The organism is Pseudomonas sp. FP2309 (assembly GCF_030687575.1).
GTDB lineage: Bacteria > Pseudomonadota > Gammaproteobacteria > Pseudomonadales > Pseudomonadaceae > Aquipseudomonas.
This window is the reverse complement of sequence record NZ_CP117439.1, coordinates 2,382,413-2,440,083: the sequence shown is the minus strand read 5'-3', so window position 1 is coordinate 2,440,083 and position 57,671 is coordinate 2,382,413. Positions and strand designations below refer to the sequence as shown.

Here is a 57,671-nt window from a genome sequence, read left to right as displayed (position 1 = left end):
CCCCTGGGCGGGGCCAAGACCCGCACGGTGGATATTCAGGTGATCTGCGCCAGCCACCGCGACCTGGCAGTGCTGGTCAGCGATGGGCGTTTTCGTGAAGACCTGTACTTTCGCCTCGGCTGCGCGCGCTTCTGCCTGCCGCCGTTGCGCGAGCGCACCGACAAGCTGGCGCTGATCAACCGCCTGTTGGCGCAGGAGGCGCGCACCAGCGGGGTGTCGTTGGGTATCGGCCACGCGGCCCTGGAATTGCTGCTCGGTTATGCCTGGCCGGGCAACGTGCGGCAACTGCGCCACGTGCTGGCGTACGCCTGCGCGGTGTGCGAATGCGGCACGCTGCAGGTGGCGGATCTGCCGGTTGAGATTCGCGGTGAGCAGGTGCCGGTGCTGGCCGAACAGAGCGTCAGCCCCGAGCGCCAGCTGGTGCTGGATGCGTTGATTCGGCATCGCTGGAAGCCGTTGCCGACGGCGCAGGCGCTGGGGATTTCCAGGGCGACCCTGTACCGGCGGGTTAACCAGTTGGGCATCGATATGCCCGGCAAAACCAGCTGATACCGTCAGGTCAATCGTGTGGGAGGGGGCTCCTCCCACACGTTTCAGCGGTAGACCAGGCCACCATCGATCAACGGCGACTGCCCGGTCATATAGTCCGCATCGGGTCCCGCCAGGAACGCCACCAACCCCGCCACGTCCTCCGGCGTTTCGGCGCGGCCCAACGCGATGCCATCCACGTACTTCTTGTACGTTGCCCCCACTTCAGCACCGGTGATTTCGGCCATGCGCTTGTCGATTTCAACCCACATATCGGTGCCCACCACGCCAGGGCAATAGGCATTTACCGTGATCCCGGCGCTTGCCAGCTCCTTGGCCGCCGCCTGGGTCAAGGCGCGCACGGCAAACTTGGTGGCCGAATACACCCCTAGCAGCGCAAACCCTTCATGGCCGGCGATGGAGCAGGCGTTGATGATCTTGCCCTTTTGTCCCAGCGCCTTGAATTTCTTGCCGGCGGCCTGGATGCCCCACAACACGCCCTGCACGTTGATCCCCAGGGTGCGTTCGACCTGCTCCGGGCTCACCTCCAGCAGCGCGTCGATCTGCGCCACCCCGGCGTTATTGACGATGATGTCAAAGCCGCCCAAGGTTTGGTGCGCATGCTCCACGGCCGCCACCACCTGTTCACGCCTGGACACGTCGGCGATAAACACCGACGCCTTGCGACCCAGCGCGACCACTTCGGCGGCCACGGCCTGGAGCTTGGCGCCATTGATGTCCACCAGGGCGATATCGGCACCGTCCTGTGCCAGGCGCAGGGCGATCGCCCGGCCGATGCCCTGCCCAGCGCCGGTTACCAGCGCAACTTTTCCCGCGATACTCATGGCTATCTCCTGCAACGTTGAGCAAAGCGTGTCTATCGCAGAGGTACGCAGGGCGCGTCCAGGCGCAACGGGAATCACGTCAAGGCTGAGACGGTACGTCTCAACGCGAACCCTTCTCGAAAACTTGTAAAACCGCGCCAATCTGCCTAGCTTATGCGCCCCCCGCCCTGCGCTTTAAGGCCCTGCCCCCATGGTTTTGCGTTTTCGTCCCGTCGTTACGTCACGTTTCGCCCTCGGCCTGCTGCTCAGCGGCGGTATCGGCAACAGCCTCGCGGCAGACATCGAACTGCCGGCGGTGACGGTCCAGGGCCAGGACGCGTCCGGTTATCGCGCGGACACGGCCTCGGTCGGCGGTTTCGACGAGGCGCCGCTGCTGGACACCCCGGCCTCGATCACCGTGATCAACGCCGCACTGATCAAAGACCAGCAAGCGCGCCTGCTCAGTGAAGTGCTGCGCAACGACGCCTCGGTGGGCGACAGCTATGCGCCAATCGGCTACTACGAAAACTTTGTGGTGCGCGGTTTTTCCCTGAATGCCGCCAGCAGCTACAAGATCAACGGGCGCACCATCACCGGCGAGCAGAATGTCGCCTTGGAAAACAAGCAGCAGGTCGAGGTGCTCAAGGGCCTGGCGGGCCTGCAGAGCGGAATCTCCGAGCCCGGCGGTGTGATCAATTACGTGACCAAGCGCCCGGAGGATGTGCGCGCGGTGACGGTCTCCACCGATGATCGCGGCAGCGGTTACCTCGCCACCGACGTCGGCGGCTGGTTCGGCAGCGAGCAGCAATTTGGCCTGCGTGCCAACGTGGCCCACGAAGACCTCAACGCCTATGTGGAACACGCCAACGGCAGGCGCGACTTTGTGTCCCTGGCCTTTGACTGGAACATCAGCCCCGACGCCGTGCTGCAACTTGACGCCGAGTACCAGAACAAGCAGCAACGCTCGGTGCCGGGTTACCAATTGCTTGGCGGTACCGAGGTCCCCCACCATGCCTCGCCGAAAAAACTGCTGGGCCATCAGAGCGGCTCCAAACAGGTGGGCATTGATGCGCTGAACCTCAACGGCCGGTTCGAATACCGCTTCAGCGACCAGTGGCAAGGCAGCGTCAGCGCCGCGCGCAGCAAGGTGGTGATTGATGACTACAGTTCGTTTGCGTGGGGCGGTGATACCGGCGGCGTCGGCAATACCTTCACCCCCCAGGGCAATTACGATATTTACGATTTCCGCAGCCCCGACGACACCCGCCGCAACGACGAAGTGCAGGCGGCCATGACCGGCCTGTTCGACACCGCAGGCCTGGGCCATGAACTGACCTTCGGCACCAGCGCGTTTCGCCGGGTGATCGACAAGCGCACTGCAGTCAACGAGTGGCTCGGCAGCGGCAACATAGACGCCGATGCACCAACATACGCCCCCACCGATGTGCCGCTCAACGACAGCCATCGCACCCTGGACAGCCGTCAGTACGGCGTGTTCGTCACCGACCGCATGCGCTTCAACGAGCAATGGCAGACCATCCTTGGCGGCCGCGAAGTGCGCCTGGATGAACACGCCTTTGATGGCAGCACTGGCGATCAGACGCGCCATACCCAGCAATACGTGTTCCTGCCCGAGGCCGCGTTGATCTACAAGCCGATCGAGAACATCTCGCTCTACACCCGTTACAACAAGGGCCTGTCCCTGGGCGGCACCGCGCCGTGGTTTGCGACCAACAAGGATCAAACCCTGGCCCCGACCACCTCCCGGCAGATCGAAGCCGGGGTCAAATACGACTGGCGTCGCATCAGCTTCGCCGCCGCCGTGTTCCAGACGCGCCAAGCCTACCAGTACACCAAGCCGGACGGCGTCGGCAACTTCACCTATGTGCAACAGGGCGAACAGAAGAACACCGGCCTGGAACTGTCGGCCAATGGCTGGGCCACCGAGCGCTTGCAGATCGCCACCAGCGTCGCGGCGATCCGCGCGCGGGTCAGCGGCAGCGGCACACCGGCCTACGAAGACCACCAGGCGATCAACGTACCCAAGCTGCGCGCCAGTGTGTACGCCGACTACGCGTTACCCTGGGTCAACGGGCTGGCCGTGCTGGGTGGCGTGCAATACAGCGCCAGGAAGTACGCCAACCGCAGCGGCAACGTCGCAGTGGGGGACTATGCGGTGGTCAACGTCGGCAGTCGTTACACCACCCGCGTCGACGGCTATGAGACGGTGTTTCGCCTGAGCGTCGACAACCTCTTCGACAAACGCTACTGGCGCGACGTGGGCGAATACATGGGCGATGACTACCTGTTCCAGGGCGCACCGTTGACGGCGCGCCTGAGTGCCTCGGTCAACTTCTGAACACCCGCGGCCTCGCCAGGCACAGCGCCGCCAGCCCACACACCAACAGGCTCCAGCCCAGGTCCTGCACCCAGGCCACCAGGGTCAGGCCGGCACCGATGGCCAGGTAATAAAGCAAACCGAACACCGCCGCCGCCGTGCCTAAACGGTCACGGTAGGCCATCAGCGCGGCGCCGAGCACGTTGGGGATCGCCATGCCGAACGCCAGCACCACCAGCAGCATCGGCACCACGCCGCGCGGCTATTTCAAAGCCCGTTAACGGTTTACGTGGGCATCTTGCGAAACCCCACCGCCAGACGGTTCCAGCTGTTGATGGTGGCGATGGCCACGCTCAGGTCGATCTGCCCCTGGGCGCTGAACTCGGCGGCCAGCGCATTGAAGTCTTCGTCCGGGGCGTGGGTGCGGCTGATCAGGGTCAGGCTCTCGGCCCAGGCCAGTGCGGCGCGCTCACGCGGGGTGAAGAACGGCGTTTCACGCCAGGCTGACAGGGTGTACAGGCGACGCTCGGTCTCGCCGCCTTTGCGCGCGTCGGCGGTGTGCATGTCGAGGCAGAACGCACAGCCGTTGATCTGCGACACGCGCAGACGGATCAGTTCCAGCAGAGGCAGTTCGATGGACAGCTTGCCGACGGCGGCTTCCAGCGCAAGCATGGCTTTCATGGCGTCTGGGGAGGCGGTGTAGAAGTCGGTACGCGGTTGCATGGTAATACTCCGGAACGGTGGGAATGGGGGGCCAGACTAGCCACCCGCCCGTGTCGCAGGAATATCCAATTTCGGCGAAGAACAGGTGACCAATGCGGGCCGCTTGATGTGGACGGTGTCGCCCCCCTAAACCTCCCGCGCCATATGCTCCGCGATGCGTGCGCGCAGCCAGCGCTCCGCCGGATCATTGTCGTGCACCCCGCTCCACACCATCGACAACTCCGCCGCATCAATCGCAAACGGTGGGTCCTGCGCGCGCAGCGAGGTGCCCTCGGTCAACGCACACGCCGCGTAATCGGGCACCGTTGCAATGATCTGCGTGCCCGCCAACAGCGCGCGCAACCCGCTAAATTGCGGCACCGCCAGCACCACCCGGCGGGCGCGGCCGATGCGTGCCAGGTCGAGGTCGATATTGCCGCTCAAGTCACCGGAGAACGACACCATTGCATGGGGCCGCGCGCAATAGTCGTCCAGGGTCAGCGGCTCGGCGCCCTCATCACCGCGCAGCACCTTGCACGGGATATCCCGCAGCTTCTTGCGCTTGGCGTTCGCCGGCAATTCGGTGGTGTAACTCACGCCCACCGAAATCTCGCCGCTGGCCAGCAAAGCGGACATCAACAGGTAATTGGCGCGGCGTACCACCACGACGATTCCCGGCGCCTCCTCACGCAGCCGGCTGAGCAACGGCGGGAACAGGCCGAACTCGGCATCGTCCGACAGGCCGATACGGAACACCGCGCAGCTGGTGGAAGGATCGAAATCCTTGGCGCGACTGACCGCTCCGGAGATGGTATCCATGGCCGGCTGCAGTTCCTTGAGTATCGCCAGCGCACGGGGCGTGGGCTCCATGCCCCGGCCGTTGCGCAGCAGTAACGGGTCGTCGAACAAGTCTCGCAAGCGGCCTAACGCCGCACTCACCGCCGGTTGCCCCATAAAGAGCTTTTCGGCGACCCGGGTCAGGTTTTTCTCGAACATCAACGCCTCGAAAATCACCAGCAGGTTCATGTCGACGCGGCGCAGGTCGTTGCGGTTCATGGCGAAATCCATACGGTTGAGCAGCGTTCAGGGAAGCACGCAAACAGCGCTTTGGATTGCACGCCTGTGCTGTCTTTTTTGACAGATTTGAGCCCGTACAGCTGACAAAATTAACAACGATTAACTCGTCAGCCAGACGGTCCGGCAACAAGATAACCGCCATCTACACTGCATCCATTCACCGGGAACGCTCCCATCGACTGCGGATATCTGTCATGGCCCGACTTGAGTACTGCGCCCCCCGTTTACCCGCCACCGGCGGCCTGTGCCCCAGGCGCGAACGCATTGCCAAGCAACTGATCCTCGCCAACCTGGGCGAAAGCCTGGCGATTGCCGACCTGGCCCAGGCCTGTGCGCTGTCGCGAAGCCATTTTTCCCGCGCGTTCAAGTGCAGCACCGGGCTGTCACCCCAGGAATGGATTCGCCAACAGCGTATCCAGCGCGCCAAGGAACTGATCACCCAATCTTCCTTGAGCCTGACGCAAATCAGCCTGGAATGCGGGTTCTGCGACCAGGCGCACTTTTGCCATATGTTCACCCGCAGCGAGGGCGTCAACCCGATGACCTGGCGAAATCACCAACTGCGTCACAAGCTCCAGGAGATCGCTGCCTAGTGGTCTGCATGCGCCTGGCCTATGCTGGCGGCTCCCCTTTCCCAGAGCATGACCCCCGATGAGCGAGCTGAGCGATAAGGCGGTGCATTTTGGCCCTTACCGCATCCATCCGCGCCAGCGCCTGGTGCTGGAAGCGGGCCGCCCGTTGCGTCTGGGCAGGCGTGCAGTGGACATCCTGCTGATCCTGCTCGAGCAAGCCGGCAACGTGGTGAGCAAGCAGGAGCTGATCGCGCGGGTGTGGCCCAAAAGCGTCGTCGAAGACGGCAATCTGCGCGTGCACATGGCGGCGTTGCGCAAGGCGTTGGGCGACGGCCAGGCCGGGCAGCGCTATATCGTCACGGTGGCGCAGCGTGGCTACAGTTTTGTTGCGCCACTGAGCATTGAACCGATGAGCCTGCCCAGCGAAGGAACACCGCAACGTCCCTGCCATAACCTGCCGCTGCGCCACACCCGCATGATCGGCCGCCAGGCCCTGATCGACAGCCTGGTGCAGCAACTGCCGGAGCAGCGTTTCATCACCCTGACCGGCGCCGGTGGCATCGGCAAAACCACCGTTGCACTGCGCGTGGCGGAGCTGTTGATCGGGCACTACCGCGACGGTATCCGCTTGCTCGACCTGGCGCCTCTCAGCGCGCCGTCGATGATCCTGCCCAACCTGGCCGCCCTGCTCGACCTGACCTGCGCCGAGGACGAAGCGCCGGCCGCATTTGCGCGCCGCTTGCAGGAGCACCACCTGCTGCTGGTAATCGACAATTGCGAGCACCTGCTGGACGCTATCGCGCTGATCAGCGAAAGCCTGCTGCACCACGCCCCCAGATTGCACATTCTGACCACCAGCCGCGAGGCCCTGCGCGCCGAGGGCGAATACGTGCAGCGCCTGGACCCCCTGGCCTGCCCGCCCGCCACCGGCAACCGTGCCCAGGCCCTGGGCTACCCGGCCCTGCAACTGCTGGTGGAGCGGGCCATGTCCCATCAGGACAGGTTTGAACTGAGCGACGCCGAACTGCCCCTGGCGATTGATATCTGCCAGCGCCTGGACGGCATTCCCCTGGCAATCGAGCTGGTGGCCGCGCAGATCGAGCGTTTCGGTCTGCCGGGGCTGCTGGTGCAAATGGAAGACAATTTCCGCCTGCTCACCCGTGGCCGCCGCAATGCCCTGCCGCGTCACCAGACCCTGCGCGCCACGCTGGATTGGAGCTTTGAGCTGCTCACCGAGTGTGAGCAGATTTGCCTGCGCCGCCTCGCGGTCTATCGCGGCGGTTTCAGCCTGGCCAGCGCGGCGGCGGTGATTGCCGGGGAGCACATCGCAGCGGCCCAGGTACCGGGTTCGATCAGCCAATTGGTGGCCAAATCCCTGCTCAACGTGGAGGCCGGGGATGACGAGATGGTCTATCGCCTGCTGGACGTCACCCGCACCTACGCCCTGGAAAAGCTCAGCGTCGCCGAGGAGCTTGACGCCACCCGCGAACGCCATGCCACGCGCTGCCTGACGTTAATGAAGCAAGCGCAGCAGGATTGGCAAAACACCGCGACCCAGACCTGGATCGACCGCTACGCACCGCTGCGTGATGACATTCGCGCCGCCCTCGATTGGGGGCTGGGCGACCAGGGCGTGCACCTGCTGGGCATCCAACTCACGGTCAGCGCCATGCCGCTGTGGCAGGAACTGTCGCTGTTGCGCGAACACGGTTTATACGTGGGCAAGGCCCTGGCCCGGCTGGGGCAATCGAGTGCGCCGAGCCAGCCACTGAACATGGCCCTGCAACTGGCGCTGGGCAGTTTTTCCTATCACACCCAGGGGGGCACGCCCGAGACCCTGGAGGCGTTTGCCCGGGCGCGACGCCTGGCCGAAGCCGGCAAAGACCTGGCCGGGCAATTGCGCGCCGTGTCGGGGCAGATGGCGGTCAACCTGTGTGGCGGCAACTACCGCGAGGCGTTGGCGCAAAGCCTGCATTTCGACAGACTGGGCCCCCAGGCCGAGCCGCAACTGGACCTCAGCGCCCAACGCCTGCGGGTGCTGGCGCAGCACTTCGCCGGCAACCAGGCGCTGGCGCTGCACAATGCCGAACAGGTGATCCAGCGCATGGCCCACAGCGGCCACCTCAACCGCTTCACCCATGGGTTTGGCGTGCAATACGACCAGGGCGTGGCGGCACTGACCATCCTGGCGCGCATTCTCTGGCTGCGCGGCTTCCCCGAGCGCGCGTGGCGCACCGCCAGCCAGGCGTTGACGCTGGCGTTGCAGATCAACCACGGCACGTCCATCTGCTACACCCTGGCCCTGGCCGGCGTGGTGATCGCCCACTACAACGGCGACACCGCCACGGCTCGCGATCGGTTGGACCTGTTGTTGCAGCAGGCACAAAAACACTCGGTGCCGCTGTTTCATACATGGGCGCGATGCTACGAGGGCACGGCGCCGATAGCCGATGTGCAGGGCCTGGGCCTGGTGAAAGACACCCTGGTGACATTCAATGCCGGCACGGTGGACGACGCCGCCTTAGAGCGCGCCATGAACGGTGGCGCCGGCTGGTGCACGCCGGAGATCCTGCGGGTCCACGCCGACGCCATGGGCGACAGCCACGCGGCCGAGACGCTGTTGCTCGAAGCCTTGGGCCAGGCGCGGCAGCAAGGCGCGCTGGCCTGGGAATTGCGTTGCGCACTGTCATTGGCGCAGCGCTGGCGGCAGCAAGGCCGCGTGGACGCGGCACGCGACCTGTTGAGTTCGATCCATGGGCGCTTTACCGAAGGGTTTGCCACCCGCGACCTACTCCGCGTGCGCAGCCTGCTCGACGAGTTGCAGCACAAACGGCCGGCCTGAGAGCGGCCCCAGGTAGTGCCCGTAATCCTGCTGCAAACGCGCCACCTGGCCGGGGTCGCGCAGTTGCGCCAAGGCATAGCTGCGCAGGCAGTGCAGCAAACGGTACCGTTCGGGACCGGGACCAGGTTCCAGGGTCAGCAGTGACAGGTTCACCAGTCGGGCCAGCAAATAAGACAGGTCGGCGTGTTCCAGCTCCGTGCCGGCCACCAGCTCACTCAAGGTGGGCAACGTCACCGCCATCCGGAACAACCCCAATTGTAAGAACAGCCAACGCTCGGGCAGGCTGAGGCGCTCATACGTCCAATCCAGCGCGGCGCTCAGGGATTGGTGACGCGCCACCGCCGTACGGCGACCACGGGTCAACACCTGCAGGCCGTTGCGCAATTGCGCCTGCAAACCGTGCACGCCCAGGGCATCGACCTGCGCGGCGGCGAGCTCCAACGCCAGGGGCAGGCCGTCGAGGCGCCGACAAATATCCCGCAACGGCGCCAGGTCCTGGGGCCGCAACACAAAGCCCTGCTGTGCGGCGCACGCCCGCGCCACAAACAGTTGCACCGCCGGGTAAGCCATCGCCTGTTCAACGCTGGTCAGTGATGAGGGCCCAGGCATCGCCAGGCGGGGCACGCGCACACACCATTCGCCGGGGACCAGCAGCGCTTCACGGCTGCTCACCAGCACGCTGACGTGGGGTGCCTGCTCACGCACTACCCGCAGCAGATGCCGACAGGCGCCCAACAGCAGGTCGGCGCCGTCGAGTACCAGCAACAATTGGCGGTTGACCAATTGGCGGCACAGCTCGACAGCCGTGGCGCAAGGTTGCAACTGCAGCACCGTGGCCAGGTGGCGCAGCATCTGCGTCGGCGCGTCCACGGTGGCCAGGTCGACCCACCACACCCCGTCGCGGTAGCGCGGCAGCACCTTCGCCGCCAGGGCCAGGGCCAAGGTGCTCTTGCCCACCCCGGCACAACCTGTGAGGGTCATCAGCGGCTGCCTTGACAAGCGCCGCGCCAGCACGCGCAACAGCTCGTCACGGCCGATCACCGGGCTGAGCCGTGCTGCGAGGTTGTGGCGAGGCGTCGTCACATGAACACTGCCGAGCACGGGGGCGGCGAAGCAGTAGCCACGCTGGGGGTCGTTGAGGATCAGGTGCTGGCCGTCGAGGGCACGGCGCAGTGCGGCGATGTGCACCCGCAGGTTGGTTTCCTCCACCACGCTGTCGGGCCAGACCCGATCGATCAGGCTGGCCTTGCTGACAAACTGCCCCGGCACCTCCAGCAGCGCGGCAAGAATATCCAGTGCACGCCCGCCCAAGGGCACCGGCCAGCCCGCCTTGCTCACCAGCCGCTGCTGGCGGTGAAAGGCATAGGCACCGAAGCGCAGCGTGCCATCGGCGTCAGTCGCCAGAGGGTTGTTCATAGTTGCAATCGCGCTGGAACACCCGGCCTTGGGCGTCTGCGCATCCTTTTCCATGGGCTCGACGTCATCTTGCCAGCTACCAATGACACGGCAATGCTGGCACGGGGAGCGATACGGACAATCAGGTGCGCGAGACGGACATCCTGTCGTTAACTGAACTGTTGTCGGTATTGGGTCGGGTTGAGGCCGAGTTTTTCACTGAACAGAAAGCGCATATGCCGAACGCTGCCAAAGCCTGCGTGAAAGGCCACGGTCTTGAGCGGCAGGTCGGTGGTTTCCAGCAACTGACGGGCGCGGTCGATGCGCGCGCCTTGCAGGAAGGCCATGGGCGTCATCTGCACTTCTTTGGCGAAGAGCCGCGAAAAGTGGCGCGCACTCATGCCCGCCAACTGCGCCATGGACTCGATGGTGAACGGCTGCGCCAAGTGTTCCAGCACGCGGTTCTGTACACGGGTGATGGCGGTTTCCTGGGGCGAAACGGCGGCCGTCATCGGGCTGAACTGGGCCTGGCCGCCCTGGCGCTTCATCACCACCAACAGCACTTTGGCCACGTCCACCGCCACCTGTTTGCCATGGTCCTGGGCGACGATGGACAACGCCAGATCGATACCGGCCGTGACGCCGCCAGAGGTGATGAGCCGTCCGTCCTGCAGGTAGATGCGGTCGGTCTCGACGATCGCTTTGGGAAACGCCTTGATCAACCGGTCGGTGTAGTGCCAGTGAGTCGTGACGCGCCGATCATCAAGCAGCCCGGCATGCCCCAATACAAAAGCGCCGGTACAGATCGAACCGAAGCGCCGCGCACGTGGCGCCGCCTCCCTGAGCCAGGGCAGCAGTGCGGGATGGCATTCGTTATAGGCACCCGGACCACCGGGTACCAGCAGCACGTCATAGACGCCATCGGCGTGCTCCAGCAACAGGTCGGTGTGCACCAGCACGCCGTTGGAGGCACGCAGCGGGCCGGGCTCGGTGCCGATGGTGAGGATCTGGTAATGCGCCGCCGCCGGCAGATAGCGGTTGGCGATGGAAAACACTTCGAGCGGTCCGGCCATGTCGAGCAGGAGGAAGTCCGGAAACAGCGCCATGGCCACGGTTTTCATATGAAACGTCCATCAGGAGGAAGAAAGGCGGCAGGCATTATGGCATGCCTTTTATTGTCAACCTGATAGAGACAGTTATTCAGATTTCAGCCTCTTAATGAATATCCCAGTAACCAGTAACCTTCTTCTCAACGCCAGCGCCCTGCATCTCGCAGCCTGCGCTCACTTGAGGACACCGCCATGCTGACCCTTCGTAAAGCTTCTGACCGCGGCGCCGCCAACCACGGTTGGCTGCAGTCGTCTCACACCTTCTCGTTCGCCAACTACTGGAACCCCGCCGAACAGGGTTTTTCCGACCTGCTGGTGATCAACGATGACCGCGTCGCCGCCGGCAAAGGCTTCGGCCAGCACCCGCACCGTGACATGGAGATCTTCTCTTATGTGCTCGAAGGCGCCCTGGAACACAAAGACACTCTGGGCACCGGCTCGGTGATCCGCCCCGGCGACGTGCAACTGATGAGCGCCGGCAGCGGCGTGGCGCACAGCGAGTTCAACCACAGCCAACGCCTGGGCGTGCACTTCCTGCAAATCTGGATCGTGCCCAACGTGGCCGGTGCCGAGCCGCGCTATCAGCAGGAGCACTTCAGCGAGGCGCAGAAACGCGGGCGCCTGCAACTGATCATCTCGCCGGACGGCGCCGACGGTTCATTGAGCGTGCGCCAGGACGCACGGGTGTACGCCGGGCTGTTCAACGCTGATGAAGCCGCGACCCTCGACCTGGCGCCGGATCGCCACGTGTATATCCATGTGGCCCGAGGCAGCGTGCAGATCAACGGCCAACGCTTGCAGGAAGGCGACGGCGCCCGCGTGCGGGATGAACGGCAGATCCACGTCAGCCATGGCGAAGACGCCGAGGTGCTGGTGTTCGACCTGCGCCCTCGGGAACTGCCGCAAATGCCTTGACCGGCCCGGCGATGGCCCTTTGAAACGGGCTATCGCTGACGTTGATAGTCACCATCAGCGCAATGAAGTTCTCTTAAAAAATGCACCGCGTAACATCAAACCCATACCCGGCAACACCTACTTAAAACACTTGGAGCACACCCTCATGAAACGCCAAATCTTGCTTAGCCTCGCTTTCTCGGTACTCGCTGCAAACGCATTTGCCCACCCTGTTGTTGCCGAAGGCGGTGCTGATCGCCTGATCGAAAGCCGTGTGGCCGAAGGCGGTGCGGACCGTCTGATCGAAAGCCGTGTGGCCGAAGGCGGTGCGGACCGTCTGATCGAAAGCCGTGTGGCCGAAGGCGGTGCGGACCGTCTGATCGAAAGCCGTGTGGCCGAAGGCGGTGCGGACCGTCTGATCGAAAGCCGTGTGGCCGAAGGCGGTGCGGACCGTCTGATCGAAAGCCGTGTGGCCGAAGATGGCGCCGACCGTCTGCAAGGCAACCGCGTCGCCGAAGACGGTGCTGATCGTCTGCAAGACAGCCGCGTGGCTGAAGGCGGTGCTGATCGTCTGCTGGATAACCATGCCTGAGACCGCAGCGTTTGCGGGAACCCCAAACCGGCCTGATCAGCCGGTTTTTTTTCGTCTGCCTTAAAGGGAAGTATCCGAATCGTACCGTCCTCGACAAATCAGTCACTTGCGGACCTACCTCACCTGGCCTCGGGCCCCTAAAGTGCTGCCATCGATCAACTGTCTGGCACTGCTATGAATCTCTGGTTTCGTTTGCTCTACATGCTCTGCCGTCGCCCATGGCGTAAACCCGCCGACGGACTGGCCACCACCGTGGTGCGTATGCGCGTCTGGCCACTGGACCTGGACATCAACCGGCATGTCACCAATGGCCGCTACTTTTCCCTGGCGGACGTCGCACGGATGGATTTCGTGTTGCGCACCGGTGCGTTTCGCGTGGCGCTGCGCCACAAGGCGCTGCCCATCGTCGGCGACACCTGGGGCAAGTTTCGGCGGGAGTTGAAACTGTTCGAGGCATTCGACGTGCACACCCGCCTGCTGGGCTGGGACCACAAGTGGACCCTGATGGAGCACCGGTTTGTCAGTCGCGGTCGCGTCGTCGGCGTGGTTGTGATGCGCGGGCTGTTCCGCTCGGCCAAGGGCACCCTGCCCCCTGCCGAGTTTGTACGGGAATTGGGACTGGCCGAGGCATCACCGTCGATGCCGCAATGGCTGACCGACTGGGCGCTGAGCTGCGATGACATGGGTGCGCAGTTGCGGGCAGAGGAGCTGACCTGACAAGCCGATCTCGAATGCCCCGCATGGCCTCACATCCCGCTCATAAACGGGCAAGGCTTTAACCTTGCCCGGCTCAAAAAAATCGTTGGGGCTAAAATACTTAACCAGCACTTAGAATTTGCACTAGCCTATGTGTAAGTTCAGGTAAAGCCCCGTACAACAACCGCTTACTTCCTCGCACGGCCCGCAAAAATAATGTGGTGAATGTTAAAATTTGTCACGTTTGACCGTATTCAATTCGATTAGTATCTAAATGCTAGCAGCGATTGAACCGACGGCTTTGCATGCCAGAAAAGGGAGTAGGTGATGCATTTTTCCAATGTCCTCGCTATTGCACGGACTCAATCGAAATCGGACGACTTCCGGGCGCTGATAGTTCGCACTGTGCCGAATCATTTAAAAGTCGATACACGCTGCTACGGACAACTAATTGACGCCAAAGAAAAGCACGGAAACTACCGTGCGATTATTATAGAAATCGACACACCTTCTGCCAGCCATCAAACCCTGGACATCATAAGAAAAGCCCGCCAGGAAAATCCGCACTGCACGATAATTGTGGTCGTGACATTTGCGTCCACACTGAGCAAAACAAAATACTACTTGGCCGGTGCGGACTATTGCATCAAGGTGGTAGAAACCTCCCCTGAAAACACACTCAGCCTGTTCGATACCTTCCTGTCTGAAAGTACGCAGCCCCCTCACTACGCACTGGTGTTAGACCAGGACCGCATGTGCATTTATGGCGACAGCAAAAAGCTGGAAATATCATTCGTCGAAATGAAAGTACTGGAAGCGCTTATCCAGAACAGACTGCTTAGTCACAATGAAATTGCCGCAGTCATGGGGCTTAATACTAAATACTACGACTCCAGAGCCCTGGAAAAGTCCATCAGTCGCTTGCGCGGTAAAATCAAGGCGCACTACGGCGAGAACATCATCCAGAACATCCGCGGCTATGGGTACAAGCTCAGCCGCGCCCTTATTTGCGCCAGTCATTTCCACCCCATCAAGGAGAGGTCGAGCCGTGAATAACGAGCAACTTTCACCTGGGCCCGTTGCGGGCCTGGCGCTGGCCCGCCAGGCGATCGTCGAGCGCAGCCATGCTTTATGGGGCCGCGAAATACGCGTGTTGGGCACCGGCACCCGTGAGCAACTGAACGCGGCCTACAGCGCTGCGCTGCAACGCATGCTGCCGTCGCTCCCGCATCTTGGAACGGCCAGCCACAGTGTTCTGAACATAGACCAGTGCGTGTTGATGAACGACATCCTCATCAAGGACATCCTTGACCTGGCCCACACCATGGACGCCCATGGGCGGTCTCTCATGTTGAGCCTCTACAACCCACTGGATGCCCTGCCGGGGCCCGCAGAGCGCAGGGCCATGGTACGTCAGCTGTACAAACTCAAAGACCATAACGGTATCAGGCTGGCCTACAACAACTACACGCTCGATACAAAACCAGGCGATCTGCTGATCGACCTGAAACTCTACGACTACATAAAAATGCCATTCCCGGATTCCGCCCTTCGGCTGAGCCTCAACACACGTTCGGACCTCTTCAATCGGCTCTACGACCGCATGCTGGAGCTGATCAGTGCAACACGGGTGGGTTTCATCGCCGACCATGTTGAATTTTCCGATAGCGCAATGATGGCAAAAAGCCTTCCATTCGAATATTTTCAGGGTGGCTACTACTCGCCTGCTGACCGTTTTTAAAGAACTGCATCTTCCTGAATTTGGTGGACACTATGAGCTCTCTCAACAAATACGCCTTCACGCCCACACATGCGGCGATCGCACTGCAGGACTTCACGCCCAATGCAGAGACGTTCCACTACGATTTAAACGTGACCGCCCACACCCTCACCCTGCCATCACAACCGTTTAACGCCGCACCACAAGCCTCCCGGATCGCCGAGCATGCGCCGCAAAACCATACCGCTTACGCGGATATGACCGGCGACAGACCGCAACCGCATCCCCAAGACTTTTGGTTGCTCACGCAACATGATCGAACGCTGGTCAAAGGCGGGCTGCGGATTTCGTTAACCGCCATTGAGTCTGCGTTGATTAAAAAAATGCTGCATCACGAAGAGCGCGTGGTCAGCAAAGAAGAATTGATCCGCAATATAGGACGCGAACCGGACCACTATCGCGGCCTCGAGATGTGCCTCAGCCGCTTGCAGGAAAAGTTCAAGCGCGCCAATGCAGGCGAGCGTTTGTTTCGCGCAGTCAGAAATCGCGGATACTGCCTTACACAAAAAATCAAAAAACCGCTTGAGTTAAGCCAGGCGCGTCGTTGAGATAATAAAAAGATCAGACTTTATCATTCACACTGCCTATTAAAACTCTCTTATAACTGCCCTTTTATAACACCCTCTTTATAACAATATGGCGCGCACCTTGTTATAAGTCGTCAGCCAATGCCCCCGACCGTTCATTACTATCCATGGGTACGCGCTCGCGCGTGCCTGTCGTTTGAGTTCGGTCATACCGAGACTTTATTAACCCTGCCACTACGTGCGTGGTCACCACCGGGAGCAGAACTATGCTGAACAATACTAGAATGCATCGCCACCTGACCCCCAAGGGCTTAACGTTTTGGGGCCAGTGGACGCTGGCGTCGGGCCTGGTCGTTGCAGCGCTGTTTATGTTGGTATTTTTAAAGACAGGACAACTTGAATACCACTATCGAGTGCTGGCCGCGTTTACGATACTGGCCTCGCTTCCCGCGTATAGCCTGTGTGATGTCTATAGTAAAAAAGATGATTATGCCGTGGGCCTGGGACGCCTGTTTTTGGGCTGGCTGCTGACCGTCGGCATCGTGTATATGGTGGGCGTCGCGTGCCAGGCAAGTTCATTATTCCCGTTGGAAACATTATTGCTCTGGGTCGCGATCAGTTATCCCTTATTGGCGCTGTTTTATATTCCTTTGCACAGCCTGTCCCGGTATTACCACCGCCAACTGCATGAACGGCATAAGTCATTAATTGTGGGAACCGGCAAACTGGCCGTCGACTTGGCCCGTACCCTCTCGCGGCAAAAGCGCTCGCCGTTGGTTGGGCTCGTCGGCAGCAACGTCGACGCCGCTGACGGCGCACAACCGCAGATCCTCGGCGAACTGCCGCAATTGCCACAGTTGATCCGGCAACACGGTATTCGTCGGCTCTACATCACCCATTCGCTGCAGGAGGCCACCCACATTGAGACGTTGTACCTCAACCTGCTGGACATCAGCGTCGACGTGATCTGGGTGCCCGATCTCAATAACATGCTGCTGCTCAACCACTGCGTGGCCGAAGTGGACGGTCTGCCGGCGATCTTCCTCAATGAAAGCCCGCTGACCAGCCGCCCCACCGCCGCCTTGAGCAAGGCGTTGCTGGACAAAAGCCTGGCATTGCTGGCGATCATCGTGTTGAGCCCGTTGTTGCTGTTGTGCGCCGTGCTGATCAAGCTGACGTCTCCCGGCCCGGTGATCTTCAAGCAGGACCGCCACGGCTGGAACGGCGAGGTGATCAAGGTCTGGAAATTCCGCTCGATGCGCGTGCATGACGGCCATGAGGTGCGCCAGGCCAGCCGCAATGATTCACGCATCACCCCGGTGGGCCGGTTTCTGCGACGCACCTCCATCGATGAGTTGCCCCAGTTGTTCAATGTGTTGCAAGGGCACATGGCCCTTGTGGGCCCGCGGCCTCACGCCATTGCACACAACGATTACTACACGGGGAAAATCCGCGCCTACATGGCCCGCCACCGGATCAAACCCGGCATCACCGGCCTGGCCCAGGTCAATGGCTGCCGGGGCGAGACCGAGACACTGGAGAAGATGCAGCAGCGCGTCGACATTGACCTGCGTTACATCAACACCTGGTCGCTGTGGCTGGACATCAAGATCCTGCTGAAGACGCCGTTCACGCTGCTTTCCAAAGATATCTACTGAGCCCATCTCCACGCAGACCCAATGTGGGAGCCGGCTGCCCTGCCCCACATTGGCCACCGTGTTACTGCGTGATCTTGTCGAAGTTCTTGTAGAACAGATCACTGTCACGCCCGTCGGTCATCGCATGCAGTGAATAGGCGCGATTCAACCGCGCACCGCCGTCGCGGGTCAGCGGCGCCCACACCAGGTTGGCGCGGCGCATCGTCGACAGGCTCATCAACTCATCGAACGGAATGGACAGGTACAAGCCTTTGTCGAAGCTGCCTTCGCCATACTGTTCAGCAGATGCGCTGGTGCGGGTGATCCAGGCTCCCACGCGCACGCCGTTGCTGAATTCGCGCGACAGGTCCAGGGTCGCGCCCCAGTCCCGGGCCAGGTAGCGGCCGACACTCAAGGCGCCCTGCAGGTTGAACGGCAAGTCGGTATAGCCGGTGATATGCCCGGTGACGGTGCGGTAATCGCGCAAGCTGAAATCCTGCTCGAAACCACGCTGGCGTACGTAGTTCAGGTCGGCACCCAATGCCCAGCGCTGGCCCATCGGGCGGTACAGCACTTCACTGCCGACACCGGCGTACATCGACTCAAGCAACCCACCGTAAACCATGCCGTACAGGTCCTGATCCAGCTGTACCGCGTGGTTGAGCTGGAAGGTCGGCAGGGTCACATCGGAGGCAGTCATGTACTGGCGCAGGTCAGTGCGCACGCGCGGCAGGCCGCTCGGCGCGTCGTAGGTAAAACCGTCGTAGTTATTGAGCAGGTTGATGCTGAGCAGGCCGCTCCACCACGTGTTGCGGGTGAAGCGGTATTCGGCGTCAAGGTCGGCGGAAATCTGGTACAGCAAACCATCCGGGCCGCCGACGTTCTGCTTGTAGCCCAGGCCCACGCCATAGCTGAAGGGCTTGGGTGGCGCGCTATAAAGCAGCGTTTGCGAGCGATCGCTGGCGCGGTTGACCTCGACCTGGCGGTGCAGGTCCTGCAGGTCTTCACGGTGGTTCACCACCTCACGGAACGTCTGGCGCGGCACGCTGGTTTCTTCGATCGGCATGGCGTAGCGCTCGTTGACCAAGGTGAACCAATCGATCTGATCGTTCACGCTGCCGTCGAGGATCCGACTGGCGCGCCCCACTGCCTTGGCACTGTAGAAGTAGCGCTGCTGTTCGCCATACACCAGCAGCTCGGGCCCGCGCCGCGTAATGCGCTGCACGTTGTAGCCGGCGTTGTCGTGCAATTGCTTGGACACGGCGGCCCAGTCCACCTGGTCCAGCGGTGTCTGCGGCGCCTCTGCCGGCAGTTTGGGCGCCGGCGGGTCGTAGCTCTTTACCGGGGCTTTGCGGCTGACGAAATTGGTATGCAGGGTGATGCCGAACATCGCGGTGTTACCACGCTCCCAGGCCGCGCTCACGTCCACCGAATCCGCCACTTTGTAGACCAGGCCCAGGTTGATCGGCGAATCCTGGCGCTGATTGTTAGCGCGCGGTTCGTGCCGGTAGTCATTGCCCTCGTATTCCAGCTTGAGGCTCAACGGCGCCCACGGCGTCTGGTAGGCGATGCCGCCGAACAGCGCTGGCCTGCCGCGAAAATAGCCATTGGAAAAGTCCCCGGAACCCTCGGCGGTGGGGCGCTCATTGAAGCGGTTATCCACGGCCCCCAGCGGGTTGCCGAGGTCGCCACGGCTGCCGAGGTAACCCCAGGCAATACCGGCGCTGAAATCCACATCGCCATAACGCTTGTTGGCCACCAGGTACTCGCTGGAAAACAGCCCGGTGCCGCCCAGGTCCATAAACCCCAGCGCCACGGCGGGCAGCCAGTGGCTTTCCGGATACAGGCGGACTTTGGCGTCGACGGCCTTGTCCTTGTAGCTCTGGCCACCGCTGAACGACTCGGCGCCATAGGGGCGGTTGGTGATCGCGGTGTAGCGAAAGGTGCCCTCGAGCCAGTCCAGCGGTTGTGCGGAAAAACTGTAACGGCTGTAAGGCTCGGTGCGGTTGGCATTCACGCTGAATTCACCGGCCGGCGCCATGCGGGCAGTGGGGGTTTGCAGCAGCCCCACGCCGCCAAAATCACTCTGGGTATAACGCGGTTCGCCATGCGCGACGCCACAGGGCACCAGCAGCACAGCCGCAAGACATAATTTCAAGGCGTGACCTCGGCCTGGGGTTGGGTGGCCAGAAACTCGGCCAGTTGCTGATTCAGTTCCGGGGTGGGTGGGTCCAGATCGTCGTTGCGGATCGGCACCAGCAAGGTGCTGCCAGGCGCGGGCGGCGCGCCGTCTTCGCGGTTCCACGCGGCGATGCCCAGGCGCGTGACGGCGCCGTCGGGCTGGATCAGCCACAGGTAATCGACATCCGCCTGGGCCGATGGCGGGCAGGCGTCGAGGTAAGCACGTGCCGGCTGCAGCGGCGTGAATGGCAGGCTGCACGGTGCGGCCACCGCGCCCAGCACCTGTACGCGCGCGGGCCTGGGCGGGTAGACCAGGCGGTCGCCGTCATCGACCAACGGGTTGGGCGCAAACCCCACCTCCACCGCCACCGGGTCGAGCATCGCCACCTGACGACCGGTAACCGGCAAGACCAGCACCTGCTGATAAAGCCTGGCCGCCGCTCGTGCACGCGCCTCGCGCCCCGCCGCCAAAGCAGCCTGGTGCAGCACGTCAAGGTCAAATAACACACCGGCCTTGAGCCGGGTCTGCTGCATCAGCAACCCTTGGCGCAGCCAGGCCGCGCCCAGCCAATAGCCTTGGGCGTCCGGTTGCGCGGCGGTGATAACGTCAAGCAGGCGCGCTCCGCTGTGCAACGGGACCGGCCCTGGGTTGCGCACTTCGCCACTGACCGTCATCGCGGCCTGGCACACACTGGCGCAGCCGCAAAACAGCAGCAGCGCGCCAACTCGTCGAACACTCATGGCGCGTCCTTGCGGGTCGGTTGCAGTTGGGTGATGGTCAGCGTCAGGCGGGGCGTCAGGTGTTGCTCGCTTTGCACGATAAACCCGTCGTTGGGGTCGACCCAGTAACGGTTACGCGCCCGAAAGTCGCCCACTTCGATGTCTTCGTCGACCCGCAGCAAGGCATAGGCTTTGTCGAGAATCTCGACGGTCTCGATGCCCTTGCGCGTTATACGGCTGGTGACGTCGATGCCCAGCTGATAACCGCCCACCAGGTCGATCTGGCGGGTGCTGCGATAACCCTGCGGCAGCCGGTGCAAGCCTTGCTGGAACGGCGACTGGCCTTGCCAACGGGTGCCATCAAGGTCAGCGCCCAAGCCCACCGTGCGCACCACCAGACCGTTGCGCAACAACAGCACCTGCTTGCCGGAGGCCACCCAGAATTGCAGGTCGCCACGTTGGCGAATCAGCGCCATCACCCCTTCGCTGGACACCGTGGTGACTTTGATCTGGGGGAACGGCACCGCGTCCACCTGGGCCCTGGTCAACGCCAGCGGCGCCGGCCCGACCACGGCCGCTTTGAAGGTGTCCAGGGAGGCCTGCATCAATGGGTTACAGCCGGCCAGCAGGCACGCGACGCCCACGCAGGCGGCGATCTTAAGAGTGTTCACGCAGGTTCCACCCTATCGGCTGCTGGCTTCGCTCAGGTTGTTCTGGGTGGACGCACCGATGCCAATGATCGACGCAGAGGGCATCAACTGGCTGATCACACGGTTCCAGCGCGTGATATTGGCGGGTCCGACAAACACCACATCCTGAGGCTGCACATCAAACCGTGTGGCCAGGGCCATGGCCGACGGCGAGGTGGCTTGCAGCTGGAACACTTTGGCCGGTTCAACCGCGATGTTCTGCGCACCGCGAATCACGTAAATGGCGTCGGCGTTGGAGGTGTTCTGGTTCACGCCGCCGACCGAGCCCAGTACATCGGACAGGTTCATGCTGCGCGTCTTGAAGCTCAGGGCGCGGGGCTGCATGACCTCCCCCATCACATAGATGCGCTTGCGGTCGTTGTAGGCCAGGTACAACTGGTCACCGTCCTTGAGGTACACCTCGTTCAAGCGCGATGCGTCCAGGTTGAGGGTGTCCAGATCAAGGGTGTAGCGCTTGCCGTCACGGGTGAGCGTCAGGTTCGACAGGTCGGCATTGATTGGGTCGATACCGGCCACACCCAAGGCCTCGCTGACGTTCATGGCGATGGTGGTGATCGGTACGGGACCGGCCTTGACCACCGCGCCGCTGATCACCACTTTCTGGCTGGCAAAGCGCAACACACTGACATCCACCTGAGGGTTGTCGATGTACTGGCGCAGCTTGTCGGTGATCTCGCTGCGCAGCGCTTCAATGGAGCGGCCCTTGGCGACCAATTCGCCCACATAGGGGTAAAACAGATTGCCCTCGGGGCTGACCAAACGGCCGTTGGCATCGATCTGTTGTTGTGGCCCCGACGGCGCGGTCAGCTCAGGGTGATCCCATACAGTGATATACAACGCGTCATTGGGACCGATCAGATAAGGCCCCGGCTTATAATTCAACAAGGGCGCCGCAATGGAATAAGGCACTTGCGTCGCAGCGTCCATGGCCAATAACTTGGGAGTGATCGGAATTAACTCCACACGACTGTCTTGCGCCCCACCCTCCTCGGTCAAGGCCGCCGTGTTCATATATTGGCCCGGCGCAAACATACAACCTTGCACTAAGGCGGCGACCACCACGGCCATAGAAAACATACGCTTCATCGTGTGAGCACACTCGCAATAGACGACAAGAAAAAAAGACCACTTGGACGGGGTTGCCAGGTGGTCTGAAAGCGGAAGATTTACGGCTAGTTGCTGGTACTCGTGGTCCCGGTTGTGCCGGTGGTACCTGTGGTATTGCCGCCATTGGAGCTGCCGCCGCTGCTCGACGCCGCGGCAGCGCCGGCGATGAGGGCACTGGCGACCAGCAGGGTTTCGCCTACCGTCACCGACCCGACCACCGCAGTGCCCAGCCCCAGCGGTAACTCGGCCGCGTGGGCAGACGTACTCAAGACACTGAATACAATAATAGCCAGTGGTGTTCTCATCTCAGACTCCTTATTGCCAATGAGTGGGCAAACCGATAGTGCCATCCCGCTAAACAACGCACCAGACGGATAACAATTAACCTGCTTAGTTGAAAATAACGTTTTGCCGACAAAGCCCCCGGCCGGCCATGCGTTGCTCCCATAACCGTTATTTAAAACGTTATTAATTGTCGGGAAACTTCAGGCCCGACCATACTTATCCTCGAAGCGCACGATATCGTCTTCGCCCAGATAAGAGCCCGACTGCACTTCGATTAACTCCAACGCAATCACTCCCGGATTTTCCAGGGCGTGCACCTGGCCGATGGGGATATAGGTCGACTGGTTTTCCGCCACCAGGTAGGTCTGTTCGCCATTGGTGACTTTGGCGGTGCCGCTGACCACGATCCAGTGCTCGGCGCGGTGGTGATGCATCTGCACCGAGAGTTTGGCCCCCGGCTTCACCGTGATGCGCTTGACCTGGTAACGCAGGCCGTTGTCCACCGAGTCATACATGCCCCAGGGCCGATACACCTCACGGTGGTTGAGGTGCTCATGCCGCCCCGCCTGTTTGAGCTGATCGACAATGCCCTTGACCTGCTGCACCTGATCCTTGTGGGCCACCAGCACCGCGTCTTTGGTTTCGACAATGATCAGGTCGTGTACCCCCACGGTGGCCACCAGGCGGCTGTCGGCATGCACGTAGGTATCGCGGGTGTCCAGGGCCAGGCCATCGCCGCGGATGACATTGCCGCTGGCGTCTTTCTCGCTGGCCTCCCACAGCGCCGACCAGGAACCGATATCACTCCAACCGGCGTCCAGCGGCACCATCACCGCGTCGGTGGTTTTTTCCATCACGGCATAGTCGATGGAGTCGTCCGGGCAGGCGGCAAAGGTGGCGGCGTGCACGCGGATAAACGGCTGATCACTGCTGCCACCCTCCAGCGCCACGCGACAGGCTTCAAGAATCGTCGGTTGAAAGCGCTCCAGCTCGGCCAGGTAACGGCTGGCGCGGAACATGAACATGCCGCTGTTCCAGTAATAGGCGCCGCTGGCCACATACGCGGCAGCGGTGGCCGCATCGGGCTTCTCCACAAATCGCTTGACCCGGTAACCGCCCTCGCCCACCGCCAACCCTTGTTCGATATAACCGTAACCGATGTGGGCACTGGTGGGGGTGATACCAAAGGTCACCAGCTTGCCCTGCCGGGCGTGGGGCAAGGCGACTTCCAGGCTGGCATGAAACGCCGGGATGTCCTCGATCAGGTGGTCCGCCGCCAGCACCAGCAGGATCGGGTCCTGATGGTCGGCCACCGCCTTGCACGCCGCCAGCGCGATAGCCGGCGCGGTGTTGCGTCCTGTCGGTTCGAGCAGGATGCTCGCCTGTTCCATGCCCAGTTGGCGCAATTGCTCGGCCACCAGGAAGCGGTGTTGCTCGTTGCAGATCAATAACGGCAACGCGACATTTGCACCGCTCAGCCGGGTGATGGTCTGCTGCAGCATCGACAGGTGCGCATCGGTCAGGCGCAGGAACTGCTTGGGGTTCAGTTGCCGCGACAGCGGCCACAGGCGCGATCCCGAACCGCCTGCCATGATCACGGGTAATAACATGAGAGCATCCTTGGAAGAGCGATTCAGAAATAGGCGCGGGTGTTTTCATGCACCCGCGGGCTGATGCGCAGTTCATCCTGGGGCCACCAGCGATACTGCTGATGTTGTTCGGTCGGCGGTTGCAGCGGCAGGTCGTCGGCCAGCTCCAGGCAATAGCCAAGCACCACGTAGTGGGTGTCCGGCCCGGCCCCGGCGTTGGCAAACACGCTGTCGTCGTAGAAGTGCTCATACACCCCCAGCAGCCGCGCCTGGCCGCGTTCGAAGGCACGCCCCAATTCGTCGCGGGTGATACGTCGGAAGGCCGCGTCGAGGCTTTCGTTTTTCTGGATGCGCCCGCCAGGCACAAACCAGAAACCATACGCCGGTCGGTTGACCCGCAAGCCGAGCAACGTCTCGCCACGGCCGTTGCGCACCACCAGGTCGATCGCCACCAGGGGCGTCGACGCCACGACGGTCTTGAAAGTCGGTAAATCAAGCCACATAGCGGTCAAACCTGTGCCATGAAACGTTGCAGAATGCGCTCCTTGTCAAGGAACTCCCTGGCGTAGTTCAACGCCACCTCGTTGCGCGCGGGCAACGCCAGTACCCGCTCGATCCCGGCGTTGAGTGCCGCGACGGACTCCGGTTCAACCAACACCGCAATCCCCGGATGCTCGCTGCACAGGCGGCCGAGCGTGGTGTCGGGGTCGGCGGTGATAATGGCGTGGCCGCCCACCGCCAGGATGTTGGTCAGCTTGGAAGGCAACACCGAATCCGCCACCCCGCGTTTCTGGATCACCAAGTGCCCATCCACCGAGGCCAGCAGTGCCGGCAAATCTTCATAGGCCTGCAACGGCGCGAACAACACATTGCGCAGGCCGTCGCGGTTTACCCGTTCGAGCAAACGCGCCTTGCCGGTGCCCTGGCCGACGATCAAAAACACCAATTCCAGGCGATGGAGGTGGGCCTTGGCGGCATCGAGAATCAGCTCCAGGCCCTGCTTCTCGCCGATGTTGCCCGCGTACAACAACACCCGCGTGCCGGGCGCCACCCCCAGGCGCTGCAACAGCGCAAGGTTGCGCGGCACCTGGCGAAAGCGCGCGGTCTCCGACCAATTGGGGAAGAACAGCAAGCGCTTGCTGTGCACGCCTTTGTCACGCGCTTTGTCGAGCATGCCGCTGGAGATCGTCGAGACCCGGTCAAAGCGGCGCAACAGCCAACGTTCGAGCGCCAACGCCAGGCGCCGCAGCCGCGAACCAGCGCCGATGCCCAGACCGAACATAGCGTCCACTTCATAGTCCTGGATATGCAGCACCGACCGCGCCCCACACAACCTGGCCAGCAACAGCGCCTGCGGCGCACAAAACAGCGTGGGCACCACCAGGATCACAAGATCCGGCTTCCAGCGCACTTGCCCGAGCACCGCCAGCAACGAGCTGGCAGCAAAGCTTGAGAGGTGCAGCACACGGGTCAGCGCCGAGGGTTGGCGCGGCACATACAGCGGGCAACGGATCACCGTCACGCCGTCATCCTGTTCGGTGCGATAGCGCCACGCTGAATACCCCTCGCCCACCTGCCAGTGCGGGTAATACGGCGGCGCCGTTACCACCCGCACCGCATGCCCCTGGCGCGCCAGCCAGCGCGCCTGCTCACCGCTGTACTTGCCGATGCCGGTCAGCTCCGGGCTGTAATTGATGCCATAGAGAAGGATCTTCATCACTGGCCCCGAGGCTGTTCGAGGGCCGCGAGGTAGGCGTTATAGGCATCGCGCAAGCCTTCTTCCAGGGGCACGTAGGCTTCCCAGCCCAGGGCATTGATGCGGCTCACATCAAGCAATTTACGCGGTGCGCCGTCGGGCTTGTCGCCATCAAAGCGCAAGCGCCCCTTGAAGCCCGTAACCCGCACCAACGCCTGGGCCAACTCGGCAATGGTGCAATCCACACCGGTGCCGACGTTCAGGTGCGAGCACATCGGCTGGGTCTGTTCGCGGTAGCGCTGCGGACTCAGTTCCATCACGTGGACGCTGGCGGCCGCCATGTCGTCCACGTGCAGGAATTCACGCCGAGGCTTGCCGCTGCCCCAGATCACCACCTCGTCATCGCCCCGCCGCGTGGCCTCATGAAAGCGGCGCAGTAACGCTGCGATCACATGGCTGTTCTGCGGGTGATAGTTATCGCCGGGGCCGTACAGGTTGGTGGGCATGACGCTGCGATAATCGCGGCCATGCTGGCGGTTGTAGCTTTCGCACAACTTGATCCCGGCGATCTTGGCCACGGCGTAGGGTTCGTTGGTGGGCTCCAACGCTCCATCAAGCAACACCGCTTCGATCATCGGTTGCGGTGCATGCACCGGGTAGATGCACGACGAGCCCAGGAACAGCAGCTTTTCCACGCCGTGGCTGTGGGCCGCATGGATCACGTTGGCCTGGATCATCAGGTTCTGGTAAATGAAATCCGCCGGGTAGGTGGCATTGGCGTGAATACCGCCGACCTTGGCGGCGGCCAGGTACACCTGGTCGATACGGTGCCTGGCGAAGTACGCCTGCACCGCCGCGGGGTCCAGCAGGTCCAGCTCATCGCGCCCCGCCGTGAGGACCTGCGTATAGCCCAGGGCCCACAGACGCCGCACGATGGCCGAACCGACCATGCCGCGATGGCCGGCAACAAATATCTGCGCATCTAAATCACGAGCCATGCTCAGTTCTCCACGGCAATGGGGGCATCGTGGCCATGCAGGCGCAACAAGGCATGACGCTGAGCGATCTTCAAGTCTTCGCGGACCATCTCCGCACACATCTGCTGGGCGCTGATTTCGGGCACCCAACCGAGCACGCGCTTGGCCTTGGACGGGTCGCCCAACAGCGTCTCCACCTCCGCCGGGCGGAAATACCGAGGATCTACGCGCACAATCACGTCGCCCACCAGAATGCCCGGCGCCAGGTCGCCGTCGATGTGCTCGACCACCGCCACCTCCTCCACGCCTTCGCCGACAAAGCGCAAACGCACACCCAGTTCCGCCGCCGACCAACGAATGAACTCGCGCACCGAATACTGCACGCCGGTGGCGATCACGAAGTCCTCTGGGGTGTCCTGTTGCAGCATCATCCACTGCATGCGCACGTAGTCCTTGGCATGGCCCCAGTCGCGCAGTGCGTCCATGTTGCCCATGTACAGGCATTGCTCCAGGCCCATGGCGATGTTGCTCAGGGCGCGGGTGATCTTGCGGGTCACAAAGGTTTCACCGCGACGCGGTGATTCGTGGTTGAACAGGATGCCGTTGCACGCGTACATCCCATAGGCTTCACGGAAGTTCACGGTGATCCAATAGGCGTACAGCTTGGCCACCGCGTAGGGCGAGCGCGGATAGAACGGCGTGGTTTCCTTCTGCGGGGTTTCCTGCACCAGCCCATACAACTCGGACGTGGACGCCTGGTAGAAGCGCGTCTTCTTTTCCAGGCCCAGCAGGCGAATGGCCTCAAGGATGCGCAAGGCACCCAGGGCATCCACATCGGCGGTGTATTCCGGCGAATCAAAACTCACGGCAACGTGGGATTGGGCGCCGAGGTTGTAGATTTCGTCGGGTTGGATCTGCTGGATGATGCGCGTCAGGTTCGACGAATCCGCCAGGTCGCCGTAGTGCAGGATCAGGTGTTTATGCGGGGCCTGGGGGTCCTGGTAAATGTGGTCGATGCGTTGGGTATTGAACGACGACGAACGTCGCTTGAGGCCGTGTACGGTGTAGCCTTTTTCCAGCAATAGCTCCGCCAGGTAAGAGCCATCCTGACCGGTGATACCGGTGATCAGCGCAACTTTGTTCATGTCAGTCTCCCAATTTTCAGGCGAGCGAAAGCCGACACCCACACTGGGGTGTTTGTTGAAAACGCTCGGTTACTTCGTGGTGGGCAGGTTCAAGTTATGTCCGGTCAACTTTGAAAGTTCCCGGACAATGGCTTCCTTATCGTTTAAATGCGCAATGGCGGTTTCCAGCTCCAGCACCTTGGCGCCCACCAGAAAGCGGTACCAATAGCCCTGCAACAGGTGGTACACCAGACCGCTGCGGCCATCGAGAAACCCCAGCTGGACGATGTAGCGCCACAAAAAATACGCGGTGGAACTCAGGGTGAACGGCACGCGGTTATACAGGCGGTTCTTCACCAGACGCTTGGCCCTGGCCTGGAACGAACTCTGCCCGGCGTGCAAGTCGTCGCGTATCGCAAACAACCCCAAGCGCGCGTTCAATATTTCAATGGCTTCACGGGTGGCGTAGCCGTTGTGCTTGTGGGTGAAAAAGGTCAAGTCATGCAGGTTGTGGTCGGCAAACCCGCCTTCCAGCGTGATGGTGCGCCCCTCGGCCACCGAGATGTGCTCGTCCATCCAGCGGTCCTCGATACGGCCCTGTCCGGTGCGCCACAGCCGCAGCATTTTTAACGGGTAGCGGCCGCCATGACGCACCCAGCGCCCCATGAAAATATGCTTGCGCTTGAAGTTGATACCGGTGATATCCCTGGCCAGGGTGGGCAGCCGGGTATTGATGGCGGCGGCCAGGTCGGCCTCGATGATTTCATCGGCGTCCAGGCGCATGGTCCAGTTGCCGGTGATCGGCAAATGGTCCAACGCCCATTGGAACTGCTTGGCCTGGTTAACGAACGCGTGCTGCACCACCCAGGCGCCGTGGCGCCGGGCGATGTCGCAGGTGTCGTCGCTGGAGAACGAATCGACCACCAGCACCTCGTCGCTGAAGGCTCGCGCCGACTCGATAGCACGGGCGATGTGCAGGCTTTCGTTGTAGGTGAGGATGATCACGGTGATGGTTTCGCGTTTCATCTCAAACACCATGCAATTGCAGGACTTCGGCGGTCAGCCTGCGCGGTGAACGCGCCGCGCGAAAGTGGCTTTCCAGGGGCACCCCCGCGGCAATCATCATGATCAGCCGCTCGCTGGCCGGGATAGCGCCGAGGCTGCGGATTTTCTTTTCCACCGTATTGAGGATCGCCAGGTTCAGTGGGCACGCACCCAGACCATTGGCATGGCAGGCCAGCAACAGGCCCATGGAAAACAAGGCGCCGTCCACGTAAAGCTGGTTGCGCTGCCCGGCGCCGCCCCACGCAGTGACTTCCGAGGTCACCACAAACAGGTTGTCCACCGACTGCGCAAAGCCCCGCGAACCGCCTTGCAGCTCAAGCAACTGCGCGATCACGGCGCGGTCCTGATACACATGCACCCGCGACGATTGGCGGTTGCACTGGGACGGTGACGACTGCGCCAGTTCCACCAGCGAGGTGAGCACGTCGCGGTCGATCGTGCCGGCCTGGAACATGCGGCAACTGGAGCGCGATTGCAGGAACGCCTTGGCGTCCAGCCCGCCGTTGCCCAACCATGGCGCGGCACGCTTGATACCGCCGGTGCCCGCCGTCCCGTCGCGCTTGAGGTGCTCCACGTAGGCATCCAGGTAGAACACAAAGTCATCGCTCACGCCCAGGGTGCGGTGCAGGTCGAGGTAGCCCTGGAACGCGCCGAGGGCCATCTCCAGCGGCAACGCCGAATAGCTGCGGTCGTACTCGTTGAGCATGTGGATGATGCCGTTGATCTTGTCCTTGCCGAACAGCGGTTTGGGTTCTTTGAGGGACAGGCCTTTTTCCACGGTGTGGGTTTCGATGAGGATCTTGTAGAACAGCTTCTTGTTGCGGCTTTCCAACGGCGAATAGCCGTTATGGCGAATAAACGTGAGCATGTCGCGGAAAAACTCGCTGACGAACAACATCAACTTCCATGCCTTATCCATCATGCGTTTCACCTTTTTCATAGTGCGATGTCTCTCGGTTTGAGGGGGCGGCACGGCGCACCGACGCAAATCATCCAGGCCGGTAGGTCGGCCGTGACCACCGACCGCGCGCCCACCACACAGCCTTCTTCCAGCACACAGCCTGGGTGAATGAACGCTTCGGCGGCGACCCATACGTGGTCCTTGATCACGATCTCTCGCGTCACCAGTGGCCGCAGCAGGCTGCGAGTGTCATGGGTGCCGGTGCAAAGGAAACTGCGTTGGCTGATGGTAACTTTGGAGCCCAGGGTGATCCGCGCCATGGCGTATACATCGACCCCTTCGGCGATGGCGGTGTAATCCCCGATCTCCAGGTTCCACGGCGCCCAGATGCTGCACGTGGGCGCAATCCGGCAGCCCACGCCGACCTTGGCGCCAAAGCAGCGCAGCAGCAGACGCCGCCAGCCATGCAGCGTCCAGCGCGGTGTGGGGCGAAACAGCAGGCGGTAGACGAGGCCCCACACCAGACGCCGGGCCTTGTCGCTGCGGGGCAAGGTATCGACGTACTTGAGTTGCGCAAACTCGCTCATGGCTCGATCGCCGCCAGTTGTTCCAACAGGTAGCGTTCGCCCACCTGTTGCAAGGCCTGGCGCCGGGCGCGCACGGCGACCCAATCGATAGGCACCGCGATCAGGCGTTGCACCTGGCCTGCGTCGTCCGCCGGCAGGAAGCGTTGAGACAACTGCAGTTTCTCCAGCAAGTTGCGCACCCGCGCATTCAGCGACGCCTTGGTGCCCGGCAGGCCCACGGCGATAAATGGCTTCTCGAAAATGATTGCAAATACCGTGGCATGGAAGGAATTGGTCACCACGTAGGCGCTTTCCTTGAGTAACTTGAGCCAGTCCTGGGGGCCCACCTGCACGGTCTCACCGATCTGCCGCCAGCGCCGGTGCGCGTTGTACGGCGAGACAATCGGCCCGGCCACATGGCTGGACAACGCCTGCGCCACTTCTCGCACGCCCACACCGGTACGCAGCGCATAGCAGAACACATGACCGCTGCGGGTCTGGGTGGCGGTGGCCAGCAGCGCCGAATAATCGCGGTGCAACAGCGTCGGGTCGGGCACACACTCGGCGGCCAACCCGGCGACCTGCTGCACGATGGCCACCCCGCTCTCCTCGCGCACGCTGATCGCCGACAGTTGCTTGAGCAGGCCCTCTGCTTTGGCGTGGTATTCGGGCTCCAGGTATTCCTTGCCGAAACTGGCCGCGTAGGAGATACGGCGAGTCGCTTTATCACAGTCAAACGCCAGAAAGTACGCGGGGTCCAGGCCGGTCTGGCCCGAGGGGTTCCAGATCTGGTCGCTGCCCGCCACCAGCAGTTGCTGGCCGGCAACCGCGCGGTTGAGTTGCTCGACGGTAGCGTAGCGCGGCGTCTGGATATTCAGAAAGCGCGCCTTGAACGCCTGGAACTGTCGCGACTGCGCATTGGGCCCAAGCACCTGGGTTTTCAGCGCTAGGGCCTTGAGGTACAGCGCCTTGAGGTTGGCCTTGAACTGGCGCGGATTAAACACCTGACGCAGCTCGCTACCATCCTCCACATAGGTTGGGTGGTAGTTGATCAGGCTCACCTGCAAACCCTGCTGCTGCAGCCAACGCTGCAACGCATAGGCTTGCAGCACGGCACCGAAGTTCTCGCTGAAATGGTACGTCAGTATCCCGGCTCTGACGGGGTGTGAAGATGCGTTCATGAACCAGCCTGCCTCAATAAGAAATGGGGAGTGGGTAAGGTCTGGCGAACCGGCGCTGCCTGATTAAGCAGGCCGATGATCATTGACCACACCAGCAAATAACTGCCATCGAAGGTGGTGAAGAATTGGTAACTGGTCTTGAACGAAAAAATCAGCAGAATCGCCACCACCGCCAGCGACACGGGGGTGCGCGGCAAAGCGCTGAACAGCAGGCCAAACAGCACTACACCGACCACCCCCAGTTTGGCGGTCACGCCCCAGTAACCGTTCTCGATGTCGAACTTGGAATTCTCGAACCAGCGCTCGTCATTGGTCGGCACGCCGGGGGTCAATTGCTTGGCCAAGCCATTGCCGAGGAACACCGTGGCCGGGCTGTCGAGGAACGACTCCCTGGCATGGGCGATCTCGAAGGCACGGGTCACGTCTTCGCCCTTTTCCTCGAACAGGTAGGTGGCAAAGCGCGAAACCGCCAGGGGGCTGGCATAGAACGTCAGCGTGCCGAGCGCGCCGATGGCAACCACCAGCACCGCCAGGGATTTGAGTTTGCGCTGGGTGATCGCCGACAACAGGATCATCACCGCCATGGCCGCCAGAATAGTCTTGGAACCAGCCGCCAGCAGCGTGACCGCGAGAATCAGCATCAAACCGATCCTGCGTTGGCAGCAGGCATAGAAAAACAACAGGACCGCCGAACTGGTGGGGAACAGCATGATGCGTCCCACCTCGTCGCTGGACTTGGAGGCGGCGTTGGTCAAGTCGATGCCCACCCCGTACAAGCTGACCTGCAACAACTGGCCGAGGGCAAAGAGGTAAATGATCCGCTCGATGATCTGCCGATAGCGCAGGCTATGGGCGCGGGCGATTTTCGCCACATTGGCCTGCACATAGGCGTAGCCGGCCAACAGCAGCACAAAATAGAAAAACGGAATACCGGAGCGTAGAAATTGATACAGGGATATTTTCGCACCGCTGCTCACCAGCACCTGCAATACGCTGGAGGCCACCACCAACGCCAGCAAGGGTAACGCGCGCGTAACCCCACGGCCCGCGTACACCACGAACGGCAGCAACAGCAGCAGGGCCAATGGCTGCGACAGGTTGTTGCTCAGCGCCAATGGCAAGGCAAAAAAGCTCAGTGGCAAGTAAAGAGTCAGCCGCGCTTGGGACAGCATCATGGGTGCACCTCAGTGCCGCGCATCAGCCGCAGGTAAACCAGCACCACCAACTCCGGCAACGCCAGTAACAATGAGGCGCCCAGCACCGGATCAATGCGCTCCTTGCCCGCCAGCCACAGCAGCAACGCGGCCAGGCTGCTCAAGGCATAGATCACCGAGGTGCGGGTGTGGCGGTTGGTGGAAATCAGCACAGCCGCGAGGATGAACCACGCCACGTTGAGGATGGTGTGAGCACCGATCAGCGCCAGCGACACGCGGTCGACCTGCACCAGGCCGTGGCTCCACAGCGTAATTATCTGCGGTCCGGCCGCGATACCTGCGGCATACACCAGCACGCACAGGCCCAGCACCTTCGAGCTGGCGCGCTGGGTAAAGCGTCGCGCCTCGTCGAACTGCCCACGCCCGGCCAGCCGCGAAATCTCCGGCGTGAGTGCGTTGCTGCAGGTGATACCCAACTGAATGATCAGGCGCATCAGGGTACGCGCCATGGTGTAGCCCACCACCACCGCAGGGCCAGCGATCTGGTTGAGCACTTGCAGCCCGCCCTGCAGAGTGATGGCCTGTGCCAGGGGGATCGCCGCACTGCCCACCGCCGGTTTCCAGATGCCGCGAAACTCCGCCCATGACGCCGACGCCAAACCCAGCAACGGCCAGGGCGAAATGCGCCGAACAAACACAGTGACCAGCAGCAGAAACAGCATTTGACTGTAGAACATGCCCTGGGCCAATTGCAGTTCGGAGCCGCCAAGCAGCAGCACGCCGATGGACAGCACAATGTCCAGGGTTCTGCGGTTGGCCATTATAAAAACGCCGCCGACGGTCCTGTCGATGGTGCGAAACCATGCCTCGATCGGCCCGCCCAGCAGGCGTGTACACAGGTAGCCGGACATAAACAGCACGACCAGGCTGGCGTGTTCCGGCGCCAGGGTCTTGAGCCCCAGCAGCGCCACCCAGTCGAGCCACTGGCCGAGGGTCAGGGCAAACAGTACGACCAATGCGACCACCGCCAGGGTGAACGCCAATGCGGTCTGCACACTGCGCCGCGCACCGGGCACATCACCCTGGCTGGCGCGCAGCGTGGCGTTGGTGGCTGACGCCTGGGCCACCCCCAGGTCAAGCAGGCTGAGCATCGACGGAATCCCGGTCAGCACCAGCCAATCGGCATAGCGCCCGGTGCCCCAGGCGTGCAGGAAAAACGGCACCAGCACCAGTTGCGCCGCCAGCGTCACCAATTGGGTGTAGCCGTAGCTGAGCACGTTGAGGCGAAAACGCCGCGACAAGGAACGGGGCATCTCAAGCACCTTGTTCACCCTCATCAAGCCTTGTCGGACTGGTAGGCGTAGCTGTAATAGCCGTAGTCGCCATAGCCGTAGCTGGCGGAACGGCGCTTTTCCACGCCATTGAAGATTGCGCCCTTGAGTTCGATACCGTTCTGATGGAAGCGGCGCAGGGTCAGCTCGATTTCCTTCGCCGAGTTCACCCCGAACCGCGTCACCAACAGACTGGTCCCGGCCTGGCGCCCGATAATCGCGGCGTCGGTCACCGCCAGCAATGGCGGCGTGTCGATGATTACCAAGTCGTAATGCTCGCTGACCTGCGCCAGCAATGCGGCAAAATTGGGGTGCATCAGCAGTTCCGACGGGTTGGGCGGAATCTGCCCGCGACCGATGAAATCGAAACGCTCCACAGTGGTCGGGTGAATCGCCTCGTGCACATCACAGCGCTTGACCAGCAGGTCCGACAACCCCACCTCCACCGCTTGGCCAAGCATTTTGTGCAAGTAGCCTTTGCGCATGTCGGCATCGATCAACAGCACCCGCTGGCCCGACTGCGCAACGATGGCGGCAAGGTTGGCCGAAACAAAGGTCTTGCCCACTTCGGGGCTGGGGCCGGTGATCATCAAACGGTTGTTTTTGGCCTCGAGCATGGCGAAGTGCAAGCTGGTGCGCAGGCTGCGCATGGCCTCCATCACCAAGTCATGGGGGTGGTTGACCGCCAGCAACCTCGCAGCGCCAGAGCGGTGTTTGAGGGCATTGGCCTCCTCCGCCTTTTGCAGCAGGCTGAAGGGAATCGACGCGTATACCGGCAGCCCGAGTTTCTCGATATCGTCCGGGCTTTCCATGCCCCGATTGAGCAGGCTGCGCACCAGCACCAGGCCCACCGAAAGCATGCCGCCCAGCAGCATCGCCAGCAGCACCACAATCGCTTTGCGCGGCGCCACCGGTTTGCTGAGATTGGCGTCGGCGCTGTCGATCAGGCGCACGTTGCCCACAGTGCCCGCGCGCATCACGTCCAGCTCCTGGGAGCGGTTGAGTAACTGCGTATAGATCTCGGTGCCCACCTGCACGTCGCGGGTCAGGCTGAGCAATTCCTGTTGAGTACTGGGCAAACCTTCGACCCGCCGGGTCATTTGCGCCTGCTTGGCGTTGAGCTCAGCGAGCTTGGCGAGCAGGGCGCGGTACGCCGGGTGCTGGGGGGTGAACTTACGGTCCATCTCGGCCTGTTGCAGCTTGAGTTCGGAGATGCCTGTGTCCAGGGCCACCACCTGGTCGAGCACTGCTTTGGCCTCCAGGCTGATGTCAATGGATTTGCTGCGGGTCTGAAAGCGGTTCAAGGCGTTTTCGGCCTTCTCCAGGTCGCGGCGCACCTGGGGCAACTGGTCATTAAGGAACGACAGGCTCTGCGCCGCCTCGGCCGAAGTGCGGTCGACGTTCTGCTTCACGTAGAGGTTGGAAATCTCATTGAGCGTGCGAATGGCCAGAGCCGGGCGCGTGCTCTCCAGAGACAGGCTGATGATTCCGGACTCCTTGCCGCGCTCAATCACGGTCAGCAGGTCCTGATAATCAGCCACCGCATCCAGGCGCGGCTTGCGCACAATCTTGAAATGCGCACCGGGGTTGGCCCGCAGTTCTTTGATCAGCACCTCCACGCCGGCGCCAGAAAACACCTCGCCGACACTACCCGCGGCGATCTCCCGGCCGTCCTCATCAAACAAGCGGTAGGTCTGTGCCTCACCGGCCACCAGCATCAGGTCTGTTCCGAGCAGCGCGGCCGGCAGGTTCAATGTACTCAGTGCCAGACGCTCGCCCCCCGCCGACCAGCGGCTGAAGCCGAACAACGGCGGCGCGATACCGCCATCGTGTTCCGGCACATAACGCCGCGCCAGGAAGCCACCGATCAGCGGAAAGCGCTGGGGGGTGATAGTTAGATCCAGTGCCAGTGTGTCAACGGTCTTGCCGATAATCGTGCGCGACTTGATCAACTCGATCTCGGTCACCGCCGGCGACTCCTTGCCGAGCAGGCTGCTGACGTCGGAGAAGCCGAGCATGTCGTTCTTCTTCGGCTCCACCTGGATCAACGCGTTCGCCTGATACACCGGTGCCGCCAGGATCGCGTAAGCCGCGCCAATCACCATACAGGTGCCTGTAACCCCGGCGATCAGCCATTTGTGATCGATCAGGGTACCGAGCATGCCGAGCACGTCGATCTCGTCACGGTGGGGACTGTCCGGAGCAGCGTTCTGGGGTGAATACATAAATCGCGTCTTCGTCCTTGCAATCGTTTAAAGAGGGAACTTCAGCGCGCCAGACGCTGGGCCCAGGCCTGCACCGCCTGTTCGATCAACGCATAGGTCTGCACAAAGGCCGGCTTGCCCTGGCGATAGGGGTCGGTGATTTCGCGGTCGTGCTGCCACTTACCCAGCAGGAACACCTTGCCCCGTGCCTCGGGGGCGAGGTCGAGCACGCCGTCGATATGCCGCTGCTCCATCACCAGGATCAGGTCGGCTTCGCTCACTGCCTCGGCGCTGAGTTGCCGTGCCCTGTGCCCCTGGGGCACATGCCCGTGCTCGTGCAGCACCTGCCCGGCCGTGGATTCCAGCGGCTGATCACGCAAGGCCGCCAAACCCGCCGAACGCACAGCGATCCCGGAGGACGCCAGCGCGGCACGCAATAACTGTTCTGCCATAGGGCTGCGGCAGATATTGCCAATGCACACAATCAATATGTTTTTGAACAAGGCAACCTCCCACGCACCGCACACTTATTCTTCGGCAAAAGGGATGACCTTATTTAAATACCAACAACTAACGACGGGACAATTATGCTCACAGCCCTTAAACATCGACCATCTATCGCGCAAGACAAAAAATAACAACCCGTGCAGTACCCGACTAAAAATAACATTCGAGTACTTTTCCCCCTTCGCATAATAAAGTGCCGCCTGAGTGCAATAACAAGGGAACGGCCATGAACACGTCAAAGTTATTGATAGAGCGTATTGGCCTCTTTCCTTCTTCGGGAAATATTCATGTCGAGGTGAGCAACTCGAGCCGTGTCGTGGAGCACATGCAGGTGCTGTACGCCGACAATTCCCTGGACAGCAATGAGAGCGGCGCCGGCCTGTCGATGGTCTTTGCCGACTGGCGTTTCAAGCTGAAGGTCAGTGATGCGCTGTCGGTGTGCCTGTGCGTGGAGAGCCGTGGCGACAGCCAGTTCATGCAGGTCAAGACCGCCGAGTTGCTGGCCAATATTGGTCGAACGCAGGGGCGGTCATGAGCGTGTCAGGGGGTTGCGGCGCTGCCATGGGAGGTTTCCAGGCGCCAGGCAGGTGCCTGATGGGCCGTCTCGGCGCCTGAAAGGCCCAGGGCAACGCGGTTGAGCAACAGCTCGGCGTTGTATTTGGGCACCAGCGCACAGACCAGCAAAAATACCAGCCCAGCGCCCATGAACGCGGGAGACACCTTGATGTTCGCCGCGTCGATGCGCCACAGAAAGGCAAGCGCTGCCACCGTCCCCAGTGCGGCACCGGCCAGGGCTTCATTCAGCGGATGTATATAAGGCGCGACACAATAAGCGCTGAACCCGACGCTGATCAGCGACCCCACTGACGCCGCCGGCCAGCGCCACGCTAAATTGAACTGGCGCACTGCCAGACTGCTGGCCACCGTCACCATTAAACAGGTGTTCATGGCATGCCCGCTTATGACCGCAATATCTGCGTATTGAAACGACACACCCCAGCCTTTGAACAGCAACTTGCTGGCCGCCACTATCGAATACGTAACCCCGATCGTGATAACCCAGGCTCGAAGTGCCCACGGCGTGGAATACCATAACCAGACAGCAATCATCACGGCGGCCGGAATCATCACGGTAATACCGCCATATTGCGCAAGTTCTGCCCGCATGAATGCCCAACCTTCGAGGTGCTGTTTTCGGCGCTCATCAGACCTCAGCCCCGCGCAGAAAACAACGTTATCCAAGGTCAGCCTTGACAGCCACGACGCTGGACGGGCAACCGTCAGACCAGTCAGCAGCCGCTAGCCAGGCGTTCGCGCAAAAACTCCACCAAGGCCTGCACCGGCCGTGAACTTTGCCGATGCTGGGGGTACACCGCCGACAGGGTCAGCGCCTCTGGCGCGAAATCATCGAGCAGCGTGACCAGGCGACCGTCCTTCAGCGCGTCGCCCACGATGAAGGTCGGCAGGTAGGTGACCCCCAGGCCGGCAATGGCGGTGTCGCGCAGCAGTTCGCCGTTGTTGACGCGCATACGGCCGCTGACGTTCAACGCTTGCAACTTGCCCTTGAAACGCCATTGCACCTGGCGCCCATGCCCGTAAGGCAGGCAGTCGTGTTCGGCGAGGTCTTCGGGTTTGAGCGGCGTGCCTCGCGCGGCCAGGTAGTCGGGGCTGGCGCAATACACACGTTCGACGCTGGCGATGCGTCGGGCAATGAGGGTGGAGTCTTCCAGAGTGCCGATGCGCAGCACCAGGTCGTAGCCCTCGCCGATCAGATCCACCGGACGGTCGCTGAGGTCGACTTCCACCGACACCTGGGGATGGCGCTGCAGGAACAGCGGCAACAGGCACCCCAGGTGCGCCATGGCGAACGACAAAGGCGCGCTGAGGCGGATGGTGCCGCGCGGTTCGCTGTTTTGGCCGGCGATGCCCTGTTCCACTTGCTCGACTTCACCGAGCAGGCGCAAGGCGGACTCGTAATAACTCTGCCCCAGGGGCGTGACGTCCAGGCGTCGCGTGGAGCGGTTGAGCAGGCGCACGCCGAGGCGGTCTTCCAGTTGGATCAGGCGGCGGCTGACAAATTGCTTGGACAGGCCCAGTTGCTCGGCGGCGGCGGTGAAGCTGCCGGACTCCATGACCTGGCAGAACAGGCGCATGTCTTCGAAGGGGTTCATTGTCGCTTCTCGGTGGACGATAGCGTGTTTTATAACCGGACGGTCGCAACACCACAAATCTAAAATGTGGGAAGGAGCTTGCCCCCCTCCCACACAGGGTTACCTGCAGGTTGAGAGCAGGTTATTTGCCGGTGAACGCCGAGTAGCTGTTCATCAGGTTGCGGTAGTTGGGAATGCGCGGCGACAGCAGGTTGGCCAGGCCTTCCATATCATTGCGCCAGTCGACCTGCAGCTCGCAGGCCACCGAGAACCAGTTCACCAGTTGCGCGCCGGCGGCGGTCATGCGTGCCCAGGCGGCCTGTTGCACGGTTTCGTTGAAGGTGCCCGAGGCGTCGGTGACCACGAACACTTCAAAGCCTTCGCTGAGGGCGCACAGGGTCGGGAACGCGACGCACACGTCCGTCACCACACCGGCAATGATGATCTGCTTGCGGCCGGTCGCCTTGACGGCCTTGACGAAGTCTTCGTTGTCCCACGCGTTGATCTGGCCTGGGCGCGGGATGTACGGCGCGTCCGGGAACAGCTCTTTGAGCTCGGGCACCAAAGGACCGTTGGGGCCGCTTTCAAAGCTGGTGGTGAGGATGGTCGGCAGGTTGAAGAACTTGGCCACGTCGGCCAGGGCCAACACGTTGTTCTTGAACTCGTTGGGGGAGAAATCCTGGACCAGAGAGATCAGGCCAGTCTGGTGATCGACCAACAGGACGACCGCATCGTCTTTGTTCAAGCGTTTGTACGTCATGGGTTAACTCCTTTGGGGGTTTTAAAAGGCAAAGCACGAGCAGCCGAACGCGCCCCAGAAACCCTGGAAGTCGCTGACCGGCACGCTGCAAAGGCGCGCTTTCTCATGGCTATGGGAATGCACGCCACAGGGGCCACTGCAGTGGTGAACCTGAGCCTGCATCGGCGAGCTCGGACGCCAGTGGCCCGGCACCTTGACCACCGGTGACCAGTCCGGCAAAACCGGCACCCGCGGTGGCGCGTAATCGTCGAAGTCGCCGGCGCCGTACACCACCTTGCCGCCGACCACGGTCAGCACCGACTCGATCCACTTGATGGCCTCTTCATCGACGCTGAAAAAATCCGCCGACAGCGCGGCGAGGTCAGCCAATTGGCCGACCTTGATCTGGCCCTTCTTGCCCTGCTCCGACGAGAACCACGCGCTGCCGTGGGTGAACAACTCCAGCGCGGTGAGGCGCGGCAACCCTTCGGCATGCAGCTCCAGACCGCCGACGGTGCGGCCGCTGACCATCCAGTACAACGAGGTCCACGGGTTGTAGCTCGACACCCGCGTGGCGTCGGTGCCCGCCCCCACCGGCACGCCTTCGGCGAGCATGCGCTTGATCGGTGGCGTGGCTTCGGCGGCCTTGGCGCCGTAACGCTCAACAAAGTACTCGCCCTGGAACGCCATGCGATCCTGGATCGCGATACCGCCGCCCAGGGCACGCACGCGCTCGATGTTGTGCGGCGTGATCGTCTCGGCGTGGTCGAAGAACCACGGCAGGCCGTTGAACGGAATGTCGCGGTTGACCTTCTCGAACACGTCGAGCATGCGCGAAATGGATTCGTTGTACGTGGCGTGCAGGCGGAACGGCCAGCGCTGCTCCACCAGGTGGCGCACCACCGGTTCCAGCTCCTGCTCCATGGTCAACGGCAGGTCCGGACGCGGCTCCAGGAAGTCTTCGAAATCCGCCGCCGAGAACACCAGCATCTCGCCGGCGCCGTTGTGACGCAGGTAGTCATCGCCCTGATGCAGGGTGACGCTGCCGGTCCAGTTTTTGAAGTCGCTGAGTTCTTCCTTGGGCTTTTGGGTGAACAGGTTGTAGGCGATACGCACCGTCAACTGTTCTTCCCTGGCCAGTTGCTCGATCACCGCGTAGTCATCGGGGTAATTCTGGAAACCACCGCCGGCGTCGATGGCGCTGGTCAGGCCCAGGCGATTGAGTTCGCGCATGAACTGACGGGTCGAGTTGACCTGGTACTCCAACGGCAGTTTCGGGCCCTTGGCCAGGGTCGAATACAGAATCATCGCGTTGGGCCGCGCCACCAGCATGCCGGTGGGGTTGCCGTGACTGTCGCGCACAATCTCGCCGCCCGGCGGATTCGGCGTGTCCTTGGTGTAACCGGCCACGCGCAGGGCGGCACGGTTGAGCAAGGCGCGGTCATACAGGTGCAGCACGAACACCGGCGTGTCCGGGGCGGCCTGATTGAGTTCCTCCAGGGTCGGCATGCGCTTTTCGGCGAACTGGAATTCGTTCCAGCCGCCGACCACGCGCACCCATTGCGGCGTGGGCGTGCGGTCGGCCTGGTCCTTGAGCATGCGCAGCGCATCGGCCAGAGATGGCACGCCTTCCCAGCGCAGTTCAAGGTTGTAGTTCAGCCCGCCACGGATCAGGTGCAGGTGCGAGTCGTTGAGGCCGGGGATCACCGTGCGCCCCTTCAGGTCGATGACCTGGGTGCCACTGCCCTTCAGGGCCATGGCTTGTGCGTCGGTGCCGACCGCAACGAAACGGCCCTGGTGGATGGCCACGGCGGTGGCGCGCGGGTTTTCACGGTCCACGGTGTGGAATTGGCCATTGAACAGAATCAGATCAGCGTTCATAGGGTTTCCTTTACAGAGGCTTCAAGCCAGGGAGCGAACAGGCGGGTGGCGGCCGGCATCAGCAGGTAGACCACCAGCAGGACGATGGTCAGGGTGACCAGAAAGGTCGCGACCACGTAGTTGGACAGGAAGGGATGCAAGCGCAGGACCGGGCCCCACACGATGGGCACCAACAGAGTCAGCGGCAGGATGACGAACAAGGTCACCACCGCTTGCTTCCAGCGCGGTGGCTTGGCGCTGGTCTCCAGCGCCGGGCTGAACCAGAACTCGTTGACCGCGCCGATTTCGGTGTTGTCGCCATCGGCCAGCATGGGCGCCGCTTCTGCGATCAGGCTTTTACGCTCGGGGGAATCGAGCCAGGTTTCCAAGTCGTCGGTGGAGCGGTAGCGCAGCACGCAAGTGAACAGCGCCAGGGAGTTCTGTTGACTGCGCACCACGTCCACACCCAGATGACCGGGGCGCTCGCCGGCGATGCGTACGATGCGCCGCAGCCAGGCTTCGTAATCGGCTTCCAGGCCTGGTTTGATCAGGTGTTTGACCACCAGGGTAACGACTTCGTCAGGCCCTGTTTTTGCTGCTGGGTCCATGGGGTGCCCCCTCTGCCTTGATGTGTCAGCGATGAGGGGAGTGTGGCGGGGATGGCACCGGGAAAATTGGATGTACGTGCTGTCTGGCTAAGCGCCGTGACACCCTCAAGCAGGCAGCGCAAGCACCCGCAACGGCCTCATCGACTTATAGGAAAAACTCGAATAAATCTCTTTGACGCAAGGCAACGTCTGCAACACCTCCCGCGCAAACTCGCCAAACGATTCCAGGTCTTTGGCCACCACTTCCAGCAAAAAATCGTAGCGCCCCGACACGTTGTGGCAGGCCACGATTTCCGGAATTTCCAACAAGCGCTGCTCAAACGCGCGGGCGATGTCCTGGGTGTGGCTCTCCATCATGATGCTGACAAACGCCGTGACCCCATAGCCCAGCGCCTTGGGCGACAGGATCGCCTGGTAGCCGCTGATCACGCCGCTCTCCTCCAGGTGGCGCACCCGGCGCCAGCACGGTGAAGTGGTCAGGGAGACTCGCTCGGCCAGTTCGGCCACGGTTAAACGGGCGTTGCTTTGCAGGGCGTTCAGTAACGCCTTGTCGGTACGATCCAGGATGATGGGCATGGTTTGCCTCTGTTCATTGTTATTCGGGTGTTTTCATCCCAGGACGTGGGATTTAGCGGCAACATTTGCACGAATCAGCCACGGTTATGAGCATAGCATTGTAGGAAATAAGGAGCGCCCGACATGAACACTAAACACCCTGCGTTCGGCTTTTCCACCCGTGCCATTCACCACGGTTACGACCCCCAGGACCACCACGGTGCGCTGGTGCCGCCAATCTATCTCTCGGCCACCTTTGCCTTCCCCACCGCCGAATATGGCGCCGCGTGTTTTGCCGGCGACGCCGACGGGCATTTTTATACGCGCATTTCCAACCCGACCCTGGCGCTGCTGGAAACCCGTATGGCCAGCCTGGAAAACGGTGAGGCGGCCGTGGCCTTCAGCTCCGGCATGGGTGCGATTGCCGCGACGCTCTGGACCCTGCTGCGCCCAGGCGATGAAGTGATCGTCAGCCGGACGCTCTACGGCTGTACCTTCGCCTTGCTGCACCATGGCATCGGCGAGTTCGGCGTCAAGGTGCGCCACGTTGATCTCAGCGACCTCGCCGCCGTGCAGGCCGCGCTCAGCCCCGCCACGCGCATGATCTACTGCGAAACCCCGGCCAACCCCACCCTGCAACTGGTGGATATCGCCGCCGTGGCCGCCCTCGCCCACCAACAGCCGAATGTGACGGTGGTGGTCGACAACACCTATTGCACGCCCTATCTGCAACGCCCCTTGGAACTCGGCGTCGATGTGGTGGTGCACTCGGCCACCAAATACCTCAGCGGTCATGGCGATATCACCGCCGGCGTCGCGGTCAGCAACGCAGCGCTGGCGCGGCGCATTCGTTTGCAAGGCCTCAAGGACCTGACCGGCGCGGTGATGTCGCCCCAGGATGCTGCGCTGTTGATGCGCGGCCTCAAGACCCTGGCCCTGCGCATGGACCGCCATTGCAGCAATGCCCAGGCGGTGGCTGAAGCCTTGCAAGCGCACCCGGCCGTCGCGTGGGTGACCTACCCTGGCCTGCGCAGTTTCCCCCAGTACGAACTGGCGGCCCGCCAGATGAGCCAGGCCGGCGGCATGCTCGCCTTCGAGCTCAAGGGCGGGGTCGACGCCGGGCGACGCTTCATGAATGCCCTTAAGCTGTTCACCCGCGCGGTCAGCCTGGGCGACGCCGAGTCACTGGCCCAGCACCCCGCGAGCATGACCCACTCCACTTACACCCCGGAAGAACGCGCACACCACGGCATCAGCGAAGGGTTGGTGCGGCTGTCGGTCGGCCTTGAAGACGTGGCCGACCTGCTGGCGGATGTGCAGCAGGCGCTGGCCACATGCACCCAGGCGCAGCCGAAAGTGAGGGTGAGAACGGCGCATGCGCTGAGGTGATGCGAAGGCCGCGCGAGCGGCGGCCTGACCGTGATCAGGCCTTCTTCACCTTCAAATGCCGCGCATACCAGGGCCGCTTCGGCACGCGCCTGAACAAGCCTTGCAGCGCGTCGTCATCGGCGCCAAAGGTGATGCGCAAGGCGAGTTTCATGGTCTCCGGGTCCATTTCCATGGATTTACCCATCTGCAGCCCCGGCGTGGTGCTGCAGCCGTGGGTGTCCGGACCCAGCCACGGGTCGCCGATTTCCACCCAGCGCCCCGGCGCGAACCAGGCCACACCGTTGATTTCCCGCCGCGTCACTTCGCCGGGGTGGAAGCGTTCGTGGGCGCGGAACCAGTCTTCGATGCGGTCGTCGATCCAGCCGTGGAAGTGCCAGAACACCGGGTTGACGTGGGACGAAAACGGGTCGCCAAGGAAGTCGTTCTCGGCGGCATACCAACGCGCGGCGAAGTCGGCCGGATCACGCGCCATGGGCACCGGCGCGCCGTTGGAAGGGTCGCGCGGCACCGAGGCCCAGCGCATGTGCAGCCAGTCGTGCAGACCCAGTTCCATCTGCGACCCCAACTGGCCCAAGGTGAACTGGGCCAGGTAGCGCGGGTCGCGGTATTGGGATTCCCACACCTGGAAATTGCTGTGGTAGGTCTCGGCCGCCTTGATATCGCTGACCCACTGGGTGTACTCGCTGTCGTCCGGGGCAGACCAGGTGGGGGGCAAGGCAAAGCCGTCGTGGTTGTCGAAGTAGCGCACAAAACCCAGGCGGTCGCGCTCCAGTGCCGGTTGCGGCGCGGGGAACGCCGGCCATGACGGCAAGTCCTGCATCGCACGGGCGGCGCCGAGCATGTGGCGGTGCATAAAAAAGAAGTCGATACCCGAGCCGTTACGGTCCTTGCGCTTACCGCGCGCGTCACGCTCCTGCCCGCGCGGGCCGGGTTGCCAGCCGATACCACGCAGAGCGTCGCGTTTTTCCTCGGACAACTTGTGCCACTGGTCACGGGTGGCGTGCCACAGCTGGTGAAACAAGCGGTGCTCCGGGGCGATCAGCCAGGCCAGCAGGGTCGGGTTGAGGCCAATGCGCTGGCGTGCTTCGGGAAACAGCTGTTTGTGGGCGATAAAACGGTTATCGCGCTCAGTCATCGCCAGGGGCCGATCCATGTCGACGATCTGTCCGCTGAGGGTGCCGCTGCCAGCGTTGCCAAAGTCGGCCCAGACCTCATCAAGGGTCATCTTGAACTCATAGGCAGGCACGCCATCGACCGAATCGCGATCGATCAGCCGCCAATACAGCAAAGCCCCCTCGCCCGTCAGCAGGTCACCGAGCACGCGGTAGCGCGGCTCACCCTCGGTACGCAGGTTGGCGGCGGTGTCCAGGTAGCCCCGCAGGCCACGGCCTCGGGGGGCAATATCGAGCATCAGCTCCAGGCCTTGCAGCGGCAGGCCCTTGAGGCCGGCGTCGCGACCTTCCAGGCGCAGGCTCCAGACACCGCGCAGGGTGTTGGCCAGGTGTTGGCCGGTGGTGTCGGCCAGCTCCACCGTGGCTTCGCCGGGGGTGATCGGAAACTCTTCACGCGTCAACTCGCGATGGGCATAGAAAGCAGCCGGCACCGCAGCGCCGGTCAGCGCCAGGCCTGCGATGAACCCACGTCGAGAGATGGTCATTGTCTACCTTAGGAAACGGTTTTATCAGAGCTAGAACGTTTGCAGGCCGGGGAAATTTAGCGGGCTGGCGCCAGGGTCTAAATTTCGCCGCCCATCACTCGTTCTTCCCTGATAGCGAAGGCCTCAACTGACTGAGATGGCAATGACAAAACCACGTTCGAAAAAGGCGCTGTACATCGGCCTGCCGCTGGCACTGGCCATCGCTGCCGGGGCTGGTTTCCTGGCCTGGGATTATCTGTTCAAAGGCAATGCCGGCTACCCGCTGGCGGTGATCAAACAGGCCAACGAACTGCAGGACCGCTTACTGTCGTTCGACAGCCATATCACCGTGCCCCTGGACTTCGGCACCGCCGGCAAGGAAGCCGACAAGGACGGCAGCGATCAATTCGACCTGGCCAAAGCGGCGCGCGGCCGATTGTCGGGTGCCGCGCTGACGATTTTCGGCTGGCCCGAAATCTGGAGCGGGCCCAACGCGCCGCACAGACCCACCGAAGGCTTTGTCGAGGAAGCGCGCCACGAGCAGGAAGTGCGCTACAGGATCATCTCCGGCATGGTGCGCGATTTCCCCAATCAAGTGGGCATCGCCTATACACCGGATGACTTTCGGCGCCTGCACGGCGAAGGCAAGTTTGCGATTTTTATCAGCATGCTCAATGCCTACCCACTGGGCGACGACCTGAACCAGTTGGACCTGTGGGCCGCGCGCGGCATGCGCATGTTCGGCTTCAGCTACATCGGCAATAACACCTGGTCCGACTCGTCGCGCCCGCTGCCGTTTTTCAATGACTCCCCGGATGCCCTCGACGGGCTGTCAGCGATCGGCAAGCAAGCCGTGCACCGCCTCAATGACCTGGGGGTGATCATCGATGTCTCACAGATGTCGACGAAGGCATTGGAGCAGGTTGCACAATTGAGCCGCACACCAATGGTCGCCTCGCATTCGGCGCCGCGCGCAGCGGTGGATATCCCGCGCAACCTCAGCGACAAGGAACTGCAACTGATCAAGAACAGTGGCGGCGTGGTGCAGGTGGTGGCCTTCCCGGCGTATCTACGGCCCTTGAGCCAGCCGACCCAGAACAAGCTCAACGCCCTGCGCGCGCGCTTCGACCTGCCCCCCTTGCCGAACCTGGCGATGGCGTTGATGCCGGGCGACGCGATCATCGCGGCCTGGCCCGAGCAGAAGTTCGGCCAGTATGCCGGCGAGCTGTACGGCATCCTTGATAAAGAACCCAAGGCCACCCTCAAGGATCTGGGCGACGCCATCGACTACACCGTGCGCAAGATCGGCATCGACCACGTCGGCATCGCCTCGGACTTCAATGACGGCGGCGGCATCGACGGCTGGAACAACGTCGGTGAAATACGCAACGTCACCGCCGAACTGATCCAGCGCGGCTATTCCGAGGCCGACATCGCCAAACTGTGGGGAGGCAACTTCCTGCGGGTATGGGAGCAGGTCCAACAATCCGCCAAGCCCTTGGCCAACCGCTAATCACCGGTGAAGCAAGCCATGACCGACCGCCGTACATTTCTCAAGCAGGCCGGGGTATTTGCCGCGAGCCTGCCCCTGGGCGCTGCCGCCTTTGCCCAGGCGCCGACTGCGCCATCGCAGGCGCCATGGACACGCTTCAAATCGCTGTTCAACCAAGACCCCGACTACCTGCATTTTTCCAACTTCCTGGTCACCTCCCACCCCAAACCGGTGCGTGAAGCCATCGAGCGCTATCGGCTGCAAATCGACCGCAACCCTGGGCTGGCGATGGACTGGGACCTGGAGGAAACCTGGAAACGCGAAGGCCAGGTGCGCGAATGGGCCGGGCGCTACCTCAAGGCCCAACCCGCGCAGATCGCCCTCACCGGCAGCACCTCCGAAGGCCTGGCGATGATCTACGGCGGGATCCAGGTGCGCCCGGACCAGGAAATTCTGACCACCACCCACGAGCACTACGCCACCCAATACAGCCTGGATTTTCGCGTGCGCAAAGAAGGCACCCAAGTGCGCAAGATAACGCTGTTCGAGGATGCCAACCGGGTCTCCGTCGACGAAGTGCTCGGCAACATCCAACGCAGTATCCGCCCCAACACCCGCGTACTGGGCATGACCTGGGTGCAGTCCGGCAGCGGCGTCAAGCTGCCGATAGGCGAGATCGGCAGGTTGGTGGATGAGCACAACCGTCAGCGTGACGACAAGGACCGCATCCTCTATGTGGTCGATGGCGTGCACGGCTTCGGCGTGGAAAACCTCGACTTCCCGGACATGCACTGCGACTACTTTATTGCCGGCACCCACAAGTGGATGTTCGGCCCGCGCGGCACCGGCATCGTCTGCGCGCGCTCGGCGCAGAACAATGACGTGACGCCCCTGGTGCCGACCTTCTCCGAAGACACCAACTTCGCCACCACCATGACGCCGGGCGGCTACCACGCCTTCGAGCATCGCTGGGCGGCGGATGAAGCCTTCAAACTGCACCTGCAGTTGGGCAAGGCGCAGGTGCAGGCGCGCATTCATCAGCTCAACAGCGAGCTGAAACAGCAGCTGCTGGACCACCCCAAGGTTGAGATGGTGACCCCCGCGAGCCCTGACCTGTCGGCCGGTTTTACCTTCTTCCGGATCAAGGGCCAGGACTGCGACCGGTTCGCCGCAGCCATGATGAAAAACCGCGTGGTGATCGACGCGGTCGACCGCGACGCCGGCCCGGTGATCCGTACCGCCCCCGGCCTGCTCAACAACAGCGGCGAAATCCAACGCTTTATGACCTTGCTCAGCAAACAGGTCTGACGCGCCCTTTTTCCTTTGATCGAGAGACCTGCATGAACACTGTCACTCACCTGAAACTCCTGACAGCCCTGCTTCTGACCCTCCTGTGCGGCGCGCTGTTGCCCGGCCTGGCCCACGCGGCGGCGCCCGAACCCGGCAAGGTGTTCAAGGACTGCAAGGACTGTCCGGAAATGGTCGTGCTGCCCGCCGGCACCTTCACCATGGGCACGCCGGAGGATGAAGTCGGCCGCGAGCCCGACGAGGGCCCGATGCACCCGGTGACCTTCGCCAAACCGTTCGCCATGAGCCGCTTTCACATAACGGCCGGCGAGTGGGACAGCTACCTGCGCCAGAGCGGCGTGAAGATCGCCGATGGCGATGAGCGCCCCGGCCGCGAGTGTATCGCCAGCAAGCCGCGCTACCCTCAAGCCCCCCGCCAGCCGGCGGTGTGCATGAGCATCGAGGATGCCGAAAAGTACGTCGCCTGGCTGTCGAAAAAGACCGGCCAGAAGTACCACCTGGTCAGTGAGGCCCAGCGCGAATACGCGGCCCGCGCCGGTTCGACCGGCCCGTTCCCCTTCCCGTTCGATGAGGGCAGCCAGTACAGCATCGCCAAACATGCCAACACCTACGGCCCGACCGATGGCTACAGCTACAGCTCACCCGCCGGCAGCTACCCGCCCAACGCCTTCGGCATGTACGACATGCACGGCAACGTCTATGAGTTCGTCGCCGACTGCGAGCACAAGAACTATGTCGGCGCACCCGCCGATGGCAGCGCCTGGATTGCCGACGGCGACTGCAAAGCCCGGCAGATTCGCGGCAACGACTGGGGCGAGGCGCCGGTGTTCTCGCGTTCAGGCAACCGCAACACCATCTGGGTAGAAACCCGCGGCGACTGGATCGGCTTTCGCGTCGTACGCGACCTCTGACCCCACCCACCCTCGACGGCCGCGCCGTCGGGGGTCTGTCTGACCCCTCCCCTCCCGGCTCCCGTCCTTCCCCGCGCATCGCACACTCACCGCTAAATTCAGGGGCTGCCCTTTCGTTCCATAAAGGTTCGATACCACGGACCCACCGCAAAACCCCAAACGCCGAGGAACGTTTTACATGACTGCCAAACCACGCAGCGCCTTTCGAGAAGTGCTCAGTTTGCTCAAGCCTTATTGGGTGACGCTGAGCATCTCCATTGCCCTCGGCATTCTGGGCGGTTTGTGCGTGACCGCGCTGCTGGCCACGATCAACACCACCCTGCACACCGAGGGTGGACTCAACTCCAGCATGGTGCTGGCATTCGCCGGTTTCTGCGTACTGGGCCTGGTCAGCTCGATCGTGTCCGATATCGGTACCAACTATGTCGGCCAACACGTGATCGCCCGCCTGCGCAAGGACCTGGGCGCCAAGGTGCTGTGCGCGCCGGTTGAACAGATCGAACGCTATCGGGCCCACCGTTTGATTCCGGTATTGACCCACGACGTCAACACCATCAGCGACTTCGCCTTCGACTTCGCGCCGCTGGCGATCTCGTTCACCGTGACCCTCGGCTGCCTGGGTTACCTGGCGATGCTGTCATGGGAAATGTTCCTGCTGACCACCCTCGCGATCATCATCGGCAGCGCCGTGCAGTACCTGGCGCGGCAAATGGGGATCAAGGGGTTCTTCGCGGCCCGCGAAGCCGAAGACGAACTGCAGAAGCACTACAGCGCACTGAACGCCGGCGCCAAAGAGCTGCGCATTCATCGTCCGCGACGCTTTCGCATGTTCAGCCACCGCATCGAAGGCACAGCGAACAAGATCCGAGACACCCATATCCGCTCGATCAATATTTTCGTGGTCGCCAAGACCTTGGGCTCGATGCTGTTCTTCGTGGTGATCGGCCTGGCGCTGGCCCTGCAATCGTTCTGGCCAAGCGTCGATCAGAAAGTCATGAGTGGCTTCGTGCTGGTGCTGCTGTACATGAAAGGGCCGCTGGAACACCTGATCGGCACCTTGCCGATCGTCAGTCGCGCGCAGATCGCTTTCCGACGCATTGCCGAGCTGTCGGAGCAGTTTTCCTCACCGGAACCGCATCTGCTGATCGTTGACCTGCCCCATGTGAAACAAAGCGTGCACAGCCTTGAGCTGCGCGATGTCAGCTACGCCTTCCCGGCTGTCGAGGGTTTCGAACCGTTCAAGCTCGGCCCGCTGAACTTGACGATCGAGCAAGGCGAAATCCTGTTTATCGTCGGGGAAAACGGCTGCGGCAAGACCACCATGATCAAACTGCTGCTGGGCCTCTACACGCCCCAGCATGGGCAGATCATGCTCAACGGCAAGGCCGTCGATGCCCACAGCCGTGACGATTATCGCCAACTGTTCACCACCATCTTTTCCGACTACTACCTGTTCGACGAACTGGTGCAGGGCGAGCACGGCAAACAGCTGCCGGCCGATGTCGACCAGTACCTGGAGCGCCTGGAAATCGCGCACAAGGTCAGCGTACGCGACGGCGCCTTTACCACCACAGACCTGTCGACCGGCCAGCGCAAGCGCCTGGCATTGCTCAATGCCTGGCTGGAAGAGCGCCCGGTGCTGGTGTTCGACGAATGGGCGGCCGATCAGGACCCGACCTTCCGCCGGATTTTCTACACCGAGCTGCTGCCCGACCTCAAGCGCCTGGGCAAGACCATCATCGTCATCAGCCATGACGACCGTTACTTCGATGTCGCCGACCAATTGGTCCGCCTGGAACGCGGCAAAGTGATCCAGGCCAACAGCCTGGCCTGAGCCCTGCGCACCGCCATCGACCCTGACTTAACGCCCGAGACCTGCAATGACTGCCACTGACGATATTCAAGACGACGAACTGCTGGCCCTTCTGCTGGGCGACGAGACCACCGCGCCGCGCATCAGCCCACGCGACTCGACACGCCCGGCGCCGTTGTCCTATGCGCAGCAACGCCTATGGATCGAGCAGCAATACGACGCCGGCAGCAGCGCCTATAACCTGCCTCGCGCGTTTCGGCTCAAGGGGCAACTGCACGCCGAGGCCCTGGAAAGCGCCCTCGCGCAGGTGATCGAGCGCCACCAGATCCTGCGCAGCCGCTTTGTCGAGATCAATGGTCAGCCGTTCCAGGAAGTCGATCCGCAGGCCTGCTTCCGCCTGGATCGCCAGGACCTGCGCGCCTACCCGGCCGCCGAGCGCGAGGCCCTGCTCGATCAACGGATCCAGGCGCAGAACACGCAGCCCTTCGACCTGACCCGAGGGCCTCTGCTGCGCGCGCAGCTGCTGCAGTTGGACGAACAGGAACACGCGCTGCTGATCACCATGCACCACATCGTTTCCGATGCGTGGTCCAACGCGATCCTGGTCCAGGACCTGTGCGAGGCGTACCGCATCAGCACCGGCACCCGCGAGCACCACCCGTTGCCCGCGCTGGCGGTGCAATACGCCGATTATGCGCAGTGGCAGCGCGACACTCAGGCCAGCGGAAAAGGCCTGGAACACGGTATCGCCTACTGGCGCAGCTATTTGGGCAATGACTTTGCGGTGCTCGAACTGCCCACCGACCGGCCACGCCTGAAGACCACCGGCCAACCCGCCGCCCACTGTCATATCCAACTGCCGGCTGTGCTGAAACAGCAGGTCGACGCGCTGTGCGCACGCGAAGGCATCACGCCGTTCGTGGTGTTCCTGGCGGCCTGGCAGATCCTGCTCAGCCGCTACAGCGGCCAGCAGGATTTCTGTGTCGGCGTGCCCAACGCGACGCGCCACCTGGAAGAGACCCAGGCGCTGGTGGGGTGTTTTGTCAGCACCCAGGTTTACCGCGCGCGCCTCGACGCACGCATGAGTGCGGTCGAGTTGCTGCGCCGCCTGCGCAAGGAGTCACAGGCGGCCTTGCAGCATGCCGATGTGCCCTTCGAACTGCTGCTGGATAACCTGTCGTTTGAGCGCAGTGCCGAACATGCGCCTATTTTCCAGACGCTGTTCAACTGGAGGGTCGAGGACAACACCGCGACATTATTCCAGTTGGGCGACCTTGAACTGGCGTTTATCGACAGCGACTTGCCCCAAGCCAAGTTCGACCTGTCGATCGATGCCGGCAGCGGCCCGGCGGGCTACTACGCCAGCCTTGAATACAACGCCGAGCTGTTCGACGCCAGCACCGTGCAACGCATGGCCGGGCATTGGCAGAACCTGATTAAAGCCATCAGCGCGCAGCCGGAACAGGCGCTGGGCGACCTGGCGTTGCTCGACCCGGTGGAGCGTCGGCTGATCCTGGAGGACTGGAACCCACCGGCACTGGCGATCAACAGTCTCCCTGTGCATCAGCGCATCAGCGCACAGGCGGCCTTGACGCCGGACGCGATCGCGCTGCTGCTGGGCGATGCGCGCCTGAGCTACGCCGAGCTTGAGCAACAGGCCAATCGTCTGGCTCACCGCTTGATCGCCATGGGGGTTGGGCCGGATGTGCGCGTCGGCGTGGCTTTTGAGCGCTCGATGGAAATGGTCATCGGCTTACTGGCGATCCTCAAGGCCGGTGGCGCCTATGTGCCGCTGGACCCGGAGTATCCGCAAGACCGTCTGCGCCACATGATGCAGGACAGCGGGATTGCCCTGGTGCTCACCCAGGCGGCGATCGGCTCGGGCCTGAGCATTCCGGAGGGCATCGCGGTGATGAACCTCAACCTGAATGCCGCCGACCTTGCCAGCTACGCCGGCGACGCCCCGCTCACCCAGGTCAGCCCACTGAACCTGGCTTACGTCATCTACACCTCCGGCTCCACCGGCATGCCCAAGGGCGTGGACATCAGCCATGAGGCGCTCACCGGCCATACCGATGTCGCCATCGGCTACTTCCAATTGAGCGCACAGGATCGCGTGCTGCTGTTTTCGTCGCTGAACTTCGATGGGTTTATCGAGCAGCTGTTTCCCGCGTTGTGTGTCGGTGCGGGCGTGATCATTCGCGGCAATGAGGTCTGGGACAGCGAGAGCTTTTACCGCGAAGTCATCGACAATGGCATGACCGTGGCGGACCTGAGCACCGCGTACTGGTTCCTGATTGCCCAGGAATTCGCGCGCAAGGGCCCCCGCGATTACGGCCGGTTACGCCAGGTCAGCGCCACCGGCGAGGCGATGCCACCGGAAGGCGTCAAGTTGTGGTCCCAGGCCGGGCTCGGGCATGTGCGCCTGCTCAATACCTATGGCCCGACCGAAACCACCGTGACCGCCAGTTTCCTCGACTGCGCCGAGTACGTGTGCGGGGCGCGGCCACTGCCGGCACTGATGCCGATCGGCACGCCCTTGGGTGGCCGCACCCTGTACGTGCTGGATGGCAACCTGGAGCCGGTGCCGGCGGGGGTGGTCGGCGAACTGTACATTGGCGGCCCGTTGCTCGCTCGCGCCTATCACAACCGTGCGGCGCTGACCGCCGAGCGCTTCGTGTTGGATGCCCTGGGCCCGCAACCGGGCGGGCGCCTGTACCGCACGGGCGATCTGGTGCACTACCGTGCCGACGGGGTAATCGAGTACATCGGGCGCGCCGACCATCAGGTCAAGATCCGCGGTTTCCGTATCGAGCTCGGTGAGATCGAGGCACGCCTGCTGCATTGCGCCGAGGTCCGTGAGGCGCTGGTGGTGACCCTGGACGGCGCTAACGGCAAGCAACTGGCGGCGTATCTGGTGCCTGCCGACCCGACTCTGGCCGACGCCGACCTGGACACCCAGAAAGCCCGCCTGGCGGACGTACGGGCCCAGCTCAAAGCCAGCCTGCCGGACTACATGCAGCCGACGTTCTGGGTACTGCTGGCTCAGTTGCCGCTGACCCCCAACGGCAAGCTCGACCGTAACGCCCTGCCCGCGCCAGACCCTTCAATGGCCCACAGCGACTACGTACCACCGCAAACCGCACTGCAAACCCGTCTCGCGCTGATCTGGCAGGAGGTGTTGAAAGTCGAGCAGGTTGGCCTGCACGACAATTTCTTCGAGCTGGGTGGCCACTCCCTGCTGGCCACGCAAGTGGTGGTGCGGGTCCGTGAGCAGTTGGGTGTGGAGCTGCCGATCCGCGAGCTGTTTGGTGCCGAGCATCTGCTTGAGCTGGCCGAAAAAGTCGAGGCGCTGCAAGCCGCTGCCAACCCCCTGCAGGACGAACTGGCCAGGACCCTGGCGCTGCTCAAGAGCCTGTCCAGTGACGACATTGAAGATCTGATTTCCCAATAAGGAATTTTCGCGTGCAAGAGTTACTAGCGTCCGTCGGTTCGCTGTCTTCCAAAGAGCGCAAGGCGCTGGCGACACTGCTCAAGCGCCAGGGCATCAACCTGTACAACGTTGCCCCGATCTTCAAGCGACACAGCGAGGAGCCGGCGGTGTTGTCCTACGCCCAACAGCGCCTGTGGTTCTTCTGGCAACTGGACCCCGACAACACCGCGTTCAACATTCCGGCAGCTCTGCAATTGCAGGGCCCGTTGGATATCGACGCCTTGCGCCACAGCTTCGAGGCGCTGATCAGCCGCCATGAAAGCCTGCGCACCACGTTCACCCAGGACCAGGACCAGGCCGTGCAGGTCATCCACCCTGCTGCGGCGTTCAACCTGCAGATGGAGCACGCCGAGGGCGTGGCGCTTGAGGACCAGCCGCTACGGATCGAGACGTTCGTCGAACGCGTGGCCAGCCAGCCGTTCGACCTGGAGCGCGGGCCATTGCTGCGGGTCAGCCTGTTGCAACTGGCCGAGGATAACCATGTGCTGGTTGTCGCCATGCACCATATCGTTTCGGATGGCTGGTCAGTGCCGATCATGATTGAGGAACTGATCGCCCTGTATCAGGCGCACAGGCAGGGTGCGGTGGCGCAGTTGCCGGCGCTGGCCGTGCAATATGCCGACTACGCCGCCTGGCAGCGCCAATGGATGGAGGCCGGCGAGCGGGAACGGCAACTGACGTACTGGCAGGCGCAACTGGGCGGCGAGCAGCCAGTGTTGCAACTCCCGGCCGACCGACCGCGCCCGGCGGTGCAGGACCAGGCCGGAGCCGATCATGAAATCCCCATTGATGCAGCCTTGGCCCACCGCCTCAAGCAACTGGCAATACGCGAAAACTGCACGCTGTTCATGGTGCTGCTGGCCTCGTTCCAAGCCTTGTTACATCGATACAGCGGCCAGGAACAGATTCGCGTCGGGGTGCCCGTGGCGAACCGAACGCGGGCCGAGGCCGAACGGCTGATCGGGTTTTTCGTCAACACCCAGGTGCTCCAGGCACAGCTGCACAGCCGGATGCCGTTCAATGAGTTGCTGGCGCAGGTCAAGGCCAATGCGTTGGGCGCCCAGGCCCATCAGGATTTGCCCTTCGAGCAATTGGTGGAGGCGCTGCAACCGGAGCGCAGCCTGAGCCACAGCCCGTTGTTTCAGGTGATGCTCAACCACCAATACGAAGAGACCGGCGTGGCCCCGGCGATCGAAGGGTTGCAGGTCAAGAACCTGAGCTGGAAACGCCAGACCGCCCAGTACGAACTGACCCTCAATACCTTGGAGCAGCCCCAGGGCTTGAGTGCCACCCTGAGTTACGCCACGGCCCTGTTCGATGCAGGCACGGTTGCGCGTATCAGCGGTCACTGGCTCAACCTGCTGCAGGCGGTGTGCCGTGACCCGGCCCAATCCATCGGCGAGCTGCCGCTGCTCAGCGCCGACGAACAGCGCACCTTGCTTGAGGACTTCAACCGGAGCCATTACACCGGCGGCCATGGTGATTGTGTCCAGCAAAGCATTGAAGCCAGGGCGCAGCACACCCCCGATGCAACGGCGCTGCTGTTCGGCACGCAGTCCATGAGCTTCGCCGAACTCAACCGCCGGGCTAACCGCCTGGCGCACAAATTGGTGGAACTGGGCGTCAAGCCAGAAGTGCTGGTGGGCATCGCCCTTGAACGCTCGATGGACATGGTGGTGGGCCTGCTGGCGATTCTCAAGGCCGGTGGCGCCTACGTGCCGATGGACCCGGAGTACCCGCGCGAGCGCCTGGCGTTCATGATCGAAGACAGCGCCATTGCGCTGCTGCTGACCCAACAGCATCTGCTCGACGTGCTGCCGATTCCCGACACGGTCACCTGCCTGGTCATCGACCAGGACAGTGCTCGGCTGCAGGCCTACAGCGAAGACAACCTGCCATGCCGGGTCGAACCCGAGCACCTGGCCTACATGATCTACACCTCGGGTTCCACCGGCCGGCCGAAGGCGGTCTGCGTGGCCCACGGCCCGCTGAGCATGCACTGCCAGGCCATCGGCCAGTTATATGGCATGACGGCCCAGGATTGTGAACTGCACTTCATGTCGTTCGCCTTCGATGGCGCCCATGAACGCTGGCTGACCACCCTGACCCACGGCGGCCGCTTGCTGATCCGCGACAACAGCCTGTGGTCGGTGGAGCAGACCTACGCCGCGCTGCACCAGTATCAGGTGAGTGTCGTGGCCTTCCCACCGGTGTACCTGCAACAACTGGCCGAGTACGCGGAACACTTCCCCGAACCGCCGCCGGTGCGCATCTACTGCTTTGGCGGCGATGCGGTGCCCAACGCGAGCTTCGAGCTGGTCAAGCGCGTGCTGCGCCCGCAATTCATCATCAATGGCTACGGCCCCACCGAAACCGTCGTGACCCCGCTGATCTGGAAAGCCGGTCGCGAGGAGAGCTGCCAGGCCGCCTACGCTCCCATCGGCAAAATTGTCGGCGCGCGCACCGCCTATGTGCTCGACAGCGACCTCAACCCCGTGCCGTTGGGCAGTGCCGGCGAGCTGTACCTGGGCGGCGAAGGGCTCGCCCGTGGTTACTATCAGCGCCCGGACATCACCGCCGAACGCTTTGTGGCGGACCCGTTCAGTCACGGTGGGCGTCTGTACCGCTCAGGCGACCTGGTGCGTCTGCGCGCCGACGGCGTTACCGAGTACCTGGGGCGCGTCGACCATCAAGTGAAGATCCGCGGCTACCGCATTGAACTGGGCGAAATCGAGGCACGCCTGCAAGACCATCCGGCCGTGGGTGAAGCCGTGGTGCTGGCGATGGACGGCCCCACCGGCCGGCAACTGGTGGGTTATATCCTGCCGCTGGACCCACGCCTGAGCCACGCCGGCGCCAACGAGCAGGAACTGCTGCGCACCGCGATCAAGGACCACCTCAAGACC

The 57,671-nt window shown here is 62.4% G+C and carries 49 protein-coding genes and 1 pseudogene (2 of these 50 running past the window's edge); 19 read left to right on the top strand and 31 right to left on the bottom strand.

Going from position 1 to position 57,671, the window contains the following annotated elements:
• Positions 1-549, top strand: the 3' portion of a protein-coding gene (locus PSH59_RS11135; RefSeq protein ID WP_305395051.1) for a sigma-54-dependent Fis family transcriptional regulator. 1,314 nt of this gene lie to the left of the window's left edge; 549 of the gene's 1,863 nt are visible here — the last part of the coding sequence; its start codon lies off the left edge, out of view; the stop codon is at positions 547-549.
• Between the two features lie 44 nt (positions 550-593).
• On the opposite strand, the gene PSH59_RS11130 is transcribed toward PSH59_RS11135, so the two are convergent.
• Positions 594-1,373: an acetoin reductase gene (locus PSH59_RS11130; protein ID WP_248082700.1), complete on the bottom strand. Its 780-nt coding sequence runs from the start codon at positions 1,371-1,373 to the stop codon at positions 594-596.
• Between the two features lie 190 nt (positions 1,374-1,563).
• Between PSH59_RS11130 and PSH59_RS11125 the strand changes: the two genes are divergently transcribed.
• Complete coding sequence (locus tag PSH59_RS11125; RefSeq protein WP_305395050.1) at positions 1,564-3,711, top strand: TonB-dependent siderophore receptor; 2,148 nt, start codon at positions 1,564-1,566, stop codon at positions 3,709-3,711.
• Here PSH59_RS11125 and PSH59_RS11120 read toward each other — a convergent pair.
• The 3 genes and pseudogenes from PSH59_RS11120 to PSH59_RS11110 all read right to left on the bottom strand — a co-directional run.
• A pseudogene (locus tag PSH59_RS11120) lies at positions 3,701-3,943 on the bottom strand (MFS transporter); the annotation flags it as partial. The gene PSH59_RS11125 and the pseudogene PSH59_RS11120 overlap by 11 nt on opposite strands.
• Before the next feature lie 32 nt (positions 3,944-3,975).
• Positions 3,976-4,413, bottom strand: a complete 438-nt coding sequence (locus PSH59_RS11115; protein ID WP_305395049.1) for a carboxymuconolactone decarboxylase family protein — start codon at positions 4,411-4,413, stop codon at positions 3,976-3,978.
• Between the two features lie 126 nt (positions 4,414-4,539).
• Positions 4,540-5,448 (bottom strand): LysR family transcriptional regulator, encoded by a 909-nt coding sequence (locus PSH59_RS11110; protein ID WP_305395048.1) that lies wholly within the window; start codon positions 5,446-5,448, stop codon positions 4,540-4,542.
• Positions 5,449-5,663: 215 nt separating this feature from the next.
• On the opposite strand from PSH59_RS11110, the gene PSH59_RS11105 reads away from it, so the two are divergent.
• Both PSH59_RS11105 and PSH59_RS11100 read left to right on the top strand, forming a co-directional pair.
• A complete protein-coding gene (locus PSH59_RS11105) occupies positions 5,664-6,062 on the top strand; it encodes a helix-turn-helix domain-containing protein (RefSeq protein ID WP_248082713.1) in 399 nt (132 codons plus the stop codon).
• Positions 6,063-6,120: 58 nt separating this feature from the next.
• Positions 6,121-8,883, top strand: a complete 2,763-nt coding sequence (locus PSH59_RS11100) for a winged helix-turn-helix domain-containing protein (RefSeq protein WP_305395047.1) — start codon at positions 6,121-6,123, stop codon at positions 8,881-8,883.
• Here the strand turns inward: PSH59_RS11100 and PSH59_RS11095 are convergent.
• Entirely contained in the window at positions 8,830-10,353 is a 1,524-nt protein-coding gene (locus PSH59_RS11095; protein WP_305395046.1) for a winged helix-turn-helix domain-containing protein, read from the bottom strand. The two genes, PSH59_RS11100 and PSH59_RS11095, sit on opposite strands and share 54 nt — an antisense overlap.
• 95 nt (positions 10,354-10,448) lie before the next feature.
• Positions 10,449-11,399: a GlxA family transcriptional regulator gene (locus PSH59_RS11090; RefSeq protein WP_248082719.1), complete on the bottom strand. Its 951-nt coding sequence runs from the start codon at positions 11,397-11,399 to the stop codon at positions 10,449-10,451.
• A 180-nt stretch (positions 11,400-11,579) separates the two neighbouring features.
• Between PSH59_RS11090 and PSH59_RS11085 the strand changes: the two genes are divergently transcribed.
• The 7 genes from PSH59_RS11085 to PSH59_RS11055 all read left to right on the top strand — a co-directional run bounded on the left by PSH59_RS11085 (position 11,580) and on the right by PSH59_RS11055 (position 17,534).
• A complete protein-coding gene (locus tag PSH59_RS11085) occupies positions 11,580-12,302 on the top strand; it encodes a pirin family protein (RefSeq protein ID WP_248082727.1) in 723 nt (240 codons plus the stop codon).
• Between the two features lie 145 nt (positions 12,303-12,447).
• Positions 12,448-12,873, top strand: a complete 426-nt coding sequence (locus tag PSH59_RS11080) for a phage infection protein (RefSeq protein WP_305395045.1) — start codon at positions 12,448-12,450, stop codon at positions 12,871-12,873.
• Between the two features lie 174 nt (positions 12,874-13,047).
• Positions 13,048-13,590, top strand: coding sequence for a thioesterase family protein (locus PSH59_RS11075; RefSeq protein ID WP_248082731.1), 543 nt, complete (start codon positions 13,048-13,050; stop codon positions 13,588-13,590).
• Between the two features lie 306 nt (positions 13,591-13,896).
• Complete coding sequence (locus PSH59_RS11070) at positions 13,897-14,625, top strand: winged helix-turn-helix domain-containing protein (protein ID WP_248082733.1); 729 nt, start codon at positions 13,897-13,899, stop codon at positions 14,623-14,625.
• Positions 14,618-15,310, top strand: coding sequence for a hypothetical protein (locus PSH59_RS11065; protein WP_305395044.1), 693 nt, complete (start codon positions 14,618-14,620; stop codon positions 15,308-15,310). The genes PSH59_RS11070 and PSH59_RS11065 overlap by 8 nt, the downstream gene beginning before the upstream one ends.
• Positions 15,311-15,342: 32 nt before the next feature.
• Positions 15,343-15,897 (top strand): winged helix-turn-helix domain-containing protein, encoded by a 555-nt coding sequence (locus PSH59_RS11060; protein WP_248082744.1) that lies wholly within the window; start codon positions 15,343-15,345, stop codon positions 15,895-15,897.
• A 245-nt stretch (positions 15,898-16,142) separates the two neighbouring features.
• On the top strand, positions 16,143-17,534 hold the full coding sequence (locus PSH59_RS11055) for an undecaprenyl-phosphate glucose phosphotransferase (protein ID WP_305395043.1): 1,392 nt from the start codon (positions 16,143-16,145) through the stop codon (positions 17,532-17,534).
• 61 nt (positions 17,535-17,595) lie between these two features.
• On the opposite strand, the gene PSH59_RS11050 is transcribed toward PSH59_RS11055, so the two are convergent.
• The 18 genes from PSH59_RS11050 to PSH59_RS10965 all read right to left on the bottom strand — a co-directional run bounded on the left by PSH59_RS11050 (position 17,596) and on the right by PSH59_RS10965 (position 36,807).
• Positions 17,596-19,671 (bottom strand): YjbH domain-containing protein, encoded by a 2,076-nt coding sequence (locus tag PSH59_RS11050; RefSeq protein WP_305395042.1) that lies wholly within the window; start codon positions 19,669-19,671, stop codon positions 17,596-17,598.
• The gene (locus PSH59_RS11045; RefSeq protein WP_305395041.1) at positions 19,668-20,435 is read right to left on the bottom strand and encodes a capsule biosynthesis GfcC family protein; all 768 of its coding nucleotides are present in this window, start codon (positions 20,433-20,435) and stop codon (positions 19,668-19,670) included. Before PSH59_RS11045 ends, PSH59_RS11050 begins: the two co-directional genes overlap by 4 nt.
• A complete protein-coding gene (locus tag PSH59_RS11040) occupies positions 20,432-21,085 on the bottom strand; it encodes a YjbF family lipoprotein (protein ID WP_305395040.1) in 654 nt (217 codons plus the stop codon). Before PSH59_RS11040 ends, PSH59_RS11045 begins: the two co-directional genes overlap by 4 nt.
• Before the next feature lie 12 nt (positions 21,086-21,097).
• A complete protein-coding gene (locus PSH59_RS11035; RefSeq protein ID WP_248082752.1) occupies positions 21,098-22,210 on the bottom strand; it encodes a polysaccharide biosynthesis/export family protein in 1,113 nt (370 codons plus the stop codon).
• Positions 22,211-22,296: 86 nt separating this feature from the next.
• The gene (locus tag PSH59_RS11030) at positions 22,297-22,536 is read right to left on the bottom strand and encodes a hypothetical protein (protein ID WP_248082754.1); all 240 of its coding nucleotides are present in this window, start codon (positions 22,534-22,536) and stop codon (positions 22,297-22,299) included.
• A gap of 180 nt (positions 22,537-22,716) precedes the next feature.
• Positions 22,717-24,126, bottom strand: a complete 1,410-nt coding sequence (locus PSH59_RS11025; protein WP_305395039.1) for a mannose-1-phosphate guanylyltransferase/mannose-6-phosphate isomerase — start codon at positions 24,124-24,126, stop codon at positions 22,717-22,719.
• Positions 24,127-24,149: 23 nt separating this feature from the next.
• Complete coding sequence (locus PSH59_RS11020) at positions 24,150-24,608, bottom strand: GDP-mannose mannosyl hydrolase (protein WP_305395038.1); 459 nt, start codon at positions 24,606-24,608, stop codon at positions 24,150-24,152.
• Between the two features lie 5 nt (positions 24,609-24,613).
• On the bottom strand, positions 24,614-25,822 hold the full coding sequence (locus tag PSH59_RS11015; protein WP_305395037.1) for a glycosyltransferase WbuB: 1,209 nt from the start codon (positions 25,820-25,822) through the stop codon (positions 24,614-24,616).
• Entirely contained in the window at positions 25,822-26,799 is a 978-nt protein-coding gene (locus tag PSH59_RS11010) for a GDP-L-fucose synthase (protein WP_248082769.1), read from the bottom strand. The genes PSH59_RS11015 and PSH59_RS11010 overlap by 1 nt, the downstream gene beginning before the upstream one ends.
• Before the next feature lie 2 nt (positions 26,800-26,801).
• Complete coding sequence (gene gmd, locus PSH59_RS11005; protein ID WP_248082771.1) at positions 26,802-27,923, bottom strand: GDP-mannose 4,6-dehydratase; 1,122 nt, start codon at positions 27,921-27,923, stop codon at positions 26,802-26,804.
• 69 nt (positions 27,924-27,992) lie between these two features.
• Positions 27,993-28,928 carry a glycosyltransferase family 2 protein gene (locus tag PSH59_RS11000; protein WP_248082773.1) on the bottom strand — a complete coding sequence of 312 codons (936 nt, stop codon included), beginning with the start codon at positions 28,926-28,928 and terminating at the stop codon, positions 27,993-27,995.
• Position 28,929: 1 nt separating this feature from the next.
• Entirely contained in the window at positions 28,930-29,889 is a 960-nt protein-coding gene (locus PSH59_RS10995) for a nitroreductase family protein (protein ID WP_248082775.1), read from the bottom strand.
• Between the two features lie 14 nt (positions 29,890-29,903).
• On the bottom strand, positions 29,904-30,455 hold the full coding sequence (locus tag PSH59_RS10990) for a putative colanic acid biosynthesis acetyltransferase (RefSeq protein WP_248082777.1): 552 nt from the start codon (positions 30,453-30,455) through the stop codon (positions 29,904-29,906).
• Positions 30,452-31,615, bottom strand: coding sequence for a polysaccharide pyruvyl transferase family protein (locus PSH59_RS10985; protein ID WP_248082779.1), 1,164 nt, complete (start codon positions 31,613-31,615; stop codon positions 30,452-30,454). The genes PSH59_RS10990 and PSH59_RS10985 overlap by 4 nt, the downstream gene beginning before the upstream one ends.
• The gene (locus PSH59_RS10980) at positions 31,612-32,790 is read right to left on the bottom strand and encodes an O-antigen ligase family protein (RefSeq protein WP_248082781.1); all 1,179 of its coding nucleotides are present in this window, start codon (positions 32,788-32,790) and stop codon (positions 31,612-31,614) included. Before PSH59_RS10980 ends, PSH59_RS10985 begins: the two co-directional genes overlap by 4 nt.
• Positions 32,787-34,082, bottom strand: coding sequence for a lipopolysaccharide biosynthesis protein (locus tag PSH59_RS10975; protein ID WP_248082783.1), 1,296 nt, complete (start codon positions 34,080-34,082; stop codon positions 32,787-32,789). Before PSH59_RS10975 ends, PSH59_RS10980 begins: the two co-directional genes overlap by 4 nt.
• 23 nt (positions 34,083-34,105) lie before the next feature.
• Positions 34,106-36,325 carry a polysaccharide biosynthesis tyrosine autokinase gene (locus PSH59_RS10970; RefSeq protein WP_248082785.1) on the bottom strand — a complete coding sequence of 740 codons (2,220 nt, stop codon included), beginning with the start codon at positions 36,323-36,325 and terminating at the stop codon, positions 34,106-34,108.
• A 41-nt stretch (positions 36,326-36,366) separates the two neighbouring features.
• A complete protein-coding gene (locus PSH59_RS10965) occupies positions 36,367-36,807 on the bottom strand; it encodes a low molecular weight protein-tyrosine-phosphatase (RefSeq protein ID WP_248082787.1) in 441 nt (146 codons plus the stop codon).
• 230 nt (positions 36,808-37,037) lie between these two features.
• Between PSH59_RS10965 and PSH59_RS10960 the strand changes: the two genes are divergently transcribed.
• Positions 37,038-37,346, top strand: coding sequence for a phosphomannomutase (locus PSH59_RS10960; RefSeq protein WP_305395036.1), 309 nt, complete (start codon positions 37,038-37,040; stop codon positions 37,344-37,346).
• Positions 37,347-37,351: 5 nt separating this feature from the next.
• Here the strand turns inward: PSH59_RS10960 and PSH59_RS10955 are convergent, their stop codons facing one another.
• The 6 genes from PSH59_RS10955 to PSH59_RS10930 all read right to left on the bottom strand — a co-directional run bounded on the left by PSH59_RS10955 (position 37,352) and on the right by PSH59_RS10930 (position 42,744).
• Complete coding sequence (locus PSH59_RS10955) at positions 37,352-38,053, bottom strand: hypothetical protein (protein WP_305395035.1); 702 nt, start codon at positions 38,051-38,053, stop codon at positions 37,352-37,354.
• Positions 38,054-38,100: 47 nt separating this feature from the next.
• The gene (locus PSH59_RS10950) at positions 38,101-38,982 is read right to left on the bottom strand and encodes a LysR family transcriptional regulator (protein WP_248082798.1); all 882 of its coding nucleotides are present in this window, start codon (positions 38,980-38,982) and stop codon (positions 38,101-38,103) included.
• A gap of 121 nt (positions 38,983-39,103) precedes the next feature.
• A complete protein-coding gene (gene ycaC / locus PSH59_RS10945; RefSeq protein WP_305395034.1) occupies positions 39,104-39,721 on the bottom strand; it encodes an isochorismate family cysteine hydrolase YcaC in 618 nt (205 codons plus the stop codon).
• Between the two features lie 21 nt (positions 39,722-39,742).
• Positions 39,743-41,581 carry an amidohydrolase gene (locus PSH59_RS10940; RefSeq protein ID WP_305395033.1) on the bottom strand — a complete coding sequence of 613 codons (1,839 nt, stop codon included), beginning with the start codon at positions 41,579-41,581 and terminating at the stop codon, positions 39,743-39,745.
• Positions 41,578-42,168, bottom strand: a complete 591-nt coding sequence (locus PSH59_RS10935; protein ID WP_305395032.1) for an antibiotic biosynthesis monooxygenase — start codon at positions 42,166-42,168, stop codon at positions 41,578-41,580. Before PSH59_RS10935 ends, PSH59_RS10940 begins: the two co-directional genes overlap by 4 nt.
• A 105-nt stretch (positions 42,169-42,273) precedes the next feature.
• Positions 42,274-42,744: an Lrp/AsnC family transcriptional regulator gene (locus PSH59_RS10930; protein ID WP_248082803.1), complete on the bottom strand. Its 471-nt coding sequence runs from the start codon at positions 42,742-42,744 to the stop codon at positions 42,274-42,276.
• A gap of 123 nt (positions 42,745-42,867) precedes the next feature.
• Between PSH59_RS10930 and PSH59_RS10925 the strand changes: the two genes are divergently transcribed.
• Entirely contained in the window at positions 42,868-44,112 is a 1,245-nt protein-coding gene (locus tag PSH59_RS10925; protein ID WP_305395031.1) for a methionine gamma-lyase, read from the top strand.
• 34 nt (positions 44,113-44,146) lie between these two features.
• Here the strand turns inward: PSH59_RS10925 and PSH59_RS10920 are convergent, their stop codons facing one another.
• Positions 44,147-45,769, bottom strand: coding sequence for a PvdJ/PvdD/PvdP-like protein (locus tag PSH59_RS10920; RefSeq protein WP_305395030.1), 1,623 nt, complete (start codon positions 45,767-45,769; stop codon positions 44,147-44,149).
• Positions 45,770-45,911: 142 nt separating this feature from the next.
• Between PSH59_RS10920 and pvdM the strand changes: the two genes are divergently transcribed.
• The 6 genes from pvdM to PSH59_RS10890 all read left to right on the top strand — a co-directional run.
• On the top strand, positions 45,912-47,261 hold the full coding sequence (pvdM, locus tag PSH59_RS10915; protein ID WP_305395029.1) for a pyoverdine-tailoring dipeptidase-like protein PvdM: 1,350 nt from the start codon (positions 45,912-45,914) through the stop codon (positions 47,259-47,261).
• Positions 47,262-47,279: 18 nt separating this feature from the next.
• A complete protein-coding gene (locus tag PSH59_RS10910; protein ID WP_305395028.1) occupies positions 47,280-48,548 on the top strand; it encodes an aminotransferase class V-fold PLP-dependent enzyme in 1,269 nt (422 codons plus the stop codon).
• A 32-nt stretch (positions 48,549-48,580) separates the two neighbouring features.
• A complete protein-coding gene (locus tag PSH59_RS10905; RefSeq protein ID WP_248082817.1) occupies positions 48,581-49,459 on the top strand; it encodes a formylglycine-generating enzyme family protein in 879 nt (292 codons plus the stop codon).
• A gap of 178 nt (positions 49,460-49,637) precedes the next feature.
• Positions 49,638-51,293, top strand: a complete 1,656-nt coding sequence (locus PSH59_RS10900; protein WP_305395027.1) for a cyclic peptide export ABC transporter — start codon at positions 49,638-49,640, stop codon at positions 51,291-51,293.
• A gap of 46 nt (positions 51,294-51,339) precedes the next feature.
• Positions 51,340-54,726: an amino acid adenylation domain-containing protein gene (locus tag PSH59_RS10895; RefSeq protein WP_305395026.1), complete on the top strand. Its 3,387-nt coding sequence runs from the start codon at positions 51,340-51,342 to the stop codon at positions 54,724-54,726.
• 11 nt (positions 54,727-54,737) lie between these two features.
• Positions 54,738-57,671 carry the 5' portion of a non-ribosomal peptide synthetase gene (locus PSH59_RS10890; RefSeq protein WP_305395025.1) on the top strand. It continues 5,772 nt past the right edge of the window, so the window shows 2,934 of its 8,706 coding nt (coding positions 1-2,934); it begins with the start codon at positions 54,738-54,740; the stop codon falls past the right edge of the window.

Bases quoted from the DNA above. Each gene is read 5' to 3' on its own strand.
- PSH59_RS10970 (WP_248082785.1), bottom strand. From the start codon at position 36,325: ATGTATTCACCCCAGAACGCTGCTCCGGACAGTCCCCACCGTGACGAG.
- pvdM (WP_305395029.1), top strand. From the start codon at position 45,912: ATGACAAAACCACGTTCGAAAAAGGCGCTGTACATCGGCCTGCCGCTG.
- gmd (WP_248082771.1), bottom strand. From the start codon at position 27,923: ATGAACAAAGTTGCGCTGATCACCGGTATCACCGGTCAGGATGGCTCT.
- PSH59_RS11095 (WP_305395046.1), bottom strand. From the start codon at position 10,353: ATGGAAAAGGATGCGCAGACGCCCAAGGCCGGGTGTTCCAGCGCGATT.
- PSH59_RS10905 (WP_248082817.1), top strand. From the start codon at position 48,581: ATGAACACTGTCACTCACCTGAAACTCCTGACAGCCCTGCTTCTGACC.
- PSH59_RS11125 (WP_305395050.1), top strand. From the start codon at position 1,564: ATGGTTTTGCGTTTTCGTCCCGTCGTTACGTCACGTTTCGCCCTCGGC.
- PSH59_RS11105 (WP_248082713.1), top strand. From the start codon at position 5,664: ATGGCCCGACTTGAGTACTGCGCCCCCCGTTTACCCGCCACCGGCGGC.
- PSH59_RS11110 (WP_305395048.1), bottom strand. From the start codon at position 5,448: ATGAACCGCAACGACCTGCGCCGCGTCGACATGAACCTGCTGGTGATT.
- PSH59_RS10960 (WP_305395036.1), top strand. From the start codon at position 37,038: ATGAACACGTCAAAGTTATTGATAGAGCGTATTGGCCTCTTTCCTTCT.
- ycaC (WP_305395034.1), bottom strand. From the start codon at position 39,721: ATGACGTACAAACGCTTGAACAAAGACGATGCGGTCGTCCTGTTGGTC.
- PSH59_RS11045 (WP_305395041.1), bottom strand. From the start codon at position 20,435: ATGAGTGTTCGACGAGTTGGCGCGCTGCTGCTGTTTTGCGGCTGCGCC.
- PSH59_RS10895 (WP_305395026.1), top strand. From the start codon at position 51,340: ATGACTGCCACTGACGATATTCAAGACGACGAACTGCTGGCCCTTCTG.
- PSH59_RS11090 (WP_248082719.1), bottom strand. From the start codon at position 11,399: ATGAAAACCGTGGCCATGGCGCTGTTTCCGGACTTCCTCCTGCTCGAC.
- PSH59_RS11080 (WP_305395045.1), top strand. From the start codon at position 12,448: ATGAAACGCCAAATCTTGCTTAGCCTCGCTTTCTCGGTACTCGCTGCA.
- PSH59_RS10940 (WP_305395033.1), bottom strand. From the start codon at position 41,581: ATGAACGCTGATCTGATTCTGTTCAATGGCCAATTCCACACCGTGGAC.
- PSH59_RS10910 (WP_305395028.1), top strand. From the start codon at position 47,280: ATGACCGACCGCCGTACATTTCTCAAGCAGGCCGGGGTATTTGCCGCG.
- PSH59_RS10980 (WP_248082781.1), bottom strand. From the start codon at position 32,790: ATGATGCTGTCCCAAGCGCGGCTGACTCTTTACTTGCCACTGAGCTTT.
- PSH59_RS11035 (WP_248082752.1), bottom strand. From the start codon at position 22,210: ATGAAGCGTATGTTTTCTATGGCCGTGGTGGTCGCCGCCTTAGTGCAA.
- PSH59_RS11020 (WP_305395038.1), bottom strand. From the start codon at position 24,608: ATGTGGCTTGATTTACCGACTTTCAAGACCGTCGTGGCGTCGACGCCC.
- PSH59_RS11000 (WP_248082773.1), bottom strand. From the start codon at position 28,928: ATGAAACGCGAAACCATCACCGTGATCATCCTCACCTACAACGAAAGC.
- PSH59_RS10930 (WP_248082803.1), bottom strand. From the start codon at position 42,744: ATGCCCATCATCCTGGATCGTACCGACAAGGCGTTACTGAACGCCCTG.
- PSH59_RS10935 (WP_305395032.1), bottom strand. From the start codon at position 42,168: ATGGACCCAGCAGCAAAAACAGGGCCTGACGAAGTCGTTACCCTGGTG.
- PSH59_RS10990 (WP_248082777.1), bottom strand. From the start codon at position 30,455: ATGAGCGAGTTTGCGCAACTCAAGTACGTCGATACCTTGCCCCGCAGC.
- PSH59_RS10920 (WP_305395030.1), bottom strand. From the start codon at position 45,769: ATGACCATCTCTCGACGTGGGTTCATCGCAGGCCTGGCGCTGACCGGC.
- PSH59_RS11100 (WP_305395047.1), top strand. From the start codon at position 6,121: ATGAGCGAGCTGAGCGATAAGGCGGTGCATTTTGGCCCTTACCGCATC.
- PSH59_RS10900 (WP_305395027.1), top strand. From the start codon at position 49,638: ATGACTGCCAAACCACGCAGCGCCTTTCGAGAAGTGCTCAGTTTGCTC.
- PSH59_RS11115 (WP_305395049.1), bottom strand. From the start codon at position 4,413: ATGCAACCGCGTACCGACTTCTACACCGCCTCCCCAGACGCCATGAAA.
- PSH59_RS11025 (WP_305395039.1), bottom strand. From the start codon at position 24,126: ATGTTATTACCCGTGATCATGGCAGGCGGTTCGGGATCGCGCCTGTGG.
- PSH59_RS11055 (WP_305395043.1), top strand. From the start codon at position 16,143: ATGCTGAACAATACTAGAATGCATCGCCACCTGACCCCCAAGGGCTTA.
- PSH59_RS10975 (WP_248082783.1), bottom strand. From the start codon at position 34,082: ATGCCCCGTTCCTTGTCGCGGCGTTTTCGCCTCAACGTGCTCAGCTAC.
- PSH59_RS11075 (WP_248082731.1), top strand. From the start codon at position 13,048: ATGAATCTCTGGTTTCGTTTGCTCTACATGCTCTGCCGTCGCCCATGG.
- PSH59_RS11030 (WP_248082754.1), bottom strand. From the start codon at position 22,536: ATGAGAACACCACTGGCTATTATTGTATTCAGTGTCTTGAGTACGTCT.
- PSH59_RS10950 (WP_248082798.1), bottom strand. From the start codon at position 38,982: ATGAACCCCTTCGAAGACATGCGCCTGTTCTGCCAGGTCATGGAGTCC.
- PSH59_RS11085 (WP_248082727.1), top strand. From the start codon at position 11,580: ATGCTGACCCTTCGTAAAGCTTCTGACCGCGGCGCCGCCAACCACGGT.
- PSH59_RS11060 (WP_248082744.1), top strand. From the start codon at position 15,343: ATGAGCTCTCTCAACAAATACGCCTTCACGCCCACACATGCGGCGATC.
- PSH59_RS11130 (WP_248082700.1), bottom strand. From the start codon at position 1,373: ATGAGTATCGCGGGAAAAGTTGCGCTGGTAACCGGCGCTGGGCAGGGC.
- PSH59_RS11010 (WP_248082769.1), bottom strand. From the start codon at position 26,799: ATGGCTCGTGATTTAGATGCGCAGATATTTGTTGCCGGCCATCGCGGC.
- PSH59_RS11015 (WP_305395037.1), bottom strand. From the start codon at position 25,822: ATGAAGATCCTTCTCTATGGCATCAATTACAGCCCGGAGCTGACCGGC.
- PSH59_RS10995 (WP_248082775.1), bottom strand. From the start codon at position 29,889: ATGATGGATAAGGCATGGAAGTTGATGTTGTTCGTCAGCGAGTTTTTC.
- PSH59_RS11070 (WP_248082733.1), top strand. From the start codon at position 13,897: ATGCATTTTTCCAATGTCCTCGCTATTGCACGGACTCAATCGAAATCG.
- PSH59_RS10985 (WP_248082779.1), bottom strand. From the start codon at position 31,615: ATGAACGCATCTTCACACCCCGTCAGAGCCGGGATACTGACGTACCAT.
- PSH59_RS10925 (WP_305395031.1), top strand. From the start codon at position 42,868: ATGAACACTAAACACCCTGCGTTCGGCTTTTCCACCCGTGCCATTCAC.